Consider the following 57,671-nt stretch of genomic DNA (forward strand, 5'->3'; position numbering starts at 1 on the left):
GAACGCCATATAGACCCCACAAACCAAAACTGTCAATGACAAAACTGTCTTATTTGAAAATTTTTTGACAAGTTTCCACAGTTGCCAAGTTTTCCACGTTTTACGCTTATATAGGCACCCCCAACACATATCCTTATATATAGGGTAGGGTCACAAACCGGCCTCATTATTCAAATAGCCTTCGAATAAATTGAAAATTGGTCACCATTCGCTGTGATTAACGAAAGCCGATCCGCTTATCGTTGACTTCGCACGCTTCGGCAGGCAAAACTCAATAACCCCGTTTGAGGGACTTCCATAATAAGGGAAGACACCATACGTCGGACAGCAGCAAAGCTGCTTTCTGGGAAATGATGTTCACGCACCTTTTTGGCGCGGCCAGATTTGAAGAAGGGCCTACAAAAACAGCATGAATGAATTGGGGCCCAATAATCTGGATCCGGGTGACGAGCCCCCGCTGACAATCGGCGGACGGCGACGCCCGCCCGACCGGCGCGAAGTTTCGGCGCGTTGGCTTGCTGGCACATTTCTGACGGGTGTTACTTCTTGTATGCTGATTGGCGTCGCATTGTTTGCCGCACTTGATGGCCGCGAACAATTGGCGACACCCCCGGAAATTCTTGCACGCAATGACATGCCTGGTGTTGTTAATGATACGGGCGTCACCAAAGGTGCGCGCCTTGTCAGTACAATCTCAAAGCAAAAGGCCAATGATCGCCGCCGCTTCGACCTCTCAACAATGCAGAAGGTCGGCGAGCGCGAAGTCATTCGCACAAGGCCTTTCGAGCTGGTCCATATGGCATTGGCCGTCGATCACCCATCAAACCGGAAATATCCGGCATTTGATGGGATGTCCATTTTCTCAGAAGGGCCCGCAGCCCCCCAACCTGCCGATACCGGTCAGATTTACGGGGCAAAAGTTGAAAGTGAGGTCAGCCTGCAAGTTGCTGACTTCCCGCTCAACAGCACAACTTTTGATGCCTCAAGCGATCTGACCGTCGATGAAGTGGAGAAAGTGGTTCGCGACACCGGTGTTCTGCTGACGGACGGCGATGTTCAGGTTGCTTCTTTGCATTATGTTGACCCTGCACGTTTTGGTGGAACGGATTCCTCTTTTGCGCTTAGCCCGGCACTTGGAGTAAAAATTACACAGGAAAATGTCAGCGTCGCCCAACGTGCCGATGATGAAGAAGCCACAGATGGTTTCTCGGAAGAATTAATTCCTTTCCATCAGACGATGGACATCCATCAAGCGCTGCAAGATGCAGGCTATACGGGTGAAGACGCCTCCAATATGGCTGACGCGCTGACCAAATTGCTCAATTCGCCACGCCTTAAAGAAGGCAGCGTCTTGCGGATCGGCACAGAAACACAAGATGGCGAAGATCGGGTCGTCAGGGCGAGTGTTTATCATCGCACAACACATCTGGTGACCGTTTCGCTAAATGATCGTAAGCAATATGTGCCGTCTGATCAGCCTGAAGAAACACCGCTTCTTGCATCCGCTTTTGATGGTGATGCGCCGCCAACAGCTATTCGCGGCAATCTGCCGAGTGCATATGACGGTATCAGCCGTGCGGCCCTTGCCTATGGCATGACCGAAACAATGCGCGAAAACCTCGTAAAGATGTTAGCGACTGACGTCGATCTTCAGGCGCGGCTTTCTTCTAACGACAAGATCGATGCATTCTTCTCACTGCCAGACGATCCGGAAAAAGCAGACGGCGATTCTCAACTGCTTTTTGTTTCAGCGACATTCAGCGGAACAACACGCAAGTTCTATCGCTATCAGGCACCCGATGGCAGCGTGGATTACTTCAATGAAGACGGCAAAAGTGCCAAACAGTTCCTGTTGCGCAATCCCGTTCCAAATGGCGTGTTCCGTTCTCCTTTCGGTATGCGCCGCCATCCAATTCTTGGCTATAGCCGCATGCATACCGGTGTTGACTGGGCCGCACCGCGCGGCACACCGATTATCGCATCAGGCAATGGTGTCGTTGAAAAGGCCGGTTGGACCAATGGTTATGGTAATCAGACTCTGATTCGTCATGCTAATGGTTATGTCAGCAGCTACAGCCACCAGAATGCGATCGCTCGCGGTGTCAGCGCCGGATCGCGCGTGCGTCAAGGGCAGGTCATTGGTTATGTCGGCTCCACCGGACTTTCCACCGGGCCGCACCTTCACTATGAGCTGATCGTCAACGGCACCAAGGTTGATCCGCTTCGTATTCGCTTGCCGGACAATAAAGCGCTGAAAGGCAAGGAGCTCGAAGCCTTCAAGCTGGAACGTGATCGTATCGATACACTGCTAAACACGGATGATGCAGGCACAAAACTTGCATCCAGCGCATCGACGAAAAGCTGATGCTTGCAGAGCATGTCTCTCAAAAGTGGGAACCGGTTTTGGGAGACATGCGTAAAAACAAAGAATTAGAGCGTACGCAGTGAATACGATAAAGCGCCACACGCTCTAGAGCATAATCTGACCTTCGTTAAACGAGGATCGATAAGATTATACTTAAGATAAAAGAGGCAGAGCGCCAATCTGATCCAATCAGATCGAAAGGCACTCTAAACAAAAGGCCCAAAATCGAAATCGATTCTGGGCCTATTCCATGAGCGCTTGCCGCAAAGCTTAATCGGTGAACTCAACCGTTACACCCGGCTTCACGAGCTTTGCCAGTTCTTCGGCATCCCAATTGGTCAGACGCACACAGCCATGGCTGGATGTTTTGCCAATGCGCGATGGTTCAGGCGTTCCATGAATACCATAAGTCGGCTTGGAAAGCGCGATCCAGACCGTACCAACTGGACCGTTCGGACCAGGCGGGATAGTCAGAACCTTGTCATTGCTGCCCTGCTTGAAATTGATCTTCGGATTATAGGTATAATTCGGATTGATCGCGATGCGCTGCACCTGCACGATACCCGACGGCGATGGGGTGTCTGACGAGCCGATTGTTGAAGGATAGGCAACAACAAGCTTGCCGCTCTCATCATAACCGCGAACCTGCTTGCGTCCCTTATCCGCAATGATGCGCGCAACCTTTGCACGCACAGGCTTTCCGAGATTCGGCACTTTAACAATTGATCCTGGCTGGTTGAAATTGACGCCCGGATTGATTTCCTTGAGATAAGCCTCGTCAATATGAAATTTCTCGCCGAGCATTTCGGTAACCGACGTATAGGCCATGGCCGGAAGTTGTGCCTTATGTGCATAATCATCGGGAATAGATGCCACATATTGACGGCCAACATCTTCGTTGGTGATTGTATATTCAGTAAAGGCTGGGCCGCCCGTTGCCTGCAACTCTGCATCGATTGCAACTTCATCGGTCGGGTTCAAAAATTTGCCTGTTATCTCGCTATAAGCTGCGGCGGCCTTATCAACATTGCTACCCGAGCGGCCATCAACAACGCCGGGAGATGAACCGGCACGATCGAGCAGAATCTGATAGGCGGCGATCTTTTCCTTGGCACCCTGCCCTTTTGGCATTTCGATAGCGGGCGTCATATCATCCGCATTGGGGACAGCTTGCGGCTGCATCTGCGGCTGTTGATAACCCGGCTCGCGGTTAATGCTTGCGGTCGGAGATTCTGTATCAGGATATTCGGTTCCCGCCGGTGGCAATTCGGATCGCTGCACCTGTCCATCGCGGTTATAGTCATAGCCGGGAGCGGAGGGTGCTTCAGGGTAATAATTCGGGTCCTCCGGCACATTGCCAAAGCCATCATAAGGCGCGCCACCCCCGGTTGGACCATCTGACCAACCGCCATCCTGCTGGCCACCGCTGGCATAACGCCCGGAATCACGTGGATCTTCGATGTTGAGAACACGGCCACGGCGATCAACCGTTACCTGACGCCCATATTCATCTGTGTAAACACGCACACCACGATCAGAACTCCGCTCACGCCCCCAGTCAAACAGCTGAGCCATCTGTACCGGTTGGGCTGCGGGAGTTGTTGCACCGCGTTCAGCGGCATGGCCACTCACACCTGCCATAAGAAGGAGAGCGGAACCAAACAAACCGAAGCGAAACATACGTGTGAGATGCGTCATACAAGAAACCCTGAATTACCCTAGGATTATGGATGCATTTATATGGTTAACAATTTATTATTCAATAACAGCAAATGGCAGATGAACTGGACATGAAGATGGCAGTAAAAACTCTGCCCGTTACAGAAAAAAGAAAAAGCGCCACAATCGGAAGATTGCAGCGCTTTCATAATAGCGTTCGAAAAGCTTAAGCTTCTTCGTCTTCCTTCAATGGCTCACCCTCGCCTAACACGCGAATGGGACGGAAGTTAAGCCGGTCAGAGCCTGGCAATATTTTAACGATTGAACCATCAAGAATATCGCCAAGCAAAATCCGTTCGGCCAACGGGTCCTGAACTTCCTTCTGGATAACGCGTTTCAACGGACGCGCACCATAAGCCGGATCATAACCCTTGTTTGCCAGCCATTCACGGGAATCGTCTTCAAGTTCCAGCGTGATCTTGCGATCGTGCAACAGAACCTGCAAACGCTTCATTTGAATGTCGACAATCGAACCCATGTCCTCACGACGCAAACGATGGAACAGGATGATTTCATCCACACGATTGAGGAATTCCGGCCGGAACGAAGCCCGTACGACACCCATCACCTCTTCACGAACACTTTCAACGTCTTCATTCTCGCCAAGATTGACGAGATATTCAGCGCCAAGGTTCGAGGTCATGATGATCAGCGTATTGCGGAAATCAACCGTGCGACCCTGACCATCCGTCAGACGTCCATCATCAAGAACCTGAAGCAACACGTTGAACACATCAGGATGCGCCTTTTCGATCTCATCGAACAGGATCACCTGATATGGTCTGCGCCGCACAGATTCCGTCAGAACGCCGCCTTCTTCATAGCCGACATAGCCGGGAGGTGCACCGATCAGCCGGCTCACAGAATGCTTTTCCATGAATTCCGACATATCGATGCGAACCATAGCTGTGTCGTCCTGAAACAAAAACGAAGCCAAAGCTTTAGTCAACTCGGTCTTGCCCACACCGGTTGGTCCGAGGAAGATGAACGAACCGATTGGACGATTCGGATCCTGAAGACCTGCGCGTGCACGACGAACAGCTTTTGAAACAGCCTGAACTGCTTCACCCTGTCCGACAACGCGTTTGCCGATTTCATCTTCCATGCGCAAAAGCTTTTCGCGCTCGCCTTCCAGCATCCGCTCAACCGGAATGCCCGTCCAGCGCGCAACAATCTGCCCGACATGCTCAGGTGTTACTGTTTCCTCAAGCAGAGAACCTTTGTTTTCATTGCTTTCAGCATCGACAAGCTGCTTTTCAAGCTGCGGAATTGTGCCGTAGGCCAGTTCACCAGCCTTCTGGAATTCACCGCTACGCTGAGCAGTCGCCAAAGCATTGCGTGCTTCTTCAAGCTGACGCTTCAAATCTGCCGCAAGTCCAAGCTTCTGCTTTTCCGCCTGCCATTTCGCTGTCAGTTCCGCTGATTCTTCTTCCAGATCAGTCAGTTCTTTTTCAAGTCGCTGCAACCGATCAATAGAAGCCGTATCGGTTTCGACCTTCAATGCTTCGCGCTCGATTTTGAGCTGCATTGCGCGACGATCGATCTCGTCCAACTCTTCCGGCTTTGAATCCACCTGCATACGCAGACGCGATGCAGCTTCATCGACAAGATCAATAGCCTTATCTGGCAGGAAGCGATCCGTAATATAGCGGTTCGACAGCGTTGCTGCCGCAACAAGTGCCGAGTCGGAAATGCGAACCTTATGGTGCTGTTCGTATTTTTCCTTCAAACCGCGAAGGATCGAGATTGTATCCTCAACAGTCGGCTCATCAACAAATACCGGCTGGAAACGCCGCGCAAGGGCTGCGTCCTTCTCAACATATTTGCGATATTCCTCAAGCGTGGTCGCACCAACGCAGTGCAATTCACCACGCGCCAGTGCGGGCTTAAGCAGGTTCGACGCATCCATAGCGCCATCAGACTTACCAGCACCGACAAGCGTATGCATTTCATCGATGAAGAGGATGATCTGACCAGCAGCTGCCTGCGTTTCCGAAAGCACGGCCTTCAGACGTTCTTCAAACTCACCACGATATTTCGCACCGGCAATCAGGGCACCCATATCAAGCGCCATTAACTGCTTGTCTTTGAGCGATTCGGGCACATCCCCATTGACGATGCGTAGCGCCAAGCCTTCGGCAATTGCGGTCTTACCAACACCCGGTTCACCAATCAGAACCGGATTGTTCTTGGTCCGGCGCGAAAGAACCTGGATTGTGCGGCGGATTTCGTCATCGCGACCGATAACCGGATCGAGCTTGCCAGCGCGTGCATCTTCCGTCAGATCGCGCGCATATTTTTTCAGCGCATCATAATTGCTTTCAGCGGAAGCCGAATCGGCAGTGCGACCCTTACGCATGTCATTGATGGCCTTATTCAAAGCTGTCGGTGTCACACCAGCAGCAGCCAGAATTTCAGAGGTTTTTGCAGACTTTTCGATAGCAAGTGCTGTGAGCAAACGCTCAACCGTGACAAAACTGTCGCCAGCCTTGCTTGCCAGCTCTTCGGCAAGGGTAAAAACCTTTGCCAATGGCTGGGAAAGATAAAGCTGATCGTTACCGCCACTTACTTTGGGCAGTTTTTCAAGCGCCGACTGTAAACCAAGACGTACATCAGCACTGCGACCACCCGCACGCTCAATGAGCGACGCAACAAGCCCCTCGTCATCATCGACGAGCACTTTCAAAAGATGTTCCGGAGTAAACTGCTGATTGCCCGAGGAAAGGGCAAAAGTCTGGGCCGACTGAATAAAACCGCGAACCCGTTCGGTGTATTTCTCAATATTCATAATGTCTCCTTTTCCCTCCGACCCATTCTGGCATCGGAAGACTTTTGGTGACGGAGCCACCAAATTCGGCTGGCTCACTATCCAAGGAGAGATATGGGAAGATCCACTAAGTTCGGCAAGGCCATAAAAGCCAAAAGCGTGCAAATAAAAATGGCGCGGAAAACCGCGCCATCTTTTTGAAATCAAACATATTGCCAATCAGGCTTTATGCATCAGAATCCGCTGTTTCAGGAACTTCATCCTTAGGAACACGACGCGGGCGACCCGGACGACGTGTAACGCGGGCTGGAGCTTCTTCCTTAGCCGACGCTTCAACGGATGCTTCGGCAGCAGGTGCAGGCTTTTCAACAACCGGCGCTGCTTCTTCCGCAACTTTTGCAGGCCTTTCAGCGCGCTTAGGCTTTTCAACCACTGGCTTTTCTGCAACCGGCGTTTCAACTACCCGCGCTTCAACAACTGGTGCTGGAACTGGCTGTTCATCAGAAACCGCAGCAGCAACTGGTGCATCTATGACTGGCTGATCGGACTGCTCATCCGCATTGAAGCGTTCGCGCTGTGGGCGACGACCGCGACCAAGACGGCGTTGATCACGTCCGTCACGGCCTTCGCGGGCATCACGACCTTCGCGTGGCTGCGAACGGTTGTCAGGGCGGCCATCAGAACGATTGTCCGAACGGCCTTCCGAACGACTTTCACTGCCATCTTCGCCGTAAACAACTTCAGCTGGAGTGCCTTCGATAACAGGCTGCGGGCCGGAACCATTGACTGGCTGGTGCACAGGAGCGGCTGGCACGAAGCCGCCTTCATCCTCATCGCCACCATCATTGTCGAAGTTTTCTTCGCGCTGATATGGAATATTCTGCGCTGCCATAGCAGCCATGATGATGCGATTATAATGTTCTGCGTGCTGAAGATAATTTTCAGCCATAACACGGTCACCAGACGCCTGAGCGTCGCGAGCCAGTGTCGTATATTTTTCTGCAACATGCTGAGCATTGCCGCGGATTTTTACATCCGGACCATTGCTTTCATAATTACGTGACAGAGGATTGGGGCCCTTGCGGTTGTTATTGTTGTTATTATTATTGTTGTTATTCCCCCGTCCGCGCATACGCCTGTTCTGCTGTACTGGCCTCATCGTCTTCTCTTTTCAGATTAAAGGGCGTCAAATTCCTGTGGCTTAAAGACACCGGCTTCGCATTATCGAGCCATGGAGGAAGCACACCCTAAAACTTCCCACACATCGAATTGTTAAGAGTTCCGCATCGCCCACCAAAGACAACGCGAACTTTCCGGCTTGGCATTTGCAAGACCCTCCGAAAAGAAAAACTCTCCGGAACTATTTTTGAAAGCCGTGCACTTCCGTACAAACCATCCCTTGAGAAAAACCCTCACGGGAGCATGACCTTAATTCGTCATGGAGTATTTCCGCCACCGCCCTCAAGCGGGCAAAACCATTCTGGCTATATACGGTGGCTGGAAACTAAACGGCTTCGCCGCAAATTCCAAGCGCTTTTTTGATGTCATAGCGCGTTTTTTAATTCGCAGTCTATCAAACGCCCACACCATATGAATCTATGAAAACCATGGCCCTTCTATGACCACCGAGATCAATCGCTTCATTAGTCAAGTGAAAATCAGCGCTTTCAAAAATCGCGCTCACATCGTCAAACTGGCCTGCGCCAATTTCAACGGCAACTATTCCACCTTCATATAGGTATTCATGAGCCTCATTTGCAAGGGAGCGGTAGAAATCAAGTCCGTCATCGCCACCGTCTAGAGCCGTCATCGGATCATGCTCACGCACTTCGCGCGACAGATCATCAATGTCCTTGCTTGGAATGTAGGGCGGGTTTGAGACAATGAGATGAAACCTGCCAGTTACATTTGAAAACCAGTCGCTCTTAAGCGCCGCAAATCTCTGGCTCACACCATTTGTTGCAGCATTTATCCTCGCCATGGCAAGCGCACCATCGGCAACATCGAGCCCAATACCATTGAGCTTATCAAACTGATGAAGAAGCGAAATCACAATGGCACCGGTTCCGGTGCCCATGTCGAGCATCATTGCCCGACCATGCTGTTCAATCAGCTTTTCAATGTAAGGTGAAACAAGCTCCACCAGCGCTTCTGTATCAGGGCGCGGTTCAAGCGTTTCAGGCGAAAGCCGGAACGGCAAGCCGTAAAACTCGCGCGTACCGATGATGCGATGAACAGGTTCACCGCTAATACGGCGCTCCAGCGCTTTGTTTAACTGCACGACATGATCGTCATCAATGAGCTTTTCCGGCGACGAAATCAGATCAAGCCGGGTCGCGCCCGTAACCCATTCGACAAGAAGCCGTGCATCAAGATCAGGCGTATCAAGCTTTGCCGCACGCAATCGCGCACGGCTCGCGATCATGAGTGCATCAAGACGCTTGCCGCTCACGCGTTTTCGCCCAGTTCCATCAAAAGTGCAGTCTGATGATCAGAAATCAGCGCATCAACCAACTCATCCAATTCGCCCATCATCACTCGGTCGAGCTTATAGAGGGTCAAATTGATACGATGATCCGTTACGCGGCCCTGCGGAAAATTATAGGTACGGATACGCTCGGAACGATCACCCGACCCAACCTGACTGCGGCGCGACTCAGAGCGTTCGCTATCGGCCTTTTGCCGCTCCATATCATAAAGACGCGCGCGCAGAATCTGCATAGCTCGGGCACGGTTCTGGTGCTGCGATTTCTCCGCCTGCACAACCATGATGCCCGTTGGAATATGCGTAATACGCACAGCCGAGTCAGTCGTGTTGACGTGCTGACCACCAGCACCAGAAGCGCGCATCGTATCGATACGAATATCTTCGTTGCGAACCTCAATGTCGATCTCTTCGGCTTCGGGCAGCACGGCCACCGTTGCAGCCGATGTGTGAATGCGGCCACCTGCTTCGGTTTCCGGCACACGCTGCACGCGATGCACCCCCGATTCGAATTTTAGTTTCGAGAACACGCCCTTGCCGGAAACGGTTGCAATGATTTCCTTAAAGCCGCCCGCGTCACCGTCGCTTGCCGAAACCAGTTCGACACGCCAGCCTTTTTCGGCAGCAAACCGTTCATACATGCGGAAGAGATCGCCCGCAAAAAGTGCTGCCTCAAGTCCGCCCGTACCAGCGCGGATTTCCAAAATCGCATTCTTCTCGTCAGCCGCATCTTTTGGCAGCAGCAAAATCTGCACTTCTTGCTCAAGCGTCTCAATGCGCTTTTCGACCTCTGGCAGTTCTTCGACCGCCAGCGCGCGCATTTCGGCATCAGTGGATGCATCATCACGCATAGCGGTCAGATCGAGCGCCTCGCTACGCGCATCGGTCAGCTCGCGAATTTTACCGACAACGTCCTGAAGCTCTGAGTATTCAGAGGCCAGTTTCACATAGGTGACAGAATCAGGATTGTTCGCCATCTGGCTTTCAATCATCGAAAACCGCTTCAAAAGCTGGTCCATCCGGTCCTGTGGCAATGCGATCATGGGTATGTCCTAAGGTATCTCAAAGTGAGAATAAGCAAAATCGGGCACAGCACAAACGGTGCTATACCCAATGATGAAATGCAATTTTCTACGCTATAGCGGAATATCGTTGTCTTCTGCAAACTGAAGCAGCAATTCACGCAGCGAATGCGCACCGTTTGGCTTATCGAGCTTTTCATTGAGAAGCTCGTTGAGCTTACTCACATCGAGCGCACCAAGCATCGCCTTGACCGGACCAATATTGGCAGCCGACATGGAAATCGATCGGAAACCAAGGCCCAGCAATGCCATCGCAGTCAGCGGACGCCCAGCCATTTCGCCACATAAAGTAACCGGCTTTCCATGGCGATTGCCAGCATCGATAATATGACGAAGCGTACGCAAGAAAGCAGGTGACAATTGATCGAAACGACCTGAAATCAGCGAATTGCCGCGATCAACCGCCATCAAAAACTGAAACAGATCATTGGAGCCGACCGAAACGAAATCCACAATCGCCATCAATTCGTCCAGCTGCCATAGAAGTGCAGGCACCTCGATCATCGCACCAAGCTTCAGATTATTAGGCAGCGTATGGGCAAAGCGTGAAAGGTGACGCACTTCGCGATCAATGATCTCGCGCGCAGCCTTCACTTCTGCAACTTCGGTAACCATCGGCAACATGATTTTGAGTTCACGCCCACCAGCAGCTTTCAGCAGCGCACGCAACTGTGTGCGCATCAAACCTGGACGATCCAGCGTCAGGCGGATCGCACGCCAGCCAAGCGCCGGATTTTCTTCCTGCGCGGTTGCGCGGAAATACGGAAGAACCTTATCGCCACCAATATCAAGCGTGCGAAAGGTGACAGGCTTATCACCCGCAGCTTCAATCACCGAGCGGTACAGCCGTTCCTGTTGTTCTGCACGCGGGAAAGTAGACGCCACCATGAACTGAAGTTCTGTGCGAAACAGACCGATACCCGCAGCGCCCGATGCTGAAAGCTGTGGCAAGTCCACTAGCAGACCCGCATTCATCAAAAGCGAAATGTCGACGCCATCTTTCGTCACTGCAGGCTTGTCGCGTGATTCGCGATAAAGCGCCTGACGACGAGCACGAAAGCGAACTTTTTCTACATAAGCAGTTTCAACGTCGGTTTGTGGACGCAGATGCAGGATACCCTCATCGCCATCGACAATGGCCGCATCGTTGTTTTCAGCCATGGACACAGCGCCCTTGGCCTGTCCGACCACGGGAATACCCATTGCGCGTGCAACAATCACCACATGGCTGGTGGCAGCACCATCTTCCAACACAACCCCGCGCAAACGCTCGCGTGGATAATCAAGAAGCTCGGCTGCTCCCATCGTGCGCGCGACAATGATCGCGTCCTTGGCGAGTGATTCGGCCATAGTTTTGATGTCGCGACCCATCAGCTGACGCAACAGGCGATTAGCCAGATCGTCAAAATCCGAAAGACGCTCACGCATATAAGGATCGGTCAGATGCACCATGCGCGCACGCGTGTCGCTCTGCACCTTCTCAACTGCTGCTTCTGCCGTCAGACCATTGTGAATGGCTTCTTCAAGACGACGCACCCAGCCGCGATCATGAGCAAACATACGATAAGCTTCGAGCACTTCACGATGCTCGCCTTCAGCGGCCACATCACGACGCGAAAGCATGTCATCAATCGAAATACGCAAAGAACCGAGCGCAGTTTCCAGCCTGACGAGTTCCGCCTGACTGTCCTCGTTAAACAGATTTGTTACAACGATGCGCGGCTCATGCAGCACGACATGACCAAGGCCGATGCCATCATTAAGCCCATTACCAGTCACGCTCATTGAACGGCCAAGATCCAGCTCAATGCCGGGACGTGCAAAACGCAGCCCGTCTCCGGTGGCAATAATTTCAGCAAGAACCATTGCTGTCGTCTCAAGTGCTTCAACCTCGTCTTCGCGATAGGCCCGCTTCGTCTGATTCTGGACGACAAGAACGCCCAAAGTGCGGCCAGCACGAAGAACAGGAACACCGAGGAATGAATTGTAAGCTTCTTCGCCAGTTTCCGGCAGATAGGCAAAGGCTGGATGGCTTTGCGCATCGGTCAGATTTAAGGGACGTGCACTGGCAGCGATCGTACCGACAAGGCCCTGGCCCAGACGCAACTGCGCAAGGTGAACAGACTGTGGGTTTAGACCCTCAGTCGCATAAAGCTCAAGCACGCCATCAGCACGAAGAATGTAGAAAGAGCAAACTTCCGCGACCATATTTTGCGCGATTTCACGGACGATCCGGTCAAGACGTTCCTGCGGCTCCAGAGACTCCGCCATCAATTCGCGCAGCTTCTTGAGAAGCACGCGGGGACCAGTTGTCAGATCACGCATGATCGTCGGAGGCTCCTCAATTGGTACAGGCCCCGCTTCACGCAAAGCCAGTTCCCATTACCCGCCTGCGAAGCGTTACGCCGAATCCTTTGTGAGCATTTTTGACACGCACGTCTAGTCTATTCATCAGAAAATCTGACAACTCATAGAATAAGAGAATGCCGCTCACTCATTATAGCGCGCGGCATAGTTTCAAAACGGGGCAGGCAGAGCCCGTTAATTATTTATCAAGACCATAAACGCCGTGCAGCGTACGCACGGCAAGTTCTGCATAAGGGCCATCGATCAGGATCGAAATCTTAATTTCAGATGTGGTAATGGCGCGAATGTTGATGCCCTTTTCAGCAAGCGCCTTAAAGGCAGTCGCTGCGACACCTGCATGGCTGCGCATGCCAATACCAATGACAGAAACCTTAGCAAGACCTGTTTCCGACTGAATATGATCCGAACCAATTTCAGCCTTCACCTTATCGAGAACGCGCAAGGCTTTGTCGATGTCGCCGGTCGGGATCGTGAAGGTCATGTCGGTTTTCGAACCGTCTTCCGACACATTCTGCACGATCATATCGACATTGATGTGCTCTTCGGCCAGAGGTCCGAAAATCGCTGCCGAGATACCCGGGCGATCAGCCACGCGTCGGAGCGAAATCTGAGCTTCATCTTTAGCATAAGCGATACCAGTGACGACCTGCTGTTCCACGATTTCTTCCTCGTCGCAAATGAGCGTTCCGGGCGGGTTGATCGGATCATCCATGCCCGGCGCATTGGGGTCCGTAAAACTTGAGCGCACGAAGGTGCGAACTTTATGTACCATGGCAAGCTCGACCGAGCGCACCTGGAGAACTTTGGCGCCAAGGGATGCCATTTCCAGCATTTCTTCAAATGTAATACGCGAAAGGCGCTTGGCTTTTGGTTCGATGCGCGGATCGGTCGTGTAAACGCCGTCAACATCGGTATAAATGTCGCAACGATCAGCTTTCACGCCAGCGGCAATCGCAACAGCAGACGTATCCGAGCCACCACGACCCAGCGTCGCAATGCGGTTATCCGGGCCGATGCCCTGGAAACCAGCAACAACCGCAACCTGTCCCATTTCCATACGACGGATAATTTCTGAACCGTCAATTTCCTGAATACGGGCTGCGCCATGCGCATTGTCCGTCTTGATCGGAATCTGCCAGCCCTGCCATGAGCGCGCATCAATACCAATCGACTGCAGTGCTATCGCCAGAAGACCGCTTGTGACCTGTTCGCCGGAGGCTACAATCGCATCATATTCACGAGCATCGTAAAACGGCGACGTTCCACCGGCAACCTTGGGTATGCTCTGTACCCAATTGACCAGTTCATTGGTCTTGCCCGACATCGCGGAAACGACAACGGCAACCTGATTGCCAGCATCGACTTCACGTTTGACGTGGCGCGCCACATTGGAGATGCGTTCCAGATCGGCCACAGAAGTGCCGCCGAATTTCATCACGATGCGCGCCATTTAAGGTTACGTCCCGTCTTTTGAAAAATTACACAAAAGCCTGCCGAAACATTATTTTCTTGCGACAGACAAACCCGGGGTCACATAGCTAAAATGTCGCGCTTCCGCAAGAGTGTGATTCCCGTGAAACAATAATCAACGCTTGCAATTCGGGAATTTGATTTGATCCTTGACTTTAACACGCTACCTTGAGAGCAGGATTGCACGCGCTTCCGCAGGAGAATGATATGACCGAGACCGCCCGCACCACGATCGATGCTTCTGAAATCGAGCATTTTTCGCGCATTGCTGCGCAATGGTGGGACCCGCAGGGCAAGTTTCGTCCGCTACACAAATTTAATCCGACACGCCTGACCTATATCAAGGAAAAAGTCTGCGAAAAATTCAATCGCGACCCGAACAGCCCCCGGCCTTTTGAAGGCCTGCGCTTTCTCGATATTGGTTGCGGTGGTGGGCTTTTGTGCGAACCCATGTCACGTCTTGGCGCAACGGTAATTGGCGCCGATGCATCCGAAACCAATATTGAAGTGGCAAAGATTCACGCTGCCCAAAGCGGTGTCGAAGTCGATTATCGCGCAACGACTGCCGAAGCGCTGGCCGATGCTGGCGAAAAATTCGATGTGGTACTCAACATGGAAGTGGTCGAACATGTCTCCGACGTTGATCTTTTCATGTCGGCGACCAGCGAAATGGTAAAGCCCGGCGGATTGATGTTCGTTGCCACCATCAACCGCACGCTTAAAGCCTATGGCCTTGCAATCATCGGGGCCGAATATGTGCTGCGCTGGCTGCCACGCGGCACGCATCAATTTGAGAAGCTGGTGCGCCCAGAAGAACTGGAATCAGCCTTTTCCAAAGCGGGCTTAACCTTGATCGATAAGCTGGGTGTAACTTACAATCCGCTTGCCGACAGCTGGAGCCGTTCACGCGATACCGATGTGAACTACATGGTTCTAGCAGAACGTCCTCAGTAATTAGCGCCTTTGGGCTTTCGTCGTCAGCACCACACCAAAGGCGATGACGACAGCACCAATCCATGTGAGTGGCGGATAGTTTTCACCAAGAAACAACGTGCCTGAAATAAGGCCGAGCGCCGCTGCGACATAACCAATCTGGCTCAAATAAACCGGCCCACCAACTGCCTGTAGCCGGAAGAAAAGAGCAAACATGCCCGCCGCCGCAATCCCTTGCGCCACAGCAGTCATTGGCGCGAGAGCCAGTGTCTCAATCGGGAAATTACCGCTAAACAGCAAAACCCCGATAAACAGCATCACCGCCGCTGCAAGATGACTGCCCGCAGCAAGCTCAGTCGGATCAGCATTTTTCGGCCAGTCGAGGGTGCGATAGACATTTCCCATCGCCAGAAATACCGGAATGAGAAGCGCTAAACCAATCCAAAGGGGATCGGCAGGCTTTCCCACTTCGCCACGCGTCATCGCAACCATGATTGCACCAATAAAGCCCACGACAATGCCGGCAATCCCGAGCGCATTCGGGCGACGCAGGCCAAAGCCCATAGAAATCAGAAGCGTGATCACAGGCGACAGCGTGTACATAATTCCCGTGAAACCAGCACCAAGTCGCGGGATCGCAGACAAGATTAAAAGGTTTGGCAGTGTATAGGAAATTGCCGCCGTGCAGATATAATAGCGCAATCTCCCGCCCGAAAAGCCGACACGCTTTTTATTCAAAAGCATGACCAGCAGCAGAATGACCCCGGCACTTGCTGAGAAAAGAAATGTCCAGATTGCCGGCGGAATGCCTGCTTCCGCAGCAATCTTACCAAGTGGCAAAATAAGACCCAGTAACGTGCCGGTCGTAAGCAACAAAAAAGGCGCAGAATACATAAGTTTCATGCGCCTGATCTCCTACGCATTCACAATTTTAATTAGTTCTTATCTTCCGGAAAAACAGGCAACGGCATCACTTCGACACCATCCTCGATAAGAGAATGAACATCTTCCTTGGAGGCTTCGCCGTAAATCCCACGCGCTTCAGTTTCACCGAAATGAATTTTACGCGCTTCTTCGGCAAACTGATCGCCAACATAATCCGCGTTTTCACGGACCTTGCGACTCAACTCCCGCATTTGCTCCAGCACCTGTTTCTGCGCCTGATCCATGGCAATCGCTACCTGCTCTTTTGAGCGGCTGGTGGAGACGGCAGGCGCCATCAACGACTTTTGGATTTCCGGCGAGTTGCACACAGGACAAGAAACAAGCCTTCGCTCCGACTGCCGGTCGAAATCAGCATTGTCGCGAAACCAGCCTTCAAACTCATGGCCGTGATCGCAATGAAGCGAAAAGCGGATCATGGATTATGCGTCCTTTTTTTCATGCGAAACTTTTATTGAAAACTCGCGCGCATTCTTGAGGTTTGGCACTTTGGCACGTGCTGCCACACTTTCCGAAACGTCGATGTCGGCAATGATCACACCCGGCTCATCATGGGCCGCTTCCGCCAGAACCTTGCCCCACGGAGAAACGATTAGCGAATGACCATAGGTCTCGCGACCATCTTCATGCACACCGCCCTGAGCTGCAGAAATCAGGAATGCACCATTTTCAATCGCACGCGCACGCTGCAAAACATGCCAGTGCGCTTCACCCGTCTGGCGTGTGAAAGCAGCTGGTCCGGTAATCACATTGGCACCCGCCAGCGCCTGCGCGCGAAACAGTTGCGGGAAACGAATATCGTAGCAGATCGCCATGCCAACTTTGGCAAAAGGCAATTCGGCAATCACCGTTTCCTTGCCCGGCTCATAGGTCGCCGATTCGCGCCAGCTTTCGCCATTGTCGAGATCGACATCAAACATATGAACCTTGTCATAGGTCACAATCTTCTCACCAGAAGGCGCAAAGATGCCGCCACGATTGGCAATCTTACCATCACCGGCTGCAATAGCCGTTGAACCAATATGCAGAAATATGCCGTGCTTCTTTGCAAGTGCCGATGCAGCTTTGAAGACAAGGTCTTCATTTTCATCGCGCAGACTTGCAAAAAGCGCTGTACGATCGCGCATCAGCGCGCCGGTCATCTCAGGTGTTTGCACATAGTGAGCACCCTTTGCCGCAGCATCGGAAACGAGAGTTTCCAGTGCTTCAACATTGCGGACAATGTCAGTCCCCGAACGCATCTGAATAGCAGCAGCGCGAAAAGTGCTCATAGGTGTCTCCCCCATCATGATGTTAGTTTAGTTCGCCAGTCGCAAGCAGGCCGTCAAGCTTGCCTGCATTGTCGAGAGCAAAGAGATCATCGCAACCGCCAACATGCACAGTACCGACAAAAATCTGCGGGAAGGTATTACGACCCGAACGTTCCTGCATTTCTGCTCGCAGTTCAGGTGTGGCGCCCGCATTGATCTCAACGAACTCAACGCCCTTGTTCTTGAGAAGGCCAACGGCACGTGTGCAATAAGGGCAGCCGGGACGGGTGTAGATGGTAATATCAGTCATGAAAAACTCCATTCGTTGCCCACTATATAAGTAGCAAAACCACGATCTGGAAGCCCCTTATCTCTTCACAAAGCTGTATTCAGGTGTCAGGCAGAACCCGGCTGAATGTGAGTACATCAACGCTCTTTGCACCGCCGCGCAACAGCGCGCGTGTGGCGGCCTTTACCGTTGATCCCGTGGTATAAACATCATCGATCAGCAAAACCCGCCGCCCACGCACATGAATTTCTTGCTCTTTCGGCACGCGAAAAGCGCCATCGACATTGCGCTTGCGTTCTTTCAAGCCAAGCCCGATTTGCTGATCAGTCCTCCGAATACGCTTAAGCGCCTGTGGTTCAAAGGGCTTACCATTTAACCGCGCCAACGTGCGTGCCAGCTCAGCCGACTGGTTAAATCGACGCGACCAAAACCGCCATTTGTGCAAAGGCACCGGCAGAATAACGTCGCATTCATCGAGCAATTCTCGTCCCGAGCGCTGCATCCATCTCGCCATCCAAGGCGCAAGATCAGTTCGATCATGAAATTTCAGCGCCACAGCCATGCGTTGCGCAGCACCACGATGCAGCACTGCTGAACGCAAACGTCGAAACGGCGGCGGATCAGCAATCGCTTCCGCACTCATGAAATTCTCGCCAAAGTCGTGATTAAACGGAATTCCAAGCACCGGACAATAGGGCTTTTCGATAAAGCGCAGTTGCGACCAGCATTGCGGACATAGCGTCCCCGGCTCGGAAACCTGAATGCGACATCCAATACAACTGGCCGGATAAAGAATATCGGATGAATAGCGCAAGCCTTTGCGTGCCGCGCTAAGCGCGTGCGCTTTCAGCCTCAACAACAAGCTTTGATGCGATCTGTCGTCATCAACCATTGCATTCGCCCCCGTTCGAATGCATTTACGCCTGTATCTATATTACCGACGTATATCCGAAAGAGAAGACGGAATCGCAATGGCCGCTCCTTCACCTGCCCAATTGTCTGAAAACGCGATCTTTGATCGCGATCTCCAGCTGGCGTTTCGCCGCCGTGCTATTAAACGTGCGATTCCGGGAGCAGACTTCATTTTGCAAAGGGCCGCAGAGGACTTGGAGGACCGGCTGGATGCAGTGACCCGTCGTTTCCCGGTTGCGGTCGATCTTGCGGGGCATAATGGCCTTGCGGCGAGCGCCATTGCACGCTCTGGCAAGGCGGATATGATTTTGCGCATCGAACGCGATGCAGCCTTCCTCAATAGCCCCTTCCCGGCAGTCGTTGCCGATGACGAGGCCCTGCCGTTAAAACCGCAAAGCGCCGATCTCATCGTTTCACTTCTGTCGCTGCACTCGACCAATGACACACCGGGCGCAATGATCCAAATTGCGCGTGCATTAAAGCCGGATGGTCTTTTTCTCGCAGCGCTCAACGGCAATGGCACACTGGGCGAATTGCGCGAAAGCCTTTTGCAGGCGGAAATAGAATTAACCGGCGGCGCTTCGCCCCGTGTTTTTCCATTTGCTGATGTGCGCGAAGTTGGCGGTCTTTTGCAACGGGCAGGTTTTGCACTGCCGGTAACCGATGTTGATAACGTGACAGTGCGTTATGACAGCATTTTCAATCTGATGGCCGATCTTCGCGCCATGGGTATGCAGAATGTATTGCGCGACCGCTCGCATAAGCCTGTATCGCGGCGACTTTTCCTGCGCGCGGCGGAAATCTATGCCGAACGCTTCAGCGATCCTGACGGGCGTATCCGTGCAACATTCTCGACAATCTGGCTGTCGGGCTGGGCACCGCACGAATCACAGCAAAAGCCACTGAAACCCGGCTCTGCCAAGGCTTCACTGGCTGATGCACTTAAAAACGTGGAGTAAGGTGTTTCCAGCAAAAATGTGAAGCAGCTTTGCGTTCGGAAACACGAAAAATCAAAAATGTTTAGCAATCGCCCGTTTGCGTGCCATCTGGATCGATGACGCAGATAGGCCTTACAGGCGCTTTTCGCGCAACAACGGTGTCGCGTGCAATCGATCCTGTCATGGTGCGATCAATACCAGCCGGAAGAACAGACTGTGCCGCAAGCTTGTTTGCCTGATCGTTCAGAATAGGAACGATGATCAATGCAAGGGCAACCGCTGCGGAGCCAAACAAAAGAACAACTCGCAATATTCCACGACCGGCTTTTGTGAACGATCCCGGCTTATATTCGTTATGATCTGCACTAAAATAATTGTTGTCAAAACCCATGACATAAAACTCCGCGGCACTTGGTTTTCAAGAATGCCGGAACGGAGTGAATCATCGATTAACGCACAGGGTTAACGACAACAGATTGGCAACTATTTTAGAGCTTTCCACAGGGTCATAGCAAATCGATCAGAAATGGGATCAGCGGCTCATCAGCGGGCGGCATCGGATAGTCGCGCATATCCTTCGGACGCACCCATTTCAGCGCCTGTCCTTCCAGTCCCTGCGCCACACCTTCAAAGCGACGGCAGACATAAAGCGGCATCAAAAGATGAAAATCATCGTAAGTGTGGCTGGCAAAGGTCAGTGGTGCAAGACACGCCACTTTTGTCGTAACACCGATCTCTTCCTGCAGTTCGCGGATAAGCGTTTCTTCGGGTGTTTCACCGGCTTCTACCTTGCCGCCGGGGAACTCCCAGAGACCGGCAAGCGACTTGCCTTCAGGGCGCTGTGCCAACAGCACACGCCCATCAGCGTCCACCAGTGCGCATGCCGCAACCAGCACGATACGACGCGATTTTAATTCGCTCATTTCTCATTGCTCTCCCGATAGCCGTAGCGATAGGCTTCCTGAAAGCCGAAGCGCTCATAAAGCGCAAGCCCTGCCACATTATCCGCCTCAATCTGAAGCCAGGCTTTTTTCGCACCCAGCTGCTTTGCCCATTTGAGCGTGGAGCCGATTATAGCGCGACCATGACCAGCGCGGCGCGCATCCGGCAAGGTGCCAACATCGAACAATCCGGCCATTGCACCATCCTGCACGCAAAGCACATTGGAGACTGCACGACCGCCCTCTTCGAGGATGAACATGCCCTTGGTTGGACGAATGCCATCAAGCAACTCGGAAAAACCCGGACGAAGTTCAGCGGGACGTCCGTGGATGATTAGCGAAGCCTCGACAAAGCGGCCAATATCTTTGAGCGGAATCTGATCGCGCTCCTGCGACAGATCAAGTTCGTCAAGATTGACCGTCATGACAATGGTTTCGTCCTGCCGCTTCCATCCCAAACCTTCGAGATAATCTTCAAGCTCAACAGGGGCCAGGGGCGAAAGCCTGAAACACGGAACCCGCCCATAGGTGCGAAAGCGCTGAGAAACCAGTTCCACACGCGCAGGAATATCGCGCGTATCGCCCGGATCCAGCGGATTGACCGAATTAAGACGCTTGGAGGGATGCGCCGCCGTCATGCGTATCGCCCATGTTCCGTCATAATGAACGGATGTGGCAGGCCATGCGCGAAAGCCCACGGCCTCAAGCTGGCGAACAATTGCAAGACTTGGCATGTTCAAATTCTCTCCCGTGTTTCGGAGTTCCAGTGTGCCGAAAATAGTGGTCTTCGAGAACCGGAGCGGAGTGTACTTTAAAGGTACATGAGCACCGGAATCGCAGAAGAACGCTATTTGCAGGCCACTGCAACCCGAAACATTAGCTTCTGTAGTCGCCATTGATCGCGACATATTCCTTGGTCAGATCGCAAGTCCAGACGGTAGCTTTGCCATTGCCGATACCAAGGTCAACGCGAATGAGAATATCCTCTCCCTGCATGTAAGCCGATGTCGCATCCTCGGAATAAGCCGGATCGCGCTCGCCCAGATGCGCCACACGAATATCGCCAAACCAGATTGCCAGCAAATCGCGATCAGCAGGTTCGCCTGCCTTGCCGACAGCCATGACAACACGGCCCCAATTGGCGTCTTCACCAGCAACAGCAGTCTTGACCAGCGGTGAGTTGGCAATCGAAAGCGCAATCTTCTTGGCGGATTCGGCGGATTTCGCACCTGTCACTTCCACTTCGACCATCTTGCGCGCGCCTTCGCCATCACGCACGACCTGAAGGGCGAGTGACTTCAACACGCGAGCCAATGCCTTTTCAAATTCACCCAAACGCTCGTCGGAAGCATCGGTAACTTCCTGTGCCCCATGTGCGGCAGCGGAACCCGTTGCAAACAACATTAGCGTGTCGGATGTCGATGTATCGCTATCGACCGTGACCGCATTAAATGTTGAACCCACGCCTTTGGAAAGCAGGATTTGCAACACATCAGACTTGATCGGCGCATCGGTCACGACAAACGAAAGCATGGTCGCCATGTCCGGCGCGATCATGCCTGCACCCTTGGCGATACCGTTGATCGTCACACGAACCTGACCAAGAAGCACGGTTTCGGTTGCCACCTTCGGATAGGTATCGGTCGTCATGATGGCCTTGGCAGCCTCTGTCCAGAAATCATCAGAGGCAGACACTGCCATATCATCAAGAAGTCCGGAAAACTTCGACGCATCGAGTGGCTCGCCGATAACGCCGGTCGAGGCGAGAAACACATCTGTGGTATCGCAGCCAACGGCTTTGGCTGCAGCAATCGCCGTTGCTTCGGTCGCTTCGCGACCCTTGAGGCCGGTGAAAGCATTGGCATTACCCGAATTAACCACCACAGCGCGCGCGCGCCCATGCACGAGATTTTTTCGGCAGAAATCAACCGGTGCAGACGGGCAGAGCGAACGGGTGAACACACCGGCCACTTCGGCAGGCTTGTCGAACACCATTAACATGACATCCGTACGGCCCTTATATTTGATACCGGCAGCAGCGGTTGCGATGCGCACGCCGTCAATGACCGGCATAGCAGGATAATGTTTTGGGGCGAGCGGGGATACGGACGCAGACATGATTGCCTCAAAGAAGATACGGTTTGATTCTGCCGCATTGGAAAGGTTTGCGGCGTAAAATCAAGTGAGAACTAAATTTAGATAAAAAAACGCCCCGCATTGCGGGGCGTTTTCAGTGATTTAAACATTACTGCTGCGGCTGGGCTGCATCCGGTGCGTCGCCATTTTCGGCAGCTTCCTGCGCTGCGGCTGCTTCCTTCATCGCTTTATCGACGGCAGGATCCTTATAATCGATCTTGAGGCCATCGCGCAGCTTCTTGACTGTTTCGACATAACGCTCGCGCATGATGATCGAACGAATCTGATCGGAAACCTGATCAAATGCCGGTGGCTGCTTGGTGCGGCGATCTTCAAGCTGAATGACGTGGAAACCGAACTGCGACTGAACAGGCTCCTTGGTATATTCCCCTGGCTTGAGCGCAAAAGCTGCCTTTTCAAACTCAGGTACCATCTGGCCTTCACCGAAGTAACCAAGATCGCCACCATTGGCAGCAGTGCCATCGGTCGAGCTTTCCTTGGCAAGATCTTCAAACTTCGCACCACCTTCAAGCTTCTTGATGATGGCTTCCGCTTCTTCCTTGGTCTTCACGAGAATGTGACGGGCACGCACTTCGGTCTGTGGAGGAATAGATGCGATTTCCTTGTCGTAACGCGCACGAACATCGGCATCGGAAATCTTGTCGACAACCTCATCCTTGAAATATTCGTTGTGCAGGGCGCGTTCGCGCAAAAATTCCATGCGGCTCTTGAAATCATCGCTCTGGTCGAGCTTCTGCTTGGTCGCTTCCTCAGCCATCGCCTTGATGTCGATAAGCGCTGCGAGAGCAGCCAGACGGCGCTGCTCGGCCGGCAGACGTGCGAACTGAGGATCAAGGTCGCCAGCGGCCTGATCAACTTCACCAATGGTAATATCCTTACCATTTACAGTGGCGAGAACCTTTGCAGGATCTTCGGAGGCAGCAGCAGATTGCGCTGTTTCAGCTGGCTTCGCTGCATCCTGCGCGAAAACGGCATTGCCGGAAAATCCTGCCAATGCAACGGTGGTTGCAAGAATAGCAAGAGCCTTGCGGGATGGGGCTTTGAGAATGGCGTTCATATGAGATTCTCTCCTTCGAGACCGCCTAACGGCCCCATTAATGCGGCAGAATTTGGCCCTAAAACACACTAAACCGTGAGAAAAGACAGGTTTTTCGACATACAGAGCAACATTGACATCGCTTGAAGCCCCTCTTATCTGTCCTTCGTCTTGTCGTCCAGTAAGCGGCGGGTCAAATTGCGCTAAAAATGCGCCGTATATGGCTGCGTTAACAGCGTAGTTTTCTTGCATTTGTTTCAATACGCGTGAATAAAGCATTCGACAAAGCATTCTCGGCAAAAATGCGAAGCGGTTTTGCTTCCGAAAATGCGACAGATCAAAGAGTTAGAGCCTTTCGATATAATCGATAAGGGCTATGACGCCGGAAGCGCTTCCGGCTGAACGGACAGGAAAGGACCAGGAATGGTCAGCTTTGGCGGCCTCGCCCGCAAGATATTCGGTTCATCCAACGACCGCCATGTGAAATCATTGCGGGTTCGTGCAGAACAGATTACTGCGCTTGAGAAGAATTACGAAGCCCTTACTGATGAACAGCTCCAGGCGAAGACTGCGGAATTTCGCGCGCAACTCGCAGAAGGTAAAAAGCTGGATGCGCTTCTTCCCGATGCTTTTGCAACGGCGCGTGAAGCCGCAAAGCGCGTGCTTGGTATGCGACCCTTCGATGTACAGCTGATCGGTGGCATGGTTCTGCACGAACGCGGCATCGCTGAAATGCGTACCGGTGAAGGCAAAACGCTGATGGCAACCCTGCCTGTCTACCTCAACGCTCTTGAAGGCAAGGGCGTTCATGTGGTGACGGTCAATGATTACCTCGCCAGCCGCGATGCCGAAACCATGGGTAAGCTTTACAACTTCCTCGGTCTGACCGTTGGCGTGATTAAACATGGCCTTGATGATGGTGAGCGCCAGGCAAATTATGCCTGCGACATCACTTATGCGACCAACAACGAGCTCGGCTTTGATTATCTGCGCGATAATATGAAATATGAGCGCGGCCAGATGGTTCAGCGCGGCCATAACTATGCCATCGTCGACGAAGTGGATTCGATCCTAATCGACGAAGCACGTACACCACTGATTATTTCCGGCCCGCTGGAAGACCGTTCCGAGTTCTACAACCTTATCGACACTTTCATTCCAGCACTTGAGCCGGAAGATTACGAAGTTGATGAAAAGCAGAAAACGGCAATCTTCACCGAGGTTGGCACTGAAAAAGTTGAACAGCTGCTGGAAGCCGCAGGGCACTTGAAGGGTGAAAGCCTTTACGACATCGAGAATGTCTCGGTCGTGCATCACCTGAACAATGCGCTTCGTGCGCACAAGCTGTTCCAGCGCGACAAGGATTACATTGTCCGCACAGACGAAATCGTCATCATCGACGAATTCACTGGCCGTATGATGCCGGGCCGCCGTTTCTCGGAAGGCCTTCATCAGGCACTCGAAGCCAAGGAACATGTGACCATCCAGCCTGAAAACCAGACGCTGGCTTCGATTACCTTCCAGAACTACTTCCGCATGTATACCAAGCTCTCCGGTATGACCGGTACGGCTGCGACAGAAGCGGAAGAATTCGGCAATATTTACGGCCTCGAAGTTCTCGAAATTCCGACCAATCTGCCCGTTAAGCGCCTCGACGAAGACGATGAAGTGTATCGCACCGTCGAAGAAAAATACAAAGCCATCGTGCGCGATATTCACGCTTCGCACGAAAAGGGCCAGCCTGTTCTCGTCGGAACGACCTCGATTGAAAAATCGGAGCAACTTGCAGAACGTCTTCGCAAGGAAGGCGTTAAAGACTTCCAGGTTCTCAATGCGCGTTATCACGAGCAGGAAGCTTTCATTATCGCACAGGCCGGCGTTCCCGGTGCAGTCACCATCGCCACCAATATGGCTGGTCGCGGTACAGATATTCAGCTTGGCGGTAATCTTGAAATGCGCGTTCAGCGAGAGCTTTCGGATATACCGGAAGGTCCAGAGCGCACTGCCAAAATCACCGAGATCAAGGCTGATATTGCACGACTGAAGGAAAAGGCGCTGGCTGCTGGCGGACTTTATGTTCTCGCCACCGAACGCCATGAAAGCCGCCGTATCGATAACCAGCTTCGCGGTCGTTCAGGCCGTCAGGGCGATCCGGGCCGTTCGAAATTCTTCCTGTCGCTTCAGGACGATTTGATGCGTATTTTCGGCTCCGACCGTATGGACGGCATGCTGCAAAAACTCGGCCTCAAGGAAGACGAAGCCATCGTCCATCCATGGATCAATAAGGCGCTTGAAAAGGCGCAGACCAAGGTTGAAGCACGTAACTTCGAGATCCGAAAGAACCTGCTTAAGTACGACGATGTGATGAATGATCAGCGTAAGGTGATCTTCGAGCAACGTCTTGAAATCATGGACGAAGAAAACCTGACCGACATCGTGAGCGAAATGCGTCACGAAGTCATCGAGGATATGGTAACCCTTCGTATCCCTAAAGATGCCTATGTGGAAAAGTGGGATATTGCTGGTCTCAAGGACGATGTCCTCACCAAGCTCAACCTTGTTCTTCCGATTGAGGATTGGGCCAAGGAAGAAGGCATTGCTGAAGAAGAGTTCGAAGCCCGCATCAAGGAAGCTGCCGATAAGGCCGCAGCCGAAAAGGCAGAACGCTTCGGTCCGCAGATCATGACCTATATCGAAAAGTCAGTGATCATGCAGTCGCTGGATAATCTTTGGCGCGAACATCTGGTTAATCTCGACCATCTGCGTTCAGTCGTTGGCTTCCGTGGTTACGCACAGCGCGATCCGCTCAACGAATACAAGACCGAAGGATTTGAGCTGTTCCAAGCACTTCTCGCAAACCTGCGCGAAGTGGTCATTACCCAGCTCATGCGTGTTGAAATCGTTCGTGAAGCACCGCCAGAACCAGAGCTTCCGCCAATGACCGGCGTCCATATCGACGGCACCACCGGCGAAAACGACTTTGACGAAAACTCATGGGCGGAGCATCAGCAGGACGAACGTATCATCCCTGCATCCGAGCGCGATCCTGCCGAGCCTAAGACATGGGGCAAAGTCAGCCGCAACGAAGCTTGCCCTTGCGGTTCTGGAAAGAAATACAAGCATTGCCACGGTGCTTTTGAATAAACACTGACTGGATAATGCAAATTGACACGGAAACCCGGCGCGCAATCGCCGGGTTTTATTTTAGGAGTTGTAATAAAGCGCCTCTTTAATCAGAACTTGAGCAAGCACTGATATATTCACAAAGTAATTACCATTTTTTAGAATTTGGCTTCCCTTTGACAGGAGGGGACGTTTCTTTTTACCTTTATAAAGAACTGGCATCTAATGTTCGGCCATTGCAGAGCGGCAAAATACCGAATGCAATTAAAAGATGGCTCCATAGGTCATCAGAAATAGCGGACCTAAATCAGGGATCGCAATAACAGGGTTGGCAACGAGTGCGTTTTTCTGCCGCGAAAGCAGCGAGCCGGGTTTTGCCCGGCAGGGTCGCAACGAGGCTTCGTCCATTGACGGAGTTCGCCGATGCTATTTTGCTGGGAAAAGGATCACAAGCGAGCGCTCAGCGTTCATCGCTGCTGGCTTTCTCCGTGCGCGTCGCAAGTGCAGCAATTGCTCTTCTTTCGCAGGTCATTCTCGCGCGCTGGATGGGCGAATTCCAGTACGGCATTTTCGTACTTGTCTGGCTGACAATGATTATCATCGGTGATCTGGCCTGCTTTGGCCTGCACACCACCATCATCCGCTATGTGCCGGAATATATTCAACGCAATCTGTTCAAACCGTTGCGCGGCATCCTTTATACAGGTCGCCTTTTTGCAGCAGTGTCAGCAACAGCAATAGCGCTCCTCGGCGCGGTCTTGCTGTTGGCCTTCAAAGATCACGTCGAAGGTTATTATCTTATTCCGTTTATTCTTGGTTTTATCTGTCTGCCAATGATTGCGCTTGGTAATATGCTCGATGGCATTGCCCGCTCGCGCACCTGGATCATGATGGCGCTGACGCCGAGCTACATTATCCGTCCGCTTCTCGTGCTTATTTTCATGATCACGGCGCATGCGGCGGGACTGCCTTCAACGGCGGTAACAGCGCTTGGCATTTCCATAATCGCGACTTGGCTCACAACAATCGCCCAATTGCTCACACTTGATCGCTCGCTTGCAATGGACATTCCGTCCGGGGAAAAGGAAATACGGTTGGGCGAATGGATGAAGGTTGCGCTGCCGATCTTCTTCGTCGAAGGCTTCTTCTTTCTTTTGATCAATGTCGATGTGCTGATGGTCGGTCACGCCATGGACCCGCAGCATGTGGCCATCTATTTTGCTACCACCAAAATCATGGCGCTGGCACATTTCGTCTATTTTGCGGTCAAGGCAAGTGTTGCACAGCGCTATTCCGAGCTTCTACACAGTGGCAACCACACCGAATTTGCAGATTTTGCAGAAGCCTCGACCCGCTGGACATTCTGGCCGACACTGTTTCTGGGTCTTGTCATTCTCGCAACGGGCTATCCGCTGCTGATGCTTTTTGGCGATGCTTTCACGCAAGGCTATCCGCTTCTGTTCATCCTGATTATCGGTGTGATTGCGCGTGCAAGCGTCGGCCCTGCCGAAAGCCTGCTCAACATGTCAGGCAAGCAGAATATCTGCGCCCTGCTTTATGCAATCACACTCGCCGTGAATGTTACCCTCAACTTCATTCTCATTCCACGTTTTGGTCTAATGGGAGCGGCATTCTCGACCGCTTTTTCGATGGTTCTTGAAGCCGCTCTGCTTTCGACCGCCGTGCACCGCACAATGCAAATCACTATGTTCATTTTTATTCCGCGAAATCGTAGACCGGATGCTCGCGCCAATGCCTCTGAGGAGACTTTGTAATGGCCGCAAAACCCTTGCTTGAGGAATCCGCAGGTGGACACACCGCACGCATCATTTCGCAACTCTCCGAAACCGTTCCAGCCATGGATGCAACGAAGCGGCTGGAGGAAAGCCTCAACAGCCGTGCGATTCCGCGCAAGCTCGCAATCTATGGCGCATCGGCTGGCTTTGAATTGCGCGACGAACTTGATCACCTAAGCAGCCGCACGGTTGAGCCAAATATCTTCTTCAATGCACGCTTTCTTGCGCCCGCAATGCCACGTCTTGAAGATCGTGAAGTGCGTTTCATGGTTATGCGTGATGAAAACGAACTGCGCAGCCGCCTGCGCTTCGTCATGCCCTATACGATCGAACGTCCCGGCCTTCCGCTTTCATCGCCGGTTATTCGTGCCTGGGCCACGCCATTCGGTCCGCAGGGCACACCGCTGATTGATCACGACGATCCTTTGGGCGTTCTTGAAGATCTGTTCGATATTCTGGCTCGTGATCATATCAGAATGCCGGAAGTTCTCGTTCTGCCAGAAATGCGCGCCGATGGTCCGGTTGCAAAGCTTATCCGCTCGGTTGCGGTCGGACGACAATTGCCCATCGTTTCCATTGAACACAAGGAACGGCCATTCCTTGAAAGCAATCTTGATGGCGAAACTTATGTTAAACAAGCCATCGGTCCGCATCACCGCCGAGAATATAGCCGCCTATGGCGCCGTCTCGCAGACAAAGGCGAACTCAAACATTGCATCGCCCGCACACCCGATGAAGTGCGTTTTGCATTCGAACATTTTCTGACGTTGGAAGCCAGTGGATGGAAAGGTCGTCGCGGCACCGCAATGGCGGTTGATCGTTTCCGTGCGGCTTTCGCGCGTGAAGCAGTCAACAATCTTGCCGAGCGTGATTGCGTGCGAATCCATACGCTTGAACTTGATGGCCGCGTGATTGCCATTCTGATCGTCTTCACAGTTTCAGGCGAAGCATGGACTTGGAAAACCGCCTATGATGAAACGCTTCAAGCCTATTCACCCGGCATGTTGCTGATGATTGAGGTGGTTAAAAATCATCTGGAAGACCCCAACATCATACGCACTGATTCTTGCGCCGTACCGGATCATCCGGTCATGTCACGCCTGTTTAAAGAGCATGAAACCATCGAAACACTTGTGGTGGGCCTTCATCCCGGCGCAGACAAGAATGTTCGGCAGGCAGCAGCGCAAATTCATCTCTATCAGCGTACACGCAATCTCACCCGTATCATTCGAAATCGCATCCGCAACTTCACAGAGCGGAAATAAATGCAGCACATTTACTTGAGAAATCATCAAGCTGTGGTATCATTTGTCTTGGGAGAGCGCCTGAAATATATTTTTGCGGGCGAAAAATGAGGGTCTGACATGATTGTTTTTGAGTTTTACTCAAGATCCATCAAGTATATGCATCAACGTGCCCCTCTTTCGCTGCTTCAAAAAAAACCACAGCGCCTCCTATGGGAAGGAGATGCGCTATGTTGGAATATTTCTCTTATCTGAAAACACTTGATCTCATCGTTTTGGGCTTTATTGCATTTCTGGTCTGCTGGAACATCGTCGAGCACAATCTTCGGCGCTAACGCGAATACATGTTTACAGCTTAAGGCAGCCATATTCACTTCGCGGAAAAACCTGAAACTATAATCAGTGAAGCCGCTTGAGGGCGATTGACCTTGTTTCGTTTAGCCGGTATATCCCTCCCCGCTGTCCGTTTTTGGACCATATCAAACTGCTTTGGCAGTTACGTGCGGGTGTGGTGGAACTGGTAGACGCGCCGGACTCAAAATCCGGTTCCGCAAGGAGTGTCGGTTCGATTCCGACCACCCGCACCACTTCCTCCTTATATCGATCAAGCTGCTTCCAGAGCCTGCGCGAGATCTGCAATCAGATCATCGGGATGCTCAATGCCAATCGACAGGCGAATGGTTGATTCATGCACGCCAATTCGCTCGCGCACGTCTGCCGGAACGCCTGAATGGGTCATCGCTGCCGGATGGCTTGCAAGTGATTCCGTTCCACCGAGGCTAACAGCCAGCTTAAATATTTGCAGCGCATTGAGGAAACGGAATGCTGCTGCCTGTCCGCCTTTAATGTCGAAGGAAAATGTCGAACCTGCGCCGGTGCACTGCCGCTTGAACAATTGCCCAACCGCTGAATTCTCATCGTCGAAAGGAAGATAGTGCAGTTTTTCGACCTTGGGATGCACACGCAGGAAATCAGCAACCGCGCGCGCATTGTTGTTCGCACGCTCCATACGAATGCCAAGCGTTTCAAGCGAGCGACCCAGCATCCAGCAGGAGTGCGGATCAAGCTGCGTTCCAATAGCACCACGCAGCGCCTTGACCTGCTTGACGACGGCTGTTGCCCCCAGAACAGCCCCGGCAATCAGATCGGAATGACCGCCGACATATTTTGTCAGCGAGTAAAGCGAAATATCGGCGCCATGTTCAATCGGTCGCTGGAAAACCGGGCCAAGCAAGGTGTTATCGCAAACGATCACAGGACGGTGACCATCCTGCTTCGCAGCGATTTTTTCCGACACCCGGCGTATGGCTGCAATATCCACGATGCTGTTGGTCGGGTTCGCAGGCGTTTCAATCAGAATGACCGAGACGCGTCCTTTTTGCAGTGCTTCTTCGGCTGCTTGTTCAACTGCAGCTTCACGAACACCATCGGCAAAAGCCACAGCTTCAACACCAAAATTATGGAACGTTTTAGCAAGCAATGTTTCAGTGCCACCATAAAGCGGCTGCGAATGCAGGATCACATCACCGGGCCGCGCAAAAGCAAACAGCGTGGTTGCAATCGCCGACATGCCGGATGAAAAAAGAGCACAGCTTTCCGTCCCCTCGTAGACAGCAAGGCGATCCTCAACAATCTCACTGTTGGGATGGTTGAAGCGCGAATAGACAAGTCCGGCCCCGACACCCGCTGGCGGTTCTTTGCGCCCGGAAACAAAATCGAAGAAATCCCGCCCGTCTTCAGCCGTTTTGAAAACGAAGGTCGACGTCAAAAACACTGGCGGCTTGACCGCACCCTCAGACAACTCAGGATCATAGCCATAATTGAGCATCTGGGTTTCGGGATGCAGCACATGATTGCCGATGCTTGTCTTGCTTGGACGTGGCGCGGTCATGTTTGTCTCCTGTGAAATTTTCTCCTGCTCAATAAATTGAGCGAGAGCAGCTTAGCAGAGACTTTGGGGAATCTTATTGCTTTGTTGAATGGTGTTGTAACGTAGATTGTGCGATCTACTTGATCACCAAGACCGGAACCGCGCTCAATGAAAGCACTTCCGCAGCCTGACTGCCCAAAAGCAGCTTGTTAACGCCCCGTCGTCCATGCGACGCAATCACGATCAGATCGCAATGCTTGTGCTTGGCTGCCTCGACAATCCCCTGTGCGGGAGACTGGTTTTCAATATGCAGAGTTTCAGCGATGATGCCTGCGCGTTCAGCCTTTTCCTTTGCACTAGCAAGCAGGTCGGCAGCCGCTTTACCGATAGCCTCACGATATTCCTGAAAAGCCGCAGGACTGGAAGCCCATTCGGCAGCAACAACAATCCCATACGACGGCAGAAGTTCGGTAACTGTTACGAATACCACCTTCGATCCAATTTGATGTGCAAGAGCAAGTCCCTGCTCCACGCCTTTAAGGGCAAGTTCAGAACCATCGGTTGCGATGAGAATAGACTTATACATGCTTATGCCTCCATTTGTGATCGTCATGCGATCTTGCGCGTATTGCACGAAATGAGCATTGATGCGGATCAAATTGAAGTGGAAGACCGATACCACATAATTTGGAATTATATTCTACGTCTACCATCTTTAAAGAATATAATTCCAATTTTATGCAGTCGAAAGCACAGACCCAGCTATGCTTTTGCGCCATTTCCTCATAAACTTCGCTTCAGACAGAAGGAGATTATTCCATGAGCAAGCCCCTTGGCGCAAAAAACGGTGAGACTGCGGGTCGCGGTCGCATCTATGATTCCATTCTCGATACGATCGGCAACACGCCTTTGGTTCGCATCGACAAATTTGCCAAGGAAAACGGCGTTGAAGCCAACCTGCTGGTAAAGCTCGAATTCTTCAATCCCTTAGCAAGCGTCAAGGATCGTATCGGTCTGGCGCTCATTGAAGCGCTGGAAGCGCAGGGCAAAGCAGTTCCCGGCAAAACAGTCTTTGTAGAACCAACCTCCGGTAACACCGGTATTGCATTGGCATTTGCAGCCGCAGCAAAGGGCTATCGCCTTGTGCTGACGATGCCTGAAACCATGTCGGTCGAGCGCCGCAAACTGCTCAAGCTGCTCGGCGCAGAACTCGTTCTGACCGAAGGCGCGAAAGGCATGAAGGGCGCTATAACCAAGGCCGAGGAAATTGCCGAAGGTAATCCGAATGCGATCATTCCGCAGCAGTTTGAAAACCCGGCCAATCCTGAAATTCATCGCCTGACCACCGCTGAAGAAATCTGGAACGACACCAATGGCGAAGCGGATATCCTGATTTCAGGCATTGGCACCGGCGGCACGATCACCGGCGTTGGTCAGGTCATCAAAGCACGTAAGCCATCCTTCAAAGTGATTGCTGTCGAACCGAAAGATTCTCCAATTCTTTCCGGCGGCACACCCGGCCCACATAAAATTCAGGGCATTGGCGCAGGCTTTGCACCAAAGACGCTCGATACGGGTGTTTATGATGAAGTCGTCACGGTCTCGAACGAAGATTCCTTTGCCAACTCGCGTCTAATCGCGCGTATTGAAGGCATTCCGGTCGGCATTTCATCCGGTGCAGCGCTGACTGCGGCCATTGAAGTCGGCAAACGCCCTGAAAACAAAGGCAAGAACATTGTGATAATCATTCCATCCTTCGCAGAGCGCTATCTTTCGACAGCACTTTTCGAAGGTCTGGAATAAAACCAAAAAGAGACATGAACAAAAAGCCAGAGTGGTCACCCACTCTGGCTTTTCTGTTGCCTGAAATCAAAGCGAGTTCAGGGATTAGAGCGCATCCCGAAAAGTGTGAAACGGTTTTCGGGATGCGCGTAAGAACAGATAATGAGAGCGCCGATCTGATAAAGTCAGATCGAAACGCGCTCTAGTTTACCGTGCGTGCCGCGCAAGCCGGGCCAGGTCCGCGCATATAATGGCGCTCGGGCCTGTAGCTTGGTGCGACGAATTCACGGATGACGTTAACGCTGTCACGTAGCTGAACGATAATGTTCATCGTCTTCACCTCATCACGAATTTGCTGCTCGAAAATGATGTCCGACATTGTACCTCAAAGGTTCAATAAAATGCTTATCGCTTCCGAACATCTTAATGAAAACTTTAACCATTAAAGATGAATAACTCCTGAAGCCTCATGGTTAAGGTTAAGTTAACGGTAAGGATATTCAGGTTTTCCACAGGCGTGGGAATCTTGTCACAAAAAAAGCCGGTGTGCAGACACCGGCTTAATCTATGAAAACTCATTCTCTTAACGCGTCGGAACCGGATGCTCTCCGCGGTAATCATAGAAACCGCGACCTGTTTTGCGGCCCAGCCACCCGGCTTCCACATATTTTACCAAAAGCGGACATGGGCGATATTTTGAATCCGCCAAACCGTCATGCAACACCTGCATGATCGAAAGACAGGTATCAAGACCGATGAAATCGGCAAGCTGCAATGGCCCCATCGGATGATTGGCGCCAAGCTTCATCGCCGTATCAATCGCCTCCACGCTGCCGACACCTTCGTAAAGCGTGTAGATTGCCTCATTGATCATCGGCAAGAGAATACGATTGACGATAAAGGCCGGGAAATCTTCGGCAACAGTGACGGTCTTGCCGAGAGCAACTACAAAATCCTTGGACTTGCGGAATGTGTCTTCCTCAGTCGCGATACCGCGCACCAGCTCCACCAGCTTCATCACCGGTACCGGATTCATGAAGTGAATGCCGATGAACCGCTCCGGGCGATCCGTGGTCGATGCAAGACGCGTGATCGAAATTGATGACGTGTTGGTCGCAACAATGGCTTCGGGATTAAGCACAGGGCAAAGCTGCGCAAAAATCTTGCGCTTGACGGTTTCGTCTTCGGTTGCTGCCTCAATGGCCAGATCGACACCCGCCAGATCCTGCATGGCATTGGCGGCGCGGATCAGCTTCATCGCATCAGCGCGCTGCTGTTCTTCGAGCTTACCCGACTGCACCTGTCGCGCCATGTTACCGTTGATCGTGGCAATACCCTTTTCGAGCCGACCCGCGTCCGCATCATGCAGGAGAACATCATAACCTGCCAATGCACAGACATGCGCAATGCCACTGCCCATCTGACCCGCGCCAACAATACCCACTGCCTTGATTGCCACAGTACCAACTCCTTCATGCTGCGCATTCACGCTTATCGAAATGCCCATCTAACAAGACAGCTAAAGGTGAAAAATGCAAGACCAACGCATTTGCCGCCCAACCCGCCATTATCGCTGGACTAAAAGAAGAAGGCGGCAGGTCATCCCTGCCGCCTTTTAACTCACAGAGCCTTTTCAAGCTCCGGTAACACGGTGAAGAGATCACCGACGAGGCCATAATCGGCCACCTGAAAGATCGGTGCTTCTTCGTCCTTATTGATCGCAACAATCACGCGGCTGTCTTTCATGCCAGCCAGATGCTGAATGGCACCTGAAATGCCGACTGCGATGTAAAGATCAGGCGCAACCACCTTACCCGTTTGGCCAACCTGCCAGTCGTTTGGTGCATAACCCGCATCAACCGCCGCACGCGATGCACCAACTGCTGCACCAAGCTTGTCGGCAACCGGCAGGATCACTTCCTCAAACTTTTCTGACGATCCAAGCGCACGTCCGCCTGAAATGATGATCTTGGCAGAGGTCAGTTCCGGACGATCACCACCCGAAAGTGCATTCTCCACAAAGCTCGACAATGCCGGATCAGCGGCAGCGTTCACGCTTTCAACCGAAGCCGAACCGCCCTCGCCCGTTGCAGAGAACGAAGCCGTACGCACCGTAATGACCTTCTTGGCGTCAGTCGACTGCACGGTCTGGATCGCATTGCCTGCATAGATCGGACGCTTGAAGGTGTCAGCGGACACAACTTCCATGATTTCCGACAGCTGCATCACATCAAGAAGTGCTGCAACGCGTGGCAGCACGTTTTTTGCCGAAGTAGTGGCTGGTGCAATGATCGTGTCGTAGTTTCCTGCGAGTTCAACGATAGCTGCAGCGAATGGCTCAGCAAGACGGTTTTCCAATGCATCGCTTTCAGCCAGCAGAACCTTGCGCACACCGGAAAGCTTTGCAGCTGCATCAGCGGCTGCTTGCGCACCCTTGCCAGCAACCAGAATATCAACATCGCCACCGATCTGGGCAGCAGCAGTCAGTGCCTTTGCAGTCTGATCGGAAAGGCTTGCATTGTCGTGTTCGGCAATAAGAAGAATAGCCATGTGTGTGTTCCTTATAACTCAGGTGCCGGAAATCTGTCAGGCCTTGGCGAAAATGGTGGGGTGCGAGAACCGGAGCGGAGCGTACTTTTCGTACGTGAGCACCAGAAGCGCAGCACCACGCCATTTGCAGACGGGCCTCACGGGTTTCCCTTAGAGTACGCCGTCAGCCTTAAGCTTCTCGACCAGTTCGGAAACCGAACCGACCTTGACGCCCGCCTTGCGGCCACCCGGTTCTTCGGTCTTCAAGACCTTAAGACGCGGCGCAATATCAGCACCAAAATCGGCAGGCGACTTTTCATCAAGTGGCTTCTTCTTGGCCTTCATGATGTTTGGCAGCGAAGCATAGCGCGGCTGGTTCAAACGAAGATCGACCGTCACAATCGCAGGCAGTTTCACATCAATGGTCTGAAGACCGCCATCGACTTCGCGTGTGACCTTGGCTGAACCATCACCCAGTTCAACCTTCGACGCGAATGTCGCCTGGCTCCAGTTGAGCAGTGCTGAAAGCATCTGGCCGGTCTGGTTGGCATCGTCGTCAATTGCCTGCTTGCCAAGGAACACAACGTCCGGCTTCTCGGCCTCGACAACGCCCTTCAAAACCTTGGCAACGCCAAGCGGCTCGACGGTGTCGTCAACCTTGACCAGAATGCCGCGATCAGCACCCATGGCCAGCGCCGTGCGAATGGTTTCCTGCGCCTGTGCAGGGCCAATCGAGACCACAACGATTTCCGAGACATTGCCCGCTTCTTTCAGACGCAGCGCTTCTTCAACTGCAATCTCGTCAAACGGGTTCATCGACATCTTGACGTTGGCAAGCTCAACGCCTGAGCCATCACCCTTAACACGGATCTTTACGTTGTAATCTACAACCCGCTTAACTGCGACAAGGACTTTCATCCGCGATTACCTCTTCAATGACTTTTGCGGCACGACTATGCCGCCGTGAATTTCTGCCCGCATGTCAGAATCCGACATGAAAACGCTGCTGACAGAAACGCCGTGAAATCAGCCTTTCCCCGCAGCATCAGGAACCGGAGCGAAACCTAAAGACGGTTGACGTGCACGTCAATCACGGATGGGCAGCAATATCGATTTAAATGAACTTATTGTTACAGATGGTCATTCCCATTTCGCACTAACCCGCATCGCATTTCATATTCGCGGAGCAACGCTGTCTGAATTCTTCTCTCTCACGCGTGCCTCCTCCCACTTTCATAGCGTTTACAACCCCAATCTTGTGGGTTAGGAGAAGCGCGTAAACATCCGGTCGCAGCCTACCCGGTCAAAACAAGGACACAAACGATGAAAACGCTCGTCATCTGCTCTGGCGGATTGGACTCTGTTTCGCTCGCGCATAAAATCGCAGCAGAACATAAACTCACTGGCCTGATCTCTTTCGATTACGGTCAACGACACAAAAAAGAACTCGACTTTGCAGCAGCTTGCGCGGAGCGGCTCAATATCCCTCATCAGATCATCGATATTCGCCCGATCGGTACGAGCCTCTCTGGCTCGGCATTGACCGACGATATTGATGTGCCCGATGGCCATTATGCCGAAGAAACCATGAAAATCACCGTCGTTCCCAACCGCAATGCCATCATGATGACCATTGCCTTTGGTGTGGCGGCGGCCCAGAAGGCAGATGCGGTGGCCCTTGCCGTTCACGGTGGCGATCACTTCATCTATCCCGATTGTCGCCCCGGCTTCATCAATGCTTTCCAGACCATGCAGAACCATGCGCTTGACGGCTATGCCGACATCCGCGTGCTTGCACCCTATGTGCACAAAGCCAAAAGCGACATCGTTGTGGATGGTGCCAAACACAGGACCCCATTTGAGGCAACATGGTCGTGCTACAAAGGCGGCGAGCATCATTGCGGACGCTGCGGCACCTGCGTGGAACGCCGCGAGGCTTTTCATCTGGCGGGCGTCACAGATCCTACCCGCTATGAGGATGCAGATTTCTGGCGTGCCGCAATCGAGAAAAGGAGCGCCTGATGTTTCGTATCACCAAGGAATTCCATTTCTCCGCTTCGCATCAGTTGACAGATCTGCCCGCCGATCATCAATGCGCACGCCTGCATGGGCATAACTACATTGTCGAAGTCGAGCTTTCCGCATCCGATCTCGATGAAAACGGCTTTGTGCGGGATTATCACGAGCTAACACCCCTCAAGCGTTACATCGATGACGAGCTTGATCACCGGCATCTCAATGATGTGCTTGGCCATAATCGCGTGACCGCAGAATTTCTGGCGCGTCATCTTTATGACTGGTGCAAGGCGCGTTGGCAGGAAGTTTCGGCAATACGGGTCAGCGAAACGCCAAAGACATGGGCGGAATACAGACCTGGATATCAGGCCGGGTATCGGACATGACAACCGACCCCGAAATCCGCATCAGCGAGATTTTCGGTCCAACCATTCAGGGCGAAGGCGTATTGAGCGGCGAGCCAACTGTTTTCGTGCGCACGGGCGGCTGCGACTACCGCTGCGCATGGTGTGACAGTCTGCACGCGGTTGAGAGCCGCTTTCGCCATGAATGGCAACCGATGAGCGTTGATGCAATTTGGCGCGAAGTGACGACACTTTCGGGTAAAAAGCCGATAACGGTGTCACTTTCTGGCGGCAACCCCGCCATACAGCCTTTGGCACCCCTTATCGATCATGGTCACGCACAAGGCTATCGCTTCGCGCTGGAAACGCAGGGCTCGGTGGCAAAGGACTGGTTTTCCAAACTCGATACGCTGGTTTTAAGCCCAAAGCCGCCTTCAAGCGGCATGGAAACCGATTGGGCGGCACTCGCCGCCTCCATTAATGCGGCAGGCTCAAAGCCGAAAACAGTACTTAAATTTGTGGTCTTTGATGATGCCGATTATGCCTTTGCGAAGGGCGCATCAGCACGTCACCCGCATTTGCCCGTCTATCTTCAGCCGGGCAATCACACGCCGCCACCACCTGAGGATGACGATGCGCGGATCGATATGGACGGCATCATGCATCGCATGGAGTGGCTGATCGACAAAGTCATGGCGGACCGCTGGTTTGAAGCCCATGTGCTGCCCCAGCTTCATGTGCTGATCTGGGGTAACAAGCGCGGCGTCTAAATCCAGCCGCAACGCACATTGTCGTCAGGCCGCGGCGAAAATGGTGGTCTGTCGAGCATCGGAGCGGAGCTTACTTAAAGTAAGTGAGCACCGAAGCGCAAGCAGAACGCCATTCGCAGACCGTCCTCACGGCAATGCCTATCGATTTTGGCCCGGAACCCATAAGACATCGCTTGCGCCGTTTTCATTAACGGCGCGGGCTGCCACAAACAGGAAATCGGAAAGACGGTTGATATATTGCAACGCCTCTTCTGACACCACTTCGCCCTCAGTTTTTGCAAGGGCCACCATCAGACGCTCGGCACGGCGTGAAACGGTGCGCGCCAGATGCAGTGCGGCAGACGCCGACGAACCACCCGGCAAAATGAAAGAGCGCAGCGGCGGAATATCGGCATTCAACTCATCAATATCCGCTTCAAGCCGGCTGACCTGCTGAGCAACGATACGCAGCGGCTCATAGCTTAGCGGCTGTCCATCATCCGGCGTCGAGAGATCAGCTCCAAGGTCGAACAGATCATTCTGAATACGCGCAAGCATCGCATCAATTGGAGCATACTGCTCTATGCCGGTGTGAATGCGGACAAGGCCGATACAGGCATTGGTTTCATCGACCGTGCCATAGGATTCAACCCGCAAATCCGATTTCAACCGCCGTGGTCCGCTCGTCAAACCCGTTGTGCCGTCATCGCCGGTGCGGGTATAAATCTTGTTAAGCCTGACCATATTACTGCCCGCTCGTTTGGCGTGCGAAATAGATGGCTGCAACGATCAGCACAATCGCGATAAATTGCAACAGAACGCGGAGCTGCATCATCTTGTTTGAAAAATTGCCGTCGCCGCCGCGCATCATATTGCGCAGGCCGATAATGAGCACAATCGCCACGGCAAACATCGCAACCAGTGCCGCGCCCTTGAACAGAACGTCCATTTCATTTTCCTCCCATTATCCGCCGTCTTTTTGCATCTTTACGCATTTTCCTCACGCAAAACCGCTACACACTTTTGCTGGAAATGCTCTAAGACTGGTCGGACAGCATTTTGTAGAGCCAGCGTGACGGCAGCAGGCGTCGTGCCAGAATACCCAGTTTCGCGGGACGCGTAACTGCGTAATGCGGACACGGCTTTGGCGCTTCCAGTGCATGAATAAGTACCGCGTAAACCGCTTCCGGGCCAAGCTTGTTTTTGGATTTGGTGCCGCCACCTTCAAGCTTTGCCATTTGGCGTTGGTATAATTCGCGATGCACGGAATGCTCGAGATCGATATTGGCGCGCGCATGCATGGCTGCATTATAGGTGAACTGCGAGGCAATTGGCCCCGGTTCGATCATCGATACTTCAATGCCCGAACCTTCCAGTTCCATGCGTTGCGCCATCATCAGCCCTTCAAGCGCGAATTTCGAAGCAACATAAGCTCCCCTCCATTTCATCGGCACAAGGCCCAAAATAGAGGAGCAATGCACGATACGGCCATGGCCCTGCGCACGCATTACGGGAACGATCCGGCGCGTCAGATCATGCCAGCCAAAGAAATTGGCCTCAAACTGAGCACGTAACGCTTCGACCGGTAAATCTTCAATGGCTCCCGGCTGCGCATAGGCACCATTGTTGAAAAGAGCATCAAGCTTTCCATCATTTGCACGCAACACCGCATCGACAAGCGCTTCGATTGAATGCGGCTCGGTATAATCGAGATAGAAGGCCTCAATTCCCTTTGCCTCAAGTGCTGCAATATCCTCATCCTTGCGCGCTGTTGCAAACACCCGCCAACCGGCCTGATGCAAAGCCTCCGCGCAAAAAGCACCGATACCCGAAGAGCAGCCGGTAATGAGGATGCTACGCTTTGCATTTTCCACGACCATATACGGATTCCGCTCCTATTTTAGTCAGAATGCTTGATTCGTCCTAGTATGGCGAACCCGAAATTCGTATCACTTTGAAGCAGCTTCAGGAGCGAATTTCGGGTTCAAAGCCATACTAGTAAACTTTTGAATTTAGTGTGGTTTACGGATTTGAAGTTCCTAAACGAGAATGCAACACAAATGATAGGAACTTCAAATCCACCACACTAAGTTTAAAACCGCTATCCCCTTGCAATATTGAATCTAATACTAGATTTAAACGCTTGGAATGAATGTCGGTCGACCGAAGGAAAAAATCTACGGATGCGAAAAGTTAAACGTTTTCTCCGTCAGGTCACTTACGACGTTTACTGGCATTTCAGCAGTGACGACGGTTGGGCTTTTGCTTCGCATATCGCGCTTTCGGGGCTTATGGCGCTGTTTCCCTTCCTGATTTTCGCAACAACACTCGCTGGTTTTCTTGGCACCAAGGAGTTTGCCAACACGGCAGTCCATGTCATTTTCGACATGTGGCCGTCTAACATTGCTGGCCCCATCGCCAATGAAGTGATGAATGTTCTAACCGTTCAGCGCAGCGGACTTCTGACATTGAGTGTGATCGCAGCCGCTTATTTTGCCTCCAATGGGGTAGAAGCGCTGCGTATGTCGCTCAACCGCGCCTACCGCGTGAGCGATCAGCGTTCGATCATTTTCTGCCGCCTGCAAAGCTTAGGCTTTGTGCTTATCGGTACGATCAGCCTGATGGCGATCAGCTTTCTACTGGTTCTGGCACCACTTGCCGTGCGCCTCGCCGAGCAATGGTTCCCAGACATCGCGCCTTTCACCGGAACAATCGCCATCTGGCGCTATACGATCGCAGTCAGCGTATTGGTGCTTGCCCTGTTCATCGTGCATATCTGGCTGCCCGCCGGAAAACGCCGCATGAGTGACATTCTGCCGGGCATTGGCATCACGCTCGTTGCATGGCTTGCGGCCGCAACTGCCTTTGCGAAATATCTTGAAACATTTGCCAATTACGTCACCACCTATGCAGGCCTTGCATCAATCATGGTGGCAATCGTGTTTCTCTATATGCTTTCGGCAATTTTCATCATCGGCGCCGAAATCAATGCCGCGATCATGATCTTCCGCAAACGCGAACAGCAACCCGAACTTATCGACGCAAAGTAGTGAGTGCAACGCCGAGCGTCGTCACAACCATGCCTGCAATCTGAATGGGTCCGAGTGTTTCGCCAAAAATCAGATAGGCCATGATCGCAGCCGTTCCCGGGACCAGATAAAACAGCGATGCCACTTTGGACATTGCGCCTTCGCGGATCATAACCAGAAACGCCAGAATAGCGCCGATGGAAATGGCAAGCGTCAGCCAAACCAGCGCGAAGATAAGTTGTGGCGACCAGATGATAACGCGGGTTTCAAAGGCAAAAGCGCAGATCGCGGTCAATGTAGCGGCAGCGATATATTGAACGGCAGTTCCTGACTTCAAATCGCTTACCGTGCCAAAACGCTTTTGCCAGACCGTTCCCGTGCTGATAGCCAGCACTGCCACAAAGGCTGCAAACAGGCTTTTCGGATCAACACCGCTATGGCCCGAAAATTTCGGCCAAACCACCATAGCCACGCCAAGAAAGCCAATCAGCAGTCCCAGCCATTGCCGCCCCGTTGCGCGTTCCCCCAAAAGAAGAGCCGCAATCAGCGTGGTGAGCATCGGTTGAAGACCCGCAACCAATCCCGACATGCCCGCAGGCAATCCGTGATGCACAGCCCAAAAAAGTGCTGAAAGATACCCCCCATGAATCAGACAGCCAACAATGGCTGCATGGAGCAGCGTTTTGCCTCTTGGCCACACACTATGACTTGCCAAAGCCCACAGGATCATGATGGCTGCTGCAATGGAGAACCGCACCGCCATAAAACTGAATGGTTCTGCATAGGGCATAGAAAGCCCAGCCCCGATGAAGCCGGTGGCCCAGAGCAGAACAAACATGAGGGGGAAAAAGCGGGTAGCCATGATCAGAAACTCTTTTCTTTGGCGCCTGCTCTAATCCGGTTCTGAGAATTGCGCTATCTCATAAATCTGATTGCTGCGATCAATTTGCCAAATGGCTCGCTTCTGCCTATGAAACGGCATGGATATTGAGAACAATATAATCCGCATTTTTGTCGATGCCGACGCATGCCCGGTGAAGGCAGAAATCTATCGTGTCGCCGAACGGCACAATTTATCCGTCGTGATTGTCGCAAACAGCTACATCGCCATCCCGCGCGATGCAGAGCGCGTGGAGCGCGTCATCGTTTCCGACAAGCTTGATGCAGCAGACGACTGGATTGCTGAAAACTCCCGCCCCGGTATCATTGTGATTACCGCGGATATTCCGCTAGTGAGCCGGTCGATTGAAATGGGTTCATCTGTTATCGGCCCCAATGGCAAGGTGCATACGGCAAGCACCATTGGCAACACGCTTGCCACACGCAATCTGATGGATTCACTGCGTTCCGCCGGTGAAGTCACGCGCGGACCAGCGCCCTTTTCTGCAAAAGACCGCTCGGCATTCCTGTCAGCACTCGAACTCACAATCGTTCAGTTAAAGCGTGCCGGTTTCGTCTCAGCTTGAGCGCATTGATGCAGTCGCGACACCTGCACCTATGAGCATTGTTCCACCAGCGCGATTGAAGATGCGCAAGGCACGTTCATTGGCAAAGAAACGCCGCGCACGCGTGGCAATCAGCGCATAAGCAAAGGCATTGAGAAATGCCAGCACAAGGAATGTGCTCTCGAATACCAGCATCTGTGTCGCGAAATCGGCATGCGGGCTTAAGAACTGCGGCAGAAACGCGACGAAAAACGTGATGCTTTTTGGGTTGAGTGCTGTCACCAGCCATGCATGAAGCAGCATTTTAACCGGCTTTACCTGATCATGCCGCGCCTTGGCATCCATTGTGCCACCAGCCCGAAACAGTTTTATGCCAAGCCAAATAAGATAGGCAGCACCAATCCATTTAACCGCAGTAAAAACCGTAGCCGATGCAGCGAGAAGCGCCCCAACGCCAAGCATCGAAAGCGTCATAGCGGTAAAGTCACCGAGCGCCACGCCAATTGCCATCGGGAGTGCAGCTCTCCATCCCTGCCCAAGCGCATAGGACACCACGAGCAAAACCGTTGGCCCCGGAATAATCAGAAGCACAATGGATGCGGCAGAAAATGCCAGCCAGACTTCAATGCTCATGGAAAACTTCCTCTCTCTTAAAGGAAAGGAAGCCACCGAATATAAAAATTGTCTATCTAAAGTTTTTGCGCAGTTTCAATCAGCTTGATCGCATCTGGTCCATCCCATGGGGCTGGACCATTCATCGAGGCAATCTGGCAGCCGTCCTTATCGACCAGCAAGGTCACCGGAAGACCAAAAGCAAGGCCGCTACGCTTCAACTCATTGAAGCTCGACATGGTAGCATCGCGATTAAGGCTCAGGCTCTTAATGCCGATCTCTTCGAGGAATTTCTTCGGCTTTTCGTCTGATCCGGTATCGATATTGATCGCAACGACATCAAAATCGCTTCCGCCCTTTGCCGCCTGAAGATTATCCAGCTCCGGCATTTCCTCGCGACATGGCGCACACCACGTAGCCCAAAGATTGACCAGCAGCGTCTTGCCCTTGTAATCGCCAAGCGTCATCTGCTTGCCATCAGGTCCGGTAAAGGCGATATGGGCCACTGAAATCGGCTTTTCAGCTGCGCGCATAGCGGCAACGCTTCCAGTTGCAGCTTCATCTAGGCTCTTCAGACTATTCGCTTTCAACGCACATTGTGCAGAAGCTTCATCATTTTGCGCAGAAACATTGCTGGCTGTAGCATTGCCAGAAGGCCGTTCAATCAAGTATACCGCGCCTATACCGGCAATGACACCGGCCAGAGCGGCAAGATAGACGATCCTGCGATTTCCTGACTTAGCCTTATCGTTGTCTTTTGCCATCTCGCGTCACTTCTTTCCTAGTCTTGCATTCGAGGCATACGAGCATGAGCGAACAAAAATCAAGCAATCAGATGTGGGGCGGCCGTTTTGCCTCAGGGCCCGATGCGATCATGGAAGAGATCAATGCATCGATCGGCTTCGACCGCAAGCTCTATGCGCAGGACATTCAGGGCTCGCTCGCCCATGCTGCCATGCTTGCAAAGACTGGCATCATTGCGGCAGACGATCATAAAAAGATCGAAGACGGCCTGAAAACCATCCTCAAGGAAATCGAGGACGGCAAATTCACCTTCTCACGCAAGCTCGAAGATATTCATATGAATATCGAAGCGCGTCTGGCCGATCTGATTGGCGCATCTGCCGGACGTCTGCATACAGCCCGTTCGCGCAATGATCAGGTAGCCGTCGATTTCCGCCTCTGGGTCAAGCAGGAAATGCAGAAAACTGCGGTCGCACTCGAAGGCCTAATCCAAGCGTTTCTTGAACGCGCTGAAGAACATGCGGCAACCGTCATGCCAGGCTTCACGCATCTGCAAACAGCTCAGCCTGTCACCTTTGGTCATCATTGCATGGCCTATGTCGAAATGTTTGGCCGCGATCTGTCGCGCGTACGCGATGCGATTGAACGCATGGACGAATCGCCACTCGGTGCAGCAGCGCTTGCTGGAACCGGCTTCCCGATTGATCGCCACATGACTGCGACAGCGCTTGGTTTCCGCGAACCAACCCGCAATTCGCTCGATAGCGTTTCCGACCGCGATTATGCGCTGGAATTCCTGTCACTGGCCGCAATCTGTGCCGGTCATCTGTCGCGTCTGGCTGAAGAAATCGTCATCTGGTCAACACCGCAGTTCAATTTCGTGCGCCTGTCCGACGCCTTCTCGACCGGCTCGTCGATCATGCCGCAGAAGAAAAACCCGGACGCTGCCGAACTCGTGCGTGCCAAGACCGGCCGCATCAATGGTTCGCTCGTGGCACTTCTGACCATCATGAAGGGTCTGCCGCTCGCCTATTCCAAGGATATGCAGGAAGACAAGGAACAGGTTTTCGACTCTGCCGAAAATCTGGAGCTCGCAATCGCTGCCATGTCCGGCATGGTGCGCGACATGACAATCAATGTCGCCAGCATGAAAAAAGCCGCCGGTTCCGGTTACTCAACCGCAACTGATCTCGCAGATTGGCTCGTGCGTGAGTTGGGCCTTCCATTCCGCGATGCGCATCATGTGACTGGCCGCGCTGTGGCTCTTGCTGAAAGCAAGCAGGTTGATCTCGCAGAACTCACGCTTGAAGATCTTCAGTCGATCAATACGGGCATTACCGAAGCGATTTTCGGCTATCTGACGGTTGAGCAGTCGGTCGAAAGCCGCCAGTCATTTGGCGGCACGGCACCACAGCAAGTGTGCAAGCAAATTGCTTACTGGAAAAACCTTTTAGCGAAAGCTTAAGCTGGCCATCTTAGTGAAGTCACTCTTAAAGGAGTGATTTCACTTTCTGATATTTTGGGTTAGACCTGACCCATCGACAAATTCCGGGAACCAAAGCTGATGACAGGCCGCTCCGCCATTTCTTCCATGCTGCTGATCGCAGCTCTTGCTGCTACTCTTGCCGCTTGCGGTCGTAAAGGTCCGCTTGAGCCACCGCCAGCACAGCTCATCACCAATGAACAGGGCCGCACCGTCGAAAAACCGAAGGAAGACAAGCCCTTCATCCTCGACAAAATCCTGTAATTTCTCCCCCATTCGGATTGTTTCCCGTGAATCATTTTGAATATCGCGACGGCGTTCTCCACGCCGAAAATGTGAGCCTGCCTGAGATCGCAAAGCAGGTCGGCACGCCATTTTATGTCTATTCCCGCGCAACGATTGAGCGCCATTTCCGCGTTTTCGGCGAAGCTTTCGCCGATATGGAAACACTGGTGACCTATGCGCTTAAAGCCAATTCCAATCTGGCTGTGCTCAAGACACTCGCCAAGCTCGGTGCCGGTGCCGATACGGTTTCGGAAGGCGAAATCCGCCGTGCCTTAGCTGCCGGTATTCCGGCCAACAAAATCGTGTTTTCCGGCGTTGGAAAAACCCCGCATGAAATGGATTTTGCACTCGAAGCAGGGATTTACTGCTTCAATGTCGAGTCTGAGCCTGAGCTTGAAATTCTGTCTGCCCGTGCGGTGAAGGCAGGCAAGGTTGCCTCGGTGTCCTTGCGCATCAATCCCGATGTCGATGCAAAGACCCATGCCAAAATCTCGACTGGTAAGTCCGAAAACAAATTCGGCATTCCGCGCATAAAAGCCCGCCAAGCCTATGCACGCGCTGCAAGCCTGCCCGGTCTCGACGTTGTCGGCATCGATATGCATATCGGTAGCCAGATCATCGATCTTGAGCCTTTTGATCATGCCTTTGCGCTGATGGCAGAGCTGGTAAAAGAATTGCAGGCCGATGGCCACAATATCCGTCACGTTGATGTCGGCGGCGGTTTGGGTATTCCTTATCGCACTGATAACAACCCGCCACCGCTGCCTGTTGCCTATGCCGAAATCGTTGCAAAGCACATCAAGCCACTAGGACTCAAGACCGTCTTCGAGCCGGGGCGCCTGATCGTTGGTAATGCCGGATTGTTGCTAACGGAAGTGATTTTCGTCAAGGAAGGCGATGCGAAGAATTTTGTCATTGTCGATGCGGCGATGAACGATCTCATCCGTCCGACCCTTTACGAAGCTTTCCACGACATCAAGCCTGTTCTGGAAACCAAAGATAACGCCCCACGCATTCGTGCCGATTTTGTCGGCCCAGTTTGTGAAACAGGCGACTATCTCGGCGTCGACCGCGAAGTGGCAAAGCCTGCTCCCGGTGATCTGATTGCCGTGTGCACGACCGGCGCTTATGGTGCGGTTCTGTCGAGCACCTACAACAGCCGTCTCCTGATCCCCGAAGTGCTGGTGGATGGTGATCGCTACCACGTCATTCGTCCGCGCCGGACCTATGAAGAGCTTTTGGCACTCGATTCTGTACCGGACTGGCTATAATTCTAGTCAAAGCCTCGCCTTTGCCATGATGCGTGTTATTCTATGAAACAACCATAGGCGTTACACGCATCAGAAAGACCCGATGACACAACAGACAAAAGACAGCAAAGACTTGCCAATCCGCAAGCGCGATGCGTTTTTCCGCCTGTTTTCCGGCGAGGGTGCAGCCCTTCGGCGCCTGCGTCTGCAAAGCTTTCTGACAATCAGCTTCGAGCGGACATGGCCGCTCGTGTTGCCGCTGATTCTGTTAATCGCCCTTTTTGCAAGCCTAAGCTGGCTTGGGCTTTTCGCGCTGATGCCGCGCTGGCTGCATTTATGCGTGCTTGGGCTTTTTGGCCTCGCAGGCGTTGTTGCGCTTTATCTGCCTTTCCGTTTCCGCCTGCCGGATGATGAGGCTATCACCGCTCGCATTGAAGACGTAAACGGACTAATCCATGAGCCACTGGCCGTACAGACCGGACAGATGGCGACAGGAGCCAATGATCCTTTTGCCGTTGCGCTCTGGCAGGAACATCAGCGCCGCATGGCTGAGCGGCTTAAAAATCTGCAATCGGGCGTTCCACGTCCGCACATTCCTGAACGCGATCCTTATGCACTGCGCGCTGTCGTGGCCTTGCTGTTTGTGACCGCCGCCGCCTATAGCCTCAGTCCGAATAGCGGTCAGATTGCCGACGCGTTTAACATCCGTGCAGGCTCACCAAGTGCGGTTACGCGTATTGATGCATGGGTAGCGCCACCATCTTATACCGGTCGTGCGCCAATATTCCTCAGCACGGCGCTTGATGATGCAAGTGCCGAAAAGCCGATAACAGTGCCACAAGGCAGCATCGTCAATATCCGTGTCATTGGCGGGAGTTCCGAAAGGCTAACCACAACGGATGCCACGGGCCATCGCGCAGAGATAAAACCCGTTGCACCAAAACAGGGTGAAGAAGACCAGCAAACAAGCGTCGATGATAGCCGCAACTTCCGTTATGATCTGCAACAGGACCAGACGCTCAATCTCTCAGGCATTGACGCCCGCTGGGTATTTGCTGTCACGCCAGACAATCCGCCAACCATTCGTTTTAGCAAAGAGCCGGGCCACGCGCTAAACGGCACTTTGCAGCTTTCCTATGAAATCACCGACGATTACGGCGCAGTCAAAGCCTATGGCGAAATCGTTCCGCTCGACATTGACTATGAAGACGAGGAAACAGCGCCGCTTTATGATGCACCGGACCTACCGCTTGCCCTGCCGCGTCGCGGAACCAAAGAAGCAACCACGTCCAAAGACCTGACTGAGCATCCATGGGCAGGCCAGAAAGTGGCGCTCACACTTGTTGTAACCGATGCGGGTGGCAAGAGCGCGCGCAGCGAAACCAAGATCATCACCCTGCCCGAACGTCCTTTCTCCAACCCGCTTGCGAAAGCCGTCGCCGAACAGCGCCGCATTCTTGCGCTTGATGCCACACGACGCGATCATGTCCGCGACATGCTTTCCGCGCTGATGATCCGCCCGGAAGAGACAATTAAGGACAAAGCCCATTATCTGGGCCTCGTGACCATCCGCACGCGTCTGCGTTTGGCAACAGGCGACGATGCACTGCGCGATACGGCTGATTATATGTGGCAAGTGGCTCTGGGCATCGAAGACGGCAATCTGTCGGCAGCCGAAAAGCGTTTGCGTCAAGCACAGGAAGCGTTGCGCAATGCGTTGCAGAACGGTGCGTCACAGGAAGAAATCGAAAAGCTGACCGCAGAATTACGCGAAGCAATGCAGCAATTCCTGCGTGAATTTGCGCAGCGTCAGCAGCAGAACCCCAACGCCCAAAATCAGCCGATGGACCCCAATGCACGGGTTTTGACCGATAAGGATTTGCAACGCATGATGGACCAGATCGAAAATCTGGCACGTCAGGGTTCGCGTGATCAGGCCGAACAGCTTCTGTCGCAATTGCAGGACCTGATGAACAATCTGCAAATGGGCCAGCAACAGCAGCCCGGCCAGCAGGGGCAAGGTCAGGGTCAGGCCAATCAGATGCAACAGCAGATGAACAAGCTGGGCGATCTGATGCGCCGCCAGCAGCAGACGATGAACGAGACGTTCAATCTCGATCAACAGATGCAGCAGCAGTTCAATAATGGCGAAGGTGAATTTGGCGAAGACGGCCAGATGCCCGGCGATGATGGCTCAATGGGTCAGGGCGAACCGCAGCAAGGTGGTCAGCCCGGCGGAACGCCATCTGAAATGGCTGAAGCGATGCGCAAGCTGCAACAACAGCAACAGCAGCTTCAGCAGGAATTACAGAAGCTCACTGAAGACCTCAAAGGCATGGGCATTGATCCCAACCAGGACTTCTCCGATGCGGGCAAATCCATGGGCAATGCCGCTGATGCGCTGGGCCGCAGCGAAGGGTCCGAAGCGGGCGATCAGCAAGGCAATGCGCTGGAGGCTCTTCGCCGTGGTGGCCGCGATATGATGCAAAAAATGCAGCAAGCCATGGGACAAGAAGGGCAAGGTCAAAGTGGACAGAATGGCCAGAGAGGCCGCGATCCACTGGGCCGCGAGCAAGGCGGCATGTCCAATGAAAACGGCGTCAAGATTCCAGGCGAGATTGATATTCAGCGTGCCCGTGAAATTCTTGATGAAATCCGCCGTAAGCTCGGCAACGCCCTCACCCCGCAGATGGAGAAAGAATATCTCCAGCGGCTGTTGCAGTTTGATTGATACCCAAACAGCCGCTCGAAATTTGGTACTACTCCTTCACATGCCCGACGTAGGGCAGTTGCCTGAATGAGTGGCCCACATCCATGCCATAGCCGACGACAAAATAGTCGGGGCATTCGAAAGCTACGAAATCGGCATGCAGATCGACTTTGCGGCGCACACTCTTATCGAGCAGCACGGCAATGCTGACGCTGCGCGCACCGCGTTCGATCATCAGTTCACGCACAAATTTCAGCGTCTTGCCTGATTCAAGAATATCATCGATCAGAAGAACGTCGCGATCTTTTACATCGCTGTCGATATCACGCAGCAGGCGCACTTCGGTACTGGTCGTACCCTTGCCATAGCTGGAAACGGTGATGAATTCGACATCCGGCTCGACACCGGCATCATGCATGGCGCGAATAAGGTCTGCTGCGAAGATAAATGATCCCTTGAGGATCGAAATCGTCAGCAGATTGTGAAAATCGCGTTTGGCAATTTCCTGCGCAAGCGCGAGATTACGCGCAGCAATTTCCTCCGGGCTAAAAAGCACATCAATGGTTTTACCGCCGACATGAGGCATCTGCTGCGTCTCCTGATTTACAAGCATAAATAGCTTTGAAAGGCACGCTCTACAGCATCGGCCCAAAAATCGAAATCGATTTTTAGAAAGAACTATGCGTTGATTTAAAGCGCATCCGAAAAGTGTAGAATAGTTTCCGGACTAAGATGCGCGTTAAACAAAAGCTTAGAGCGTCCTTTGTGCGTCCAATTGGACGCACAAAGGACGCTCTATACCATGCTTTGTCCGAATTGCACCATTTGCCATTCAATAGATTTGATATAGCGTGATCGCATGCATCCAGACATTATCGAACTGCGCTCTTTTTACGACACGACGCTGGGTCACCTATCCGAGCGTTCCATCCGCATGGCGCTGGCCGCATTATGGGGCCATGTGCCGGGGGAGCGGCTGGTAGGCCTTGGTTATAGCCTTCCCTATCTCGACCGTTTCAGCGCTGATACCGAACGCAGCTTTGCCTTCATGCCAGCGGGACAGGGTGCGATTGCTTGGCCAAACGCAGAAAAATCAGCAACTGCTCTGGTTTTTGACGAGGAACTGCCTTTGCCCGATTCCTCGATCGACCGGATATTGATGATTCATGCACTGGAATATTCAGAAAATGCTGCTGAATCGCTCAAAGAAATGTGGCGGGTGCTTGCACCCAATGGCAGGCTGGTGATTGTTGTTCCAAACCGGCGCGGTGTCTGGGCGCGCCTTGATCGCACACCATTTGGCAGCGGTCGCCCCTATAGCAGGACACAGCTTACAACCTTGCTGCGCGAAGCGAACTTCACCGTCAACACGATCAGCAATGCACTTCATTTCCCGCCGGTAAAACGTCGCTGGCTCATGCGCCCATGCATGGCATTGGAGAGTTTGGGGCGCAAACTATGGCCGCTCTTTTCAGGCGTATTGGTGGTGGAAGCACAGAAGCGACTGTATCAGGGCCTGCCTGTCGCACAACGCTCCTCGCGCCGCGTTTTCGTGCCGGTTTTAGCACCGCAGGGAACCCCGCTGAGCGGAATAAGAAAAACACCGTCAAAAGACCACCAAAAATAGCTCTGTAGCCTTTGACAGTAAGGTTTTTCTCGACTTGAACGCAGCGGCGGTTTATGCCCGCTGCGTAACCTTAACATCAGTCCTTTTGGCGGAGCCAAAATCATGACCAATATGCAAAACCTTTCCCGTCCCCAGCCTAAAGCCGGTCTGCTCGACATTGCAGCTTACGTGCCAGGCAAGGAACATGTAGAAGGCGTTGCAAAGGTCTATAAGCTCTCCTCCAATGAGACCCCGATCGGTCCCAGCCCCCATGCGGTCGAGGCCTATCGATATTGGGCCGATCATCTGGCAATATATCCCGACGGACAAGCCCTTGCGCTGCGCGAAGCCATTGCTGAATCGCAGGGGCTTAACATCGGCAACATCATCTGTGGCAATGGCTCGGACGAATTACTCGGCCTTCTGTGCCAGACCTATCTTGCAACCGAAGACGAAGCCATTATCACCGAGCATGGCTTTGCCGTCTATAAAATCCAGACCCTTGGCGCGGGTGCAACACCTGTAACGGTCAAGGAAAAGAACGAGCGCATCGATGTCGACGCGATCCTTGCAGGCGTTACGGCGCGCACGAAGATCGTTTTCATTGCCAATCCAGCCAATCCAACTGGCACCTATCTGCCGTTTGAGGAAGTACGCCGTCTGCATGCAGGCCTGCCAAAACATGTCGTGCTGGTGCTGGACGCAGCCTATGCAGAATATGTGCGTCGCAACGATTATGAAGCAGGCCTCGAGCTGGTATCGTCAAACGAAAATGTCGTCATGACGCGTACCTTCTCAAAAATCTATGGCCTGCCGGGCCTGCGTATTGGCTGGATGTATGCGCCGTTGCACATCATCGATGCGGTCAATCGTATTCGTGGCCCGTTCAACATGAACTCGGCAGCGATTGCTGCCGGTGCAGCCGCAATCCGCGACCGCGCTCATGTGGTTAAATCGGTCGAATTTAATGAAAAATGGCTGTCATGGCTCAGTGACGAATTCACCAAGCTTGGTCTTCGCGTCACCCCATCCGTGACAAACTTCCTGCTGATCCATTTCCCGGACGCTGCCGCACATTCGGCAGACAAGGCAGATGAGTATCTTTCAAAGCGCGGCTATATCCTGCGGCGCGTTGGCGGCTACGGCTTCCCCAATGCGTTGCGCATGACCGTCGGCACGGAAGAGGCCAATCGCGGCGTTGTCGCCGCTCTCACTGAGTTTTTAAAATAGAACAATGTCTACAACCCATTTTAAAAAAATCGCGCTTATCGGCATCGGCCTTATCGGCTCGTCGCTGGCGCGCGTCATCCGTCGCGAAGGTCTGGCCGATCATATCGCCATTGCCACACGCAGTGCTGAAACACTCAGACGCGCCGAGCAACTCAACCTCGGCGACAGTTACTTTACTGACAGCGCTGAGGCCGTCAAAGACGCCGATCTCGTCATCGTCTCGGTGCCAGTCGGCTCATCCGGCACAGTTGCGCGTCAGATCTCAGGTAGCCTCAAGCCCGGCGCAATCGTCACTGATGTTGGCTCAACCAAAGCATCGGTGATCGCGCAGATGCAGCCGGAACTGCCTGAAAACGTGCATTTCATTCCAGGTCATCCACTGGCCGGAACGGAATATTCGGGACCAGATGCCGGTTTTGCAGAACTGTTCACCAATCGCTGGTGCATTCTCACGCCGCTGCCCGACACCGATCAGACGGCTATCGACAAGCTGTCGTCATTCTGGGCTGCCTGTGGTTCGCGCCTGGACCAGATGGACCCGCAGCACCACGATCTGGTGCTGGCCATCGTTTCGCACCTGCCGCATATCATTGCTTACAATATTGTCGGCACGGCAAGCGATCTGGAACAGGTAACGAAATCGGAAGTCATCAAATATTCGGCTTCGGGTTTCCGCGACTTCACACGTCTGGCTTCATCCGATCCGACCATGTGGCGTGACGTTTGCCTGCACAACAAGGATGCGATCCTTGAAATGCTGGCACGCTTCTCGGAAGATCTGGCATCCCTGCAACGATCGATTCGCTGGGGCGATGGCGATGCGCTGTTTGATCTTTTCAGCCGCACGCGTGCCGTTCGCCGCAGCATCATTGATGCAGGTCAGGAAGTTGATGCGCCGAATTTCGGGCGTCAGACAGCGCCGCAACCCGGCGAGTAAAAACGACTGGGGCAGGTTAAAATACTGTCCTATTCCTTTACTGCCTTACTGCCCTACAAATTTGGCAAACGTCCGAGCGGAATAAAGCCCGCACTGGCTCTTCCCTTGCGAACGGCAATCTCTATCATGGGATTGCCGTTTTCGTCTTTCGGCATGGCGGAAAGCGCAAAAAGCACGGTTGCGATATTGCCGCCCTGTTCGGGAAACACAGTCTGGCCAGCCTGCGCAAAAGATTGCGGGTTGACCATCGTAACTTTCAGAGCAGCATCGATCTGGCCTTCGAGATCAACCGAAAACGGTCCTGAAACCGAAAGCATGGCGCCATTCGGCATCGATAAAAACGCCTGATTGATCACGCCGCTATGGCCGCGCATGCGTTCATTGAAAGGTGCCGGGCTAGGCGCGAGAAATGTTGCAGCATTAGCAACTTCCAGATCGACCAAACCGTCAATCTCTGGACTTTTGGCATTGCCAATCAGAAAGGGCTCAAGTTTCAACGCTGCAAAACGTCCGTTGATCTTAAGCTGATCATCCTCGCTGCTCATGCGGAAATTCATCTGCTCAAGTTTGCTGATCTGTTCAGTGGTGGTGGTTTCCGTTCGCACGCCAACACGCACTTCACGCGCATTCACCTCGATTTCGGTCGGAAATGGGCGAGCAAGGCGTGTGTTGGAGGTGAATAAATTCCAGTTGATTTCAAGTGGCTGAATGCCAGGAAATTCGACAAAAGCCGGACCTGTCAATGCATTGCTGAGCGAGCGCGGAGCGTAAACAGGTGATCCTGAGGTGAAGCGGCCTGCACGCAGCGCCATGCCTTCCGAAGGCTTTTGCCATGAAATGCTGTCGCAAACCACATTGACACGAAGAGGATAGCCACCGGTATGAAGGTTTTCGCATTGAACGCCCACACCTTGTGAGGCAAGCTTGGCCATATCAGCCTTGGCGCGTCCTTCGATTTCACCTGCAATGTAAAACCAGCCAGCTGTGTAGGCTGCAACAAGCACGAGAACAATCACCGCTATTATGATTGGGCGCTTCCTGGATTTTTTGGTTTCAACATCGGCATACGCCATCAAAAAAGCCCTTATTTAATCAAACACTTGGTTAGCTACACCAGACAGATGTTTCCGACCATGAGAGGTCATCATATAATCTGCTGTCCTCAACAGGTGGCTATATTATGGCAGGAATGAGTCTTGTAGAGTTCTAGCGATTAAAAAATGCGGTATATCCTGCGATTACCGATAAAAACTCGCCATAATTGAACATATATTGATTCTCATCATGACACGGCACACCGACGAACAGCGAATGAATGATTTCTGGGTATTTGGTTACGGCTCCCTGATGTGGAGGCCGGGCTTTGCACATGTCGAAACTGTGCGTGCGCGTCTGCATGGCTATCGCCGCAGCCTGTGCATATATTCGCATGTGCATCGCGGAACACCGGATCATCCCGGCCTGGTGCTGGGGCTAGATGCCGGCGGCTCGTGCCTCGGCATGGCTTTTCGTGTTCCGGGCGACATGACGCATGAGGTCATGGTCTATTTGCGCGAACGTGAAATGTCGAACAACGTCTATCACGAAAAATGGCTGGGGCTGCGTCTTGCTGATGGTCGCGACGTGAAGGCTGTCACCTATATTGCGGACCGCCGTCATAGCCAATATGCGGGATCACTCAAAGCCGAGGATGCTGCTGCAATCGTTGCTTCTGCACGCGGCGGTTCGGGCGCAAATGTAGACTATGTTTCCAACACACTTGAGCATCTTCGCAATATGCGTGTGCGTGATCATGCGCTGGAACATGTCAATGATTTGATCGGCATGACCATCGCAAAACAAAACACGCTTTAAGGCTTCTCAGCCCGAGTTTGCAAAGCGGCTTTCACGCACAAGCAGCACTGCTCCCATCAGGAAATATAATGCCCCGATCAGCGTGTGTGTGTTGGAATAGGCCAGCAGCCACAATGCATCATCTCTCACTGGAGAGGTTGGTGTGACCGCGGCAATCATGAAGGCGATACAGCCCAAAAGATTGATGAAAACAATCTGCCAGGACAGGTTTTTGGGACGCCAGCTCCAGTATTTGTTGCCAACTTCAACAAAGGCGAGATAGCCCGATACAAGAAACAACACGGATCCCTCAAAATTGGGTGCCCATATTTCGAGAACGCTCAGTTCATGGGAACCGGGTGCCGCAATGCTGTTAAACGTACTGATATTGAAGGCAATCGTTCCCAGCCATTGCGTAAACGAACTGAGCCAGCCCGCACTTTTAGGATGCCATCCGATAATCGACCAACGACGCGTGCCGATTTCCCGCGTTGGCTCGTCATTCGTGAAATCCGGTGAATTGGCCGATTGAAAATGCTGGAGGCTTGCGGCAAGCGTAAACGGAATTGAACCCACGAAGAATGCAAGATTGGTGATATTGGCGAGCTGTGACCAGCGCAGCGAACAAAACATCAGAATGCTTGCCAGCGCGAATATGAATGCCCCTGTGGCAAAGGAAATACCTATATAAGCGTTGTAGCTCTGGGTTTGCCAGAAAGGCACATGTGCATGGGTGGAAAGGATACTTCTTAATCCCAGGCCCTTGCGGCTCATTCTGGAAAACCACACGACCCTTTCGCCGTGCAGCCGGTAAATTCTCTGTGTCACCAGAGGCCAGATTCCAAAGAGCTTCATGTTTGATCAGTTGCCCCGAACAGACGCTACAACATAGATAAAATGCATGTCCTACAAATTGATATAGAAGCCTGTCGTCCATGTCATCAGACGCTATGATTGACGACCACGTGAAAATCCAAAGGAACAGGTCTTGTTCTTGACGAACGCAAACGCCACATCTCGGCAAGTTCTCAAGGAGAAGACTTTATGATCGCATTGTTTCGCACCATTGATCTGGCGCTCGATATCTATACGTGGATCATCATCGCAAGCGCCATTTTCTCGTGGCTCTATGCGTTCAACGTCGTCAATTCTTCCAACCGTTTCGTGGGTGCCATCGGCGAGTTTCTTTACAAGGTTACCGAACCTGTACTGCGCCCGATCCGCAATATCCTGCCTAATCTCGGCGGCATAGACCTTTCGCCGATCGTATTGCTGCTGATTATCTTCTTCATCCGCCAGTTTATGTGGACGACCTTGCTTCCAGCGCTTCTGTAAAAAAATAGAATATGGACTTAACGAAAACGCCCGGGCTTTGACCCGGGCGTTTTGGTTAAAATATAG

Annotated in this window: 53 protein-coding genes and 1 tRNA gene; 22 read left to right on the forward strand and 32 right to left on the reverse strand. The window is 52.7% G+C overall.

Features of this window, described 5'->3' with window-relative positions; all coding sequences use genetic code 11:
• Positions 1-409 precede the first annotated feature (409 nt).
• Entirely contained in the window at positions 410-2,365 is a 1,956-nt protein-coding gene (locus CEV31_RS04175) for a M23 family metallopeptidase (RefSeq protein WP_094505642.1), read from the forward strand.
• Between the two features lie 270 nt (positions 2,366-2,635).
• Here the strand turns inward: CEV31_RS04175 and CEV31_RS04180 are convergent, their stop codons facing one another.
• The 7 genes from CEV31_RS04180 to CEV31_RS04210 all read right to left on the reverse strand — a co-directional run bounded on the left by CEV31_RS04180 (position 2,636) and on the right by CEV31_RS04210 (position 14,235).
• Positions 2,636-4,063, reverse strand: coding sequence for a L,D-transpeptidase (locus CEV31_RS04180; RefSeq protein ID WP_374847070.1), 1,428 nt, complete (start codon positions 4,061-4,063; stop codon positions 2,636-2,638).
• 187 nt (positions 4,064-4,250) lie between these two features.
• A complete protein-coding gene (gene clpB, locus CEV31_RS04185; RefSeq protein WP_094505643.1) occupies positions 4,251-6,872 on the reverse strand; it encodes an ATP-dependent chaperone ClpB in 2,622 nt (873 codons plus the stop codon).
• 205 nt (positions 6,873-7,077) lie between these two features.
• Entirely contained in the window at positions 7,078-8,010 is a 933-nt protein-coding gene (locus CEV31_RS04190) for a DUF4167 domain-containing protein (RefSeq protein ID WP_094505644.1), read from the reverse strand.
• A 414-nt stretch (positions 8,011-8,424) separates the two neighbouring features.
• Positions 8,425-9,276 carry a peptide chain release factor N(5)-glutamine methyltransferase gene (gene prmC, locus CEV31_RS04195; RefSeq protein WP_094505801.1) on the reverse strand — a complete coding sequence of 284 codons (852 nt, stop codon included), beginning with the start codon at positions 9,274-9,276 and terminating at the stop codon, positions 8,425-8,427.
• Between the two features lie 23 nt (positions 9,277-9,299).
• Entirely contained in the window at positions 9,300-10,379 is a 1,080-nt protein-coding gene (gene prfA, locus CEV31_RS04200; protein ID WP_094505645.1) for a peptide chain release factor 1, read from the reverse strand.
• A gap of 93 nt (positions 10,380-10,472) precedes the next feature.
• Positions 10,473-12,743: a phosphoenolpyruvate--protein phosphotransferase gene (ptsP, locus tag CEV31_RS04205; protein WP_094505646.1), complete on the reverse strand. Its 2,271-nt coding sequence runs from the start codon at positions 12,741-12,743 to the stop codon at positions 10,473-10,475.
• 220 nt (positions 12,744-12,963) lie between these two features.
• Positions 12,964-14,235, reverse strand: coding sequence for an aspartate kinase (locus CEV31_RS04210; RefSeq protein WP_094505647.1), 1,272 nt, complete (start codon positions 14,233-14,235; stop codon positions 12,964-12,966).
• Positions 14,236-14,462: 227 nt separating this feature from the next.
• Between CEV31_RS04210 and ubiG the strand changes: the two genes are divergently transcribed.
• Positions 14,463-15,209 (forward strand): bifunctional 2-polyprenyl-6-hydroxyphenol methylase/3-demethylubiquinol 3-O-methyltransferase UbiG, encoded by a 747-nt coding sequence (gene ubiG / locus CEV31_RS04215; RefSeq protein ID WP_094505648.1) that lies wholly within the window; start codon positions 14,463-14,465, stop codon positions 15,207-15,209.
• Here ubiG and CEV31_RS04220 read toward each other — a convergent pair whose 3' ends face one another.
• The 5 genes from CEV31_RS04220 to CEV31_RS04240 form a co-directional block, all read right to left on the reverse strand.
• Positions 15,210-16,091: a DMT family transporter gene (locus CEV31_RS04220; RefSeq protein WP_094505649.1), complete on the reverse strand. Its 882-nt coding sequence runs from the start codon at positions 16,089-16,091 to the stop codon at positions 15,210-15,212.
• Between the two features lie 32 nt (positions 16,092-16,123).
• Positions 16,124-16,549: a DUF1178 family protein gene (locus CEV31_RS04225; RefSeq protein ID WP_094505650.1), complete on the reverse strand. Its 426-nt coding sequence runs from the start codon at positions 16,547-16,549 to the stop codon at positions 16,124-16,126.
• A 3-nt stretch (positions 16,550-16,552) separates the two neighbouring features.
• On the reverse strand, positions 16,553-17,401 hold the full coding sequence (locus CEV31_RS04230; RefSeq protein WP_094505651.1) for a carbon-nitrogen hydrolase family protein: 849 nt from the start codon (positions 17,399-17,401) through the stop codon (positions 16,553-16,555).
• Between the two features lie 22 nt (positions 17,402-17,423).
• Complete coding sequence (grxC, locus tag CEV31_RS04235; protein ID WP_094505802.1) at positions 17,424-17,690, reverse strand: glutaredoxin 3; 267 nt, start codon at positions 17,688-17,690, stop codon at positions 17,424-17,426.
• A gap of 79 nt (positions 17,691-17,769) precedes the next feature.
• Positions 17,770-18,561 (reverse strand): ComF family protein, encoded by a 792-nt coding sequence (locus CEV31_RS04240; RefSeq protein WP_094505652.1) that lies wholly within the window; start codon positions 18,559-18,561, stop codon positions 17,770-17,772.
• A gap of 79 nt (positions 18,562-18,640) precedes the next feature.
• Between CEV31_RS04240 and CEV31_RS04245 the strand changes: the two genes are divergently transcribed.
• Positions 18,641-19,540, forward strand: a complete 900-nt coding sequence (locus CEV31_RS04245; RefSeq protein ID WP_094505653.1) for a methyltransferase domain-containing protein — start codon at positions 18,641-18,643, stop codon at positions 19,538-19,540.
• A gap of 61 nt (positions 19,541-19,601) precedes the next feature.
• Here the strand turns inward: CEV31_RS04245 and CEV31_RS04250 are convergent, their stop codons facing one another.
• The 5 genes from CEV31_RS04250 to CEV31_RS04270 all read right to left on the reverse strand — a co-directional run bounded on the left by CEV31_RS04250 (position 19,602) and on the right by CEV31_RS04270 (position 23,674).
• Complete coding sequence (locus tag CEV31_RS04250; protein ID WP_094505654.1) at positions 19,602-19,910, reverse strand: hypothetical protein; 309 nt, start codon at positions 19,908-19,910, stop codon at positions 19,602-19,604.
• 115 nt (positions 19,911-20,025) lie between these two features.
• Positions 20,026-20,442, reverse strand: coding sequence for an 8-oxo-dGTP diphosphatase MutT (mutT, locus tag CEV31_RS04255; protein ID WP_094505655.1), 417 nt, complete (start codon positions 20,440-20,442; stop codon positions 20,026-20,028).
• Positions 20,439-21,194 carry a GNAT family N-acetyltransferase gene (locus CEV31_RS04260; RefSeq protein WP_094505656.1) on the reverse strand — a complete coding sequence of 252 codons (756 nt, stop codon included), beginning with the start codon at positions 21,192-21,194 and terminating at the stop codon, positions 20,439-20,441. The genes mutT and CEV31_RS04260 overlap by 4 nt, the downstream gene beginning before the upstream one ends.
• A 142-nt stretch (positions 21,195-21,336) precedes the next feature.
• The gene (gene argJ / locus CEV31_RS04265) at positions 21,337-22,578 is read right to left on the reverse strand and encodes a bifunctional glutamate N-acetyltransferase/amino-acid acetyltransferase ArgJ (RefSeq protein WP_094505657.1); all 1,242 of its coding nucleotides are present in this window, start codon (positions 22,576-22,578) and stop codon (positions 21,337-21,339) included.
• 127 nt (positions 22,579-22,705) lie between these two features.
• Positions 22,706-23,674 (reverse strand): peptidylprolyl isomerase, encoded by a 969-nt coding sequence (locus CEV31_RS04270; RefSeq protein WP_094505803.1) that lies wholly within the window; start codon positions 23,672-23,674, stop codon positions 22,706-22,708.
• A 402-nt stretch (positions 23,675-24,076) separates the two neighbouring features.
• Here CEV31_RS04270 and secA point away from each other — a divergent pair, with 402 nt between their 5' ends.
• The 4 genes from secA (at position 24,077) to CEV31_RS04295 (ending at position 30,403) form a co-directional block, all read left to right on the forward strand.
• On the forward strand, positions 24,077-26,797 hold the full coding sequence (secA, locus tag CEV31_RS04280; protein ID WP_094505658.1) for a preprotein translocase subunit SecA: 2,721 nt from the start codon (positions 24,077-24,079) through the stop codon (positions 26,795-26,797).
• Between the two features lie 317 nt (positions 26,798-27,114).
• Complete coding sequence (locus tag CEV31_RS04285) at positions 27,115-28,551, forward strand: lipopolysaccharide biosynthesis protein (protein WP_094505659.1); 1,437 nt, start codon at positions 27,115-27,117, stop codon at positions 28,549-28,551.
• Positions 28,551-29,837 (forward strand): type IV secretion system effector crotonyl transferase BspF, encoded by a 1,287-nt coding sequence (bspF, locus tag CEV31_RS04290; RefSeq protein ID WP_094505660.1) that lies wholly within the window; start codon positions 28,551-28,553, stop codon positions 29,835-29,837. The genes CEV31_RS04285 and bspF overlap by 1 nt, the downstream gene beginning before the upstream one ends.
• Positions 29,838-30,318: 481 nt before the next feature.
• A tRNA-Leu gene (locus CEV31_RS04295) sits at positions 30,319-30,403 on the forward strand.
• Between the two features lie 17 nt (positions 30,404-30,420).
• Here CEV31_RS04295 and CEV31_RS04300 read toward each other — a convergent pair.
• Together CEV31_RS04300 and CEV31_RS04305 are read right to left on the reverse strand one after the other, a co-directional pair.
• Positions 30,421-31,707 (reverse strand): cystathionine gamma-synthase family protein, encoded by a 1,287-nt coding sequence (locus tag CEV31_RS04300; protein ID WP_094505661.1) that lies wholly within the window; start codon positions 31,705-31,707, stop codon positions 30,421-30,423.
• 115 nt (positions 31,708-31,822) lie between these two features.
• Positions 31,823-32,272, reverse strand: coding sequence for a universal stress protein (locus CEV31_RS04305; RefSeq protein ID WP_094505804.1), 450 nt, complete (start codon positions 32,270-32,272; stop codon positions 31,823-31,825).
• A 233-nt stretch (positions 32,273-32,505) separates the two neighbouring features.
• Between CEV31_RS04305 and cysK the strand changes: the two genes are divergently transcribed.
• A complete protein-coding gene (gene cysK / locus CEV31_RS04310; RefSeq protein WP_094505662.1) occupies positions 32,506-33,489 on the forward strand; it encodes a cysteine synthase A in 984 nt (327 codons plus the stop codon).
• Between the two features lie 181 nt (positions 33,490-33,670).
• On the opposite strand, the gene CEV31_RS21040 is transcribed toward cysK, so the two are convergent.
• From CEV31_RS21040 to CEV31_RS04325, 4 genes are all read right to left on the reverse strand, one after another.
• On the reverse strand, positions 33,671-33,847 hold the full coding sequence (locus tag CEV31_RS21040; RefSeq protein WP_169717306.1) for a hypothetical protein: 177 nt from the start codon (positions 33,845-33,847) through the stop codon (positions 33,671-33,673).
• A 204-nt stretch (positions 33,848-34,051) separates the two neighbouring features.
• The gene (locus CEV31_RS04315) at positions 34,052-34,927 is read right to left on the reverse strand and encodes a 3-hydroxybutyryl-CoA dehydrogenase (protein WP_210190882.1); all 876 of its coding nucleotides are present in this window, start codon (positions 34,925-34,927) and stop codon (positions 34,052-34,054) included.
• A gap of 161 nt (positions 34,928-35,088) precedes the next feature.
• On the reverse strand, positions 35,089-36,018 hold the full coding sequence (locus tag CEV31_RS04320) for an electron transfer flavoprotein subunit alpha/FixB family protein (RefSeq protein ID WP_094505664.1): 930 nt from the start codon (positions 36,016-36,018) through the stop codon (positions 35,089-35,091).
• A 150-nt stretch (positions 36,019-36,168) separates the two neighbouring features.
• Positions 36,169-36,915 (reverse strand): electron transfer flavoprotein subunit beta/FixA family protein, encoded by a 747-nt coding sequence (locus CEV31_RS04325; RefSeq protein WP_094505665.1) that lies wholly within the window; start codon positions 36,913-36,915, stop codon positions 36,169-36,171.
• Between the two features lie 405 nt (positions 36,916-37,320).
• On the opposite strand from CEV31_RS04325, the gene queC reads away from it, so the two are divergent.
• The 3 genes from queC to queE are packed head-to-tail and all read left to right on the forward strand — an operon-like array spanning position 37,321 to position 39,127.
• Positions 37,321-38,019, forward strand: a complete 699-nt coding sequence (queC, locus tag CEV31_RS04330; protein WP_094505666.1) for a 7-cyano-7-deazaguanine synthase QueC — start codon at positions 37,321-37,323, stop codon at positions 38,017-38,019.
• Positions 38,019-38,399 (forward strand): 6-carboxytetrahydropterin synthase QueD, encoded by a 381-nt coding sequence (queD, locus tag CEV31_RS04335; RefSeq protein WP_094505667.1) that lies wholly within the window; start codon positions 38,019-38,021, stop codon positions 38,397-38,399. Before queC ends, queD begins: the two co-directional genes overlap by 1 nt.
• Entirely contained in the window at positions 38,396-39,127 is a 732-nt protein-coding gene (gene queE / locus CEV31_RS04340; RefSeq protein WP_094505668.1) for a 7-carboxy-7-deazaguanine synthase QueE, read from the forward strand. The genes queD and queE overlap by 4 nt, the downstream gene beginning before the upstream one ends.
• 138 nt (positions 39,128-39,265) lie before the next feature.
• Here the strand turns inward: queE and CEV31_RS04345 are convergent, their stop codons facing one another.
• The 3 genes from CEV31_RS04345 to CEV31_RS04355 form a co-directional block, all read right to left on the reverse strand.
• On the reverse strand, positions 39,266-39,850 hold the full coding sequence (locus CEV31_RS04345) for a cob(I)yrinic acid a,c-diamide adenosyltransferase (RefSeq protein ID WP_094505669.1): 585 nt from the start codon (positions 39,848-39,850) through the stop codon (positions 39,266-39,268).
• Between the two features lies 1 nt (position 39,851).
• The gene (locus tag CEV31_RS04350) at positions 39,852-40,055 is read right to left on the reverse strand and encodes a twin transmembrane helix small protein (protein ID WP_094505670.1); all 204 of its coding nucleotides are present in this window, start codon (positions 40,053-40,055) and stop codon (positions 39,852-39,854) included.
• A gap of 88 nt (positions 40,056-40,143) precedes the next feature.
• Positions 40,144-40,986, reverse strand: a complete 843-nt coding sequence (locus CEV31_RS04355; RefSeq protein WP_094505671.1) for an SDR family oxidoreductase — start codon at positions 40,984-40,986, stop codon at positions 40,144-40,146.
• 303 nt (positions 40,987-41,289) lie between these two features.
• Here CEV31_RS04355 and CEV31_RS04360 point away from each other — a divergent pair, with 303 nt between their 5' ends.
• Positions 41,290-42,156: a YihY/virulence factor BrkB family protein gene (locus CEV31_RS04360; protein WP_094505672.1), complete on the forward strand. Its 867-nt coding sequence runs from the start codon at positions 41,290-41,292 to the stop codon at positions 42,154-42,156.
• On the opposite strand, the gene CEV31_RS04365 is transcribed toward CEV31_RS04360, so the two are convergent.
• Positions 42,140-42,997, reverse strand: coding sequence for a DMT family transporter (locus tag CEV31_RS04365; protein ID WP_094505673.1), 858 nt, complete (start codon positions 42,995-42,997; stop codon positions 42,140-42,142). The two genes, CEV31_RS04360 and CEV31_RS04365, sit on opposite strands and share 17 nt — an antisense overlap.
• Positions 42,998-43,115: 118 nt before the next feature.
• On the opposite strand from CEV31_RS04365, the gene CEV31_RS04370 reads away from it, so the two are divergent.
• Positions 43,116-43,601, forward strand: coding sequence for a YaiI/YqxD family protein (locus CEV31_RS04370; RefSeq protein WP_094505674.1), 486 nt, complete (start codon positions 43,116-43,118; stop codon positions 43,599-43,601).
• On the opposite strand, the gene CEV31_RS04375 is transcribed toward CEV31_RS04370, so the two are convergent.
• Together CEV31_RS04375 and tlpA are read right to left on the reverse strand one after the other, a co-directional pair.
• The gene (locus CEV31_RS04375; RefSeq protein ID WP_094505675.1) at positions 43,593-44,213 is read right to left on the reverse strand and encodes a LysE family translocator; all 621 of its coding nucleotides are present in this window, start codon (positions 44,211-44,213) and stop codon (positions 43,593-43,595) included. The two genes, CEV31_RS04370 and CEV31_RS04375, sit on opposite strands and share 9 nt — an antisense overlap.
• A gap of 56 nt (positions 44,214-44,269) precedes the next feature.
• A complete protein-coding gene (tlpA, locus tag CEV31_RS04380; protein ID WP_094505676.1) occupies positions 44,270-44,956 on the reverse strand; it encodes a thiol:disulfide interchange protein TlpA in 687 nt (228 codons plus the stop codon).
• Positions 44,957-45,000: 44 nt separating this feature from the next.
• On the opposite strand from tlpA, the gene argH reads away from it, so the two are divergent.
• The 4 genes from argH (at position 45,001) to CEV31_RS04400 (ending at position 50,685) form a co-directional block, all read left to right on the forward strand.
• Entirely contained in the window at positions 45,001-46,401 is a 1,401-nt protein-coding gene (argH, locus tag CEV31_RS04385; RefSeq protein ID WP_094505677.1) for an argininosuccinate lyase, read from the forward strand.
• Positions 46,402-46,500: 99 nt separating this feature from the next.
• Positions 46,501-46,683, forward strand: a complete 183-nt coding sequence (lptM, locus tag CEV31_RS04390) for an LPS translocon maturation chaperone LptM (protein WP_094505678.1) — start codon at positions 46,501-46,503, stop codon at positions 46,681-46,683.
• Between the two features lie 26 nt (positions 46,684-46,709).
• Positions 46,710-47,975 carry a diaminopimelate decarboxylase gene (gene lysA, locus CEV31_RS04395; RefSeq protein ID WP_094505679.1) on the forward strand — a complete coding sequence of 422 codons (1,266 nt, stop codon included), beginning with the start codon at positions 46,710-46,712 and terminating at the stop codon, positions 47,973-47,975.
• A gap of 82 nt (positions 47,976-48,057) precedes the next feature.
• Complete coding sequence (locus CEV31_RS04400; protein ID WP_094505680.1) at positions 48,058-50,685, forward strand: TIGR02302 family protein; 2,628 nt, start codon at positions 48,058-48,060, stop codon at positions 50,683-50,685.
• Between the two features lie 28 nt (positions 50,686-50,713).
• On the opposite strand, the gene hpt is transcribed toward CEV31_RS04400, so the two are convergent.
• A complete protein-coding gene (hpt, locus tag CEV31_RS04405; protein ID WP_094505805.1) occupies positions 50,714-51,250 on the reverse strand; it encodes a hypoxanthine phosphoribosyltransferase in 537 nt (178 codons plus the stop codon).
• Between the two features lie 273 nt (positions 51,251-51,523).
• Between hpt and CEV31_RS04410 the strand changes: the two genes are divergently transcribed.
• From CEV31_RS04410 to CEV31_RS04420, 3 genes are all read left to right on the forward strand, one after another.
• Positions 51,524-52,291 carry a class I SAM-dependent methyltransferase gene (locus tag CEV31_RS04410; RefSeq protein WP_094505681.1) on the forward strand — a complete coding sequence of 256 codons (768 nt, stop codon included), beginning with the start codon at positions 51,524-51,526 and terminating at the stop codon, positions 52,289-52,291.
• 102 nt (positions 52,292-52,393) lie between these two features.
• On the forward strand, positions 52,394-53,500 hold the full coding sequence (hisC, locus tag CEV31_RS04415) for a histidinol-phosphate transaminase (protein ID WP_094505682.1): 1,107 nt from the start codon (positions 52,394-52,396) through the stop codon (positions 53,498-53,500).
• 4 nt (positions 53,501-53,504) lie between these two features.
• Positions 53,505-54,437: a prephenate/arogenate dehydrogenase family protein gene (locus tag CEV31_RS04420; protein WP_094505683.1), complete on the forward strand. Its 933-nt coding sequence runs from the start codon at positions 53,505-53,507 to the stop codon at positions 54,435-54,437.
• Positions 54,438-54,490: 53 nt separating this feature from the next.
• Here CEV31_RS04420 and CEV31_RS04425 read toward each other — a convergent pair whose 3' ends face one another.
• On the reverse strand, positions 54,491-55,510 hold the full coding sequence (locus tag CEV31_RS04425) for a DUF2125 domain-containing protein (protein WP_094505684.1): 1,020 nt from the start codon (positions 55,508-55,510) through the stop codon (positions 54,491-54,493).
• Positions 55,511-55,721: 211 nt separating this feature from the next.
• On the opposite strand from CEV31_RS04425, the gene CEV31_RS04430 reads away from it, so the two are divergent.
• Positions 55,722-56,291 carry a gamma-glutamylcyclotransferase gene (locus CEV31_RS04430; RefSeq protein WP_094505685.1) on the forward strand — a complete coding sequence of 190 codons (570 nt, stop codon included), beginning with the start codon at positions 55,722-55,724 and terminating at the stop codon, positions 56,289-56,291.
• 6 nt (positions 56,292-56,297) lie between these two features.
• Here the strand turns inward: CEV31_RS04430 and CEV31_RS04435 are convergent, their stop codons facing one another.
• The gene (locus CEV31_RS04435) at positions 56,298-57,044 is read right to left on the reverse strand and encodes a hypothetical protein (protein WP_094505686.1); all 747 of its coding nucleotides are present in this window, start codon (positions 57,042-57,044) and stop codon (positions 56,298-56,300) included.
• Between the two features lie 270 nt (positions 57,045-57,314).
• On the opposite strand from CEV31_RS04435, the gene CEV31_RS04440 reads away from it, so the two are divergent.
• Positions 57,315-57,605 carry a YggT family protein gene (locus tag CEV31_RS04440; protein ID WP_094505687.1) on the forward strand — a complete coding sequence of 97 codons (291 nt, stop codon included), beginning with the start codon at positions 57,315-57,317 and terminating at the stop codon, positions 57,603-57,605.
• Positions 57,606-57,671 lie beyond the last annotated feature (66 nt).

Origin of the sequence: Brucella thiophenivorans (assembly GCF_002252445.1) — a bacterium.
Classification (GTDB): Bacteria; Pseudomonadota; Alphaproteobacteria; order Rhizobiales; family Rhizobiaceae; genus Brucella; species Brucella thiophenivorans.

Excerpts from the sequence above, each read along its gene's own strand:
- CEV31_RS04210 (WP_094505647.1), bottom strand. The coding sequence starts at position 14,235 with ATGGCGCGCATCGTGATGAAATTCGGCGGCACTTCTGTGGCCGATCTG.
- CEV31_RS04440 (WP_094505687.1), top strand. The coding sequence starts at position 57,315 with ATGATCGCATTGTTTCGCACCATTGATCTGGCGCTCGATATCTATACG.
- CEV31_RS04375 (WP_094505675.1), bottom strand. The coding sequence starts at position 44,213 with ATGAGCATTGAAGTCTGGCTGGCATTTTCTGCCGCATCCATTGTGCTT.
- queC (WP_094505666.1), top strand. The coding sequence starts at position 37,321 with ATGAAAACGCTCGTCATCTGCTCTGGCGGATTGGACTCTGTTTCGCTC.
- CEV31_RS04360 (WP_094505672.1), top strand. The coding sequence starts at position 41,290 with ATGCGAAAAGTTAAACGTTTTCTCCGTCAGGTCACTTACGACGTTTAC.
- CEV31_RS04240 (WP_094505652.1), bottom strand. The coding sequence starts at position 18,561 with ATGGTTGATGACGACAGATCGCATCAAAGCTTGTTGTTGAGGCTGAAA.
- secA (WP_094505658.1), top strand. The coding sequence starts at position 24,077 with ATGGTCAGCTTTGGCGGCCTCGCCCGCAAGATATTCGGTTCATCCAAC.
- CEV31_RS04365 (WP_094505673.1), bottom strand. The coding sequence starts at position 42,997 with ATGGCTACCCGCTTTTTCCCCCTCATGTTTGTTCTGCTCTGGGCCACC.
- CEV31_RS04180 (WP_374847070.1), bottom strand. The coding sequence starts at position 4,063 with ATGACGCATCTCACACGTATGTTTCGCTTCGGTTTGTTTGGTTCCGCT.
- CEV31_RS04400 (WP_094505680.1), top strand. The coding sequence starts at position 48,058 with ATGACACAACAGACAAAAGACAGCAAAGACTTGCCAATCCGCAAGCGC.
- ptsP (WP_094505646.1), bottom strand. The coding sequence starts at position 12,743 with ATGCGTGATCTGACAACTGGTCCCCGCGTGCTTCTCAAGAAGCTGCGC.
- clpB (WP_094505643.1), bottom strand. The coding sequence starts at position 6,872 with ATGAATATTGAGAAATACACCGAACGGGTTCGCGGTTTTATTCAGTCG.
- CEV31_RS04220 (WP_094505649.1), bottom strand. The coding sequence starts at position 16,091 with ATGAAACTTATGTATTCTGCGCCTTTTTTGTTGCTTACGACCGGCACG.
- argH (WP_094505677.1), top strand. The coding sequence starts at position 45,001 with ATGAGCGAACAAAAATCAAGCAATCAGATGTGGGGCGGCCGTTTTGCC.
- hisC (WP_094505682.1), top strand. The coding sequence starts at position 52,394 with ATGACCAATATGCAAAACCTTTCCCGTCCCCAGCCTAAAGCCGGTCTG.
- CEV31_RS04225 (WP_094505650.1), bottom strand. The coding sequence starts at position 16,549 with ATGATCCGCTTTTCGCTTCATTGCGATCACGGCCATGAGTTTGAAGGC.
- mutT (WP_094505655.1), bottom strand. The coding sequence starts at position 20,442 with ATGAGCGAATTAAAATCGCGTCGTATCGTGCTGGTTGCGGCATGCGCA.
- prfA (WP_094505645.1), bottom strand. The coding sequence starts at position 10,379 with ATGATCGCATTGCCACAGGACCGGATGGACCAGCTTTTGAAGCGGTTT.
- CEV31_RS04320 (WP_094505664.1), bottom strand. The coding sequence starts at position 36,018 with ATGGCTATTCTTCTTATTGCCGAACACGACAATGCAAGCCTTTCCGAT.
- CEV31_RS04260 (WP_094505656.1), bottom strand. The coding sequence starts at position 21,194 with ATGCCAAGTCTTGCAATTGTTCGCCAGCTTGAGGCCGTGGGCTTTCGC.
- CEV31_RS04425 (WP_094505684.1), bottom strand. The coding sequence starts at position 55,510 with ATGGCGTATGCCGATGTTGAAACCAAAAAATCCAGGAAGCGCCCAATC.
- grxC (WP_094505802.1), bottom strand. The coding sequence starts at position 17,690 with ATGACTGATATTACCATCTACACCCGTCCCGGCTGCCCTTATTGCACA.
- CEV31_RS04350 (WP_094505670.1), bottom strand. The coding sequence starts at position 40,055 with ATGGACGTTCTGTTCAAGGGCGCGGCACTGGTTGCGATGTTTGCCGTG.
- CEV31_RS04420 (WP_094505683.1), top strand. The coding sequence starts at position 53,505 with ATGTCTACAACCCATTTTAAAAAAATCGCGCTTATCGGCATCGGCCTT.
- argJ (WP_094505657.1), bottom strand. The coding sequence starts at position 22,578 with ATGTCTGCGTCCGTATCCCCGCTCGCCCCAAAACATTATCCTGCTATG.
- ubiG (WP_094505648.1), top strand. The coding sequence starts at position 14,463 with ATGACCGAGACCGCCCGCACCACGATCGATGCTTCTGAAATCGAGCAT.
- hpt (WP_094505805.1), bottom strand. The coding sequence starts at position 51,250 with ATGCCTCATGTCGGCGGTAAAACCATTGATGTGCTTTTTAGCCCGGAG.
- CEV31_RS04410 (WP_094505681.1), top strand. The coding sequence starts at position 51,524 with ATGCATCCAGACATTATCGAACTGCGCTCTTTTTACGACACGACGCTG.
- CEV31_RS04190 (WP_094505644.1), bottom strand. The coding sequence starts at position 8,010 with ATGAGGCCAGTACAGCAGAACAGGCGTATGCGCGGACGGGGGAATAAC.
- queE (WP_094505668.1), top strand. The coding sequence starts at position 38,396 with ATGACAACCGACCCCGAAATCCGCATCAGCGAGATTTTCGGTCCAACC.
- CEV31_RS04270 (WP_094505803.1), bottom strand. The coding sequence starts at position 23,674 with ATGAACGCCATTCTCAAAGCCCCATCCCGCAAGGCTCTTGCTATTCTT.
- CEV31_RS04305 (WP_094505804.1), bottom strand. The coding sequence starts at position 32,272 with ATGTATAAGTCTATTCTCATCGCAACCGATGGTTCTGAACTTGCCCTT.
- tlpA (WP_094505676.1), bottom strand. The coding sequence starts at position 44,956 with ATGGCAAAAGACAACGATAAGGCTAAGTCAGGAAATCGCAGGATCGTC.
- CEV31_RS04430 (WP_094505685.1), top strand. The coding sequence starts at position 55,722 with ATGACACGGCACACCGACGAACAGCGAATGAATGATTTCTGGGTATTT.
- CEV31_RS04175 (WP_094505642.1), top strand. The coding sequence starts at position 410 with ATGAATGAATTGGGGCCCAATAATCTGGATCCGGGTGACGAGCCCCCG.
- bspF (WP_094505660.1), top strand. The coding sequence starts at position 28,551 with ATGGCCGCAAAACCCTTGCTTGAGGAATCCGCAGGTGGACACACCGCA.
- CEV31_RS04230 (WP_094505651.1), bottom strand. The coding sequence starts at position 17,401 with ATGAGCACTTTTCGCGCTGCTGCTATTCAGATGCGTTCGGGGACTGAC.
- cysK (WP_094505662.1), top strand. The coding sequence starts at position 32,506 with ATGAGCAAGCCCCTTGGCGCAAAAAACGGTGAGACTGCGGGTCGCGGT.
- queD (WP_094505667.1), top strand. The coding sequence starts at position 38,019 with ATGTTTCGTATCACCAAGGAATTCCATTTCTCCGCTTCGCATCAGTTG.
- prmC (WP_094505801.1), bottom strand. The coding sequence starts at position 9,276 with ATGATCGCGAGCCGTGCGCGATTGCGTGCGGCAAAGCTTGATACGCCT.
- CEV31_RS04300 (WP_094505661.1), bottom strand. The coding sequence starts at position 31,707 with ATGACCGCGCCACGTCCAAGCAAGACAAGCATCGGCAATCATGTGCTG.
- CEV31_RS04370 (WP_094505674.1), top strand. The coding sequence starts at position 43,116 with ATGGATATTGAGAACAATATAATCCGCATTTTTGTCGATGCCGACGCA.
- CEV31_RS04245 (WP_094505653.1), top strand. The coding sequence starts at position 18,641 with ATGGCCGCTCCTTCACCTGCCCAATTGTCTGAAAACGCGATCTTTGAT.
- CEV31_RS21040 (WP_169717306.1), bottom strand. The coding sequence starts at position 33,847 with ATGTCGGACATCATTTTCGAGCAGCAAATTCGTGATGAGGTGAAGACG.
- CEV31_RS04345 (WP_094505669.1), bottom strand. The coding sequence starts at position 39,850 with ATGGTCAGGCTTAACAAGATTTATACCCGCACCGGCGATGACGGCACA.
- CEV31_RS04355 (WP_094505671.1), bottom strand. The coding sequence starts at position 40,986 with ATGGTCGTGGAAAATGCAAAGCGTAGCATCCTCATTACCGGCTGCTCT.
- lptM (WP_094505678.1), top strand. The coding sequence starts at position 46,501 with ATGACAGGCCGCTCCGCCATTTCTTCCATGCTGCTGATCGCAGCTCTT.
- CEV31_RS04325 (WP_094505665.1), bottom strand. The coding sequence starts at position 36,915 with ATGAAAGTCCTTGTCGCAGTTAAGCGGGTTGTAGATTACAACGTAAAG.
- CEV31_RS04250 (WP_094505654.1), bottom strand. The coding sequence starts at position 19,910 with ATGGGTTTTGACAACAATTATTTTAGTGCAGATCATAACGAATATAAG.
- CEV31_RS04435 (WP_094505686.1), bottom strand. The coding sequence starts at position 57,044 with ATGAGCCGCAAGGGCCTGGGATTAAGAAGTATCCTTTCCACCCATGCA.